General features: G+C 41.5%; 46 protein-coding genes and 1 tRNA gene. 13 read left to right on the forward strand and 34 right to left on the reverse strand.

Going from position 1 to position 48380, the window contains the following annotated elements; all coding sequences use genetic code 11:
- Positions 1–152: 152 nt before the first annotated feature.
- From H5232_RS10315 to H5232_RS10330, 4 genes are all read right to left on the reverse strand, one after another.
- The gene (locus tag H5232_RS10315; RefSeq protein WP_064668182.1) at positions 153–1328 is read right to left on the reverse strand and encodes a mandelate racemase/muconate lactonizing enzyme family protein; all 1176 of its coding nucleotides are present in this window, start codon (positions 1326–1328) and stop codon (positions 153–155) included.
- A gap of 28 nt (positions 1329–1356) precedes the next feature.
- Positions 1357–2124: a class II aldolase/adducin family protein gene (locus H5232_RS10320; protein ID WP_145238137.1), complete on the reverse strand. Its 768-nt coding sequence runs from the start codon at positions 2122–2124 to the stop codon at positions 1357–1359.
- Positions 2125–2284: 160 nt separating this feature from the next.
- Entirely contained in the window at positions 2285–2608 is a 324-nt protein-coding gene (locus tag H5232_RS10325; RefSeq protein WP_145238134.1) for a c-type cytochrome, read from the reverse strand.
- Between the two features lie 142 nt (positions 2609–2750).
- Positions 2751–3290 carry a DUF2058 domain-containing protein gene (locus H5232_RS10330; protein ID WP_149980503.1) on the reverse strand — a complete coding sequence of 180 codons (540 nt, stop codon included), beginning with the start codon at positions 3288–3290 and terminating at the stop codon, positions 2751–2753.
- Positions 3291–3775: 485 nt separating this feature from the next.
- Here H5232_RS10330 and H5232_RS10335 point away from each other — a divergent pair, with 485 nt between their 5' ends.
- A complete protein-coding gene (locus H5232_RS10335; RefSeq protein WP_145238127.1) occupies positions 3776–4918 on the forward strand; it encodes an MFS transporter in 1143 nt (380 codons plus the stop codon).
- On the opposite strand, the gene H5232_RS10340 is transcribed toward H5232_RS10335, so the two are convergent.
- Both H5232_RS10340 and H5232_RS10345 read right to left on the reverse strand, forming a co-directional pair.
- Entirely contained in the window at positions 4885–5385 is a 501-nt protein-coding gene (locus H5232_RS10340; RefSeq protein WP_145238125.1) for a prolyl-tRNA synthetase associated domain-containing protein, read from the reverse strand. The genes H5232_RS10335 and H5232_RS10340 overlap by 34 nt on opposite strands.
- Positions 5386–5775 carry a hypothetical protein gene (locus tag H5232_RS10345; protein WP_145238122.1) on the reverse strand — a complete coding sequence of 130 codons (390 nt, stop codon included), beginning with the start codon at positions 5773–5775 and terminating at the stop codon, positions 5386–5388.
- A 175-nt stretch (positions 5776–5950) separates the two neighbouring features.
- Between H5232_RS10345 and H5232_RS10350 the strand changes: the two genes are divergently transcribed.
- Positions 5951–6026: transfer RNA gene (locus H5232_RS10350), tRNA-Ala, on the forward strand.
- A gap of 193 nt (positions 6027–6219) precedes the next feature.
- Here H5232_RS10350 and H5232_RS10355 read toward each other — a convergent pair.
- Together H5232_RS10355 and proB are read right to left on the reverse strand one after the other, a co-directional pair.
- Positions 6220–7467: a glutamate-5-semialdehyde dehydrogenase gene (locus H5232_RS10355; protein WP_145238119.1), complete on the reverse strand. Its 1248-nt coding sequence runs from the start codon at positions 7465–7467 to the stop codon at positions 6220–6222.
- Complete coding sequence (gene proB / locus H5232_RS10360) at positions 7464–8570, reverse strand: glutamate 5-kinase (protein ID WP_145238116.1); 1107 nt, start codon at positions 8568–8570, stop codon at positions 7464–7466. Before proB ends, H5232_RS10355 begins: the two co-directional genes overlap by 4 nt.
- Before the next feature lie 920 nt (positions 8571–9490).
- Between proB and H5232_RS10365 the strand changes: the two genes are divergently transcribed.
- Entirely contained in the window at positions 9491–11353 is a 1863-nt protein-coding gene (locus H5232_RS10365) for a sodium:proton antiporter (protein WP_145238113.1), read from the forward strand.
- Positions 11354–11419: 66 nt separating this feature from the next.
- Here the strand turns inward: H5232_RS10365 and H5232_RS10370 are convergent, their stop codons facing one another.
- From H5232_RS10370 to cutA, 15 genes are all read right to left on the reverse strand, one after another.
- Complete coding sequence (locus H5232_RS10370) at positions 11420–12043, reverse strand: tetratricopeptide repeat protein (RefSeq protein WP_145238110.1); 624 nt, start codon at positions 12041–12043, stop codon at positions 11420–11422.
- Between the two features lie 148 nt (positions 12044–12191).
- Positions 12192–13505 (reverse strand): adenylosuccinate synthase, encoded by a 1314-nt coding sequence (locus tag H5232_RS10375; RefSeq protein ID WP_145238109.1) that lies wholly within the window; start codon positions 13503–13505, stop codon positions 12192–12194.
- Positions 13506–13722: 217 nt separating this feature from the next.
- A complete protein-coding gene (hflC, locus tag H5232_RS10380; RefSeq protein ID WP_149980500.1) occupies positions 13723–14601 on the reverse strand; it encodes a protease modulator HflC in 879 nt (292 codons plus the stop codon).
- A 5-nt stretch (positions 14602–14606) separates the two neighbouring features.
- Entirely contained in the window at positions 14607–15773 is a 1167-nt protein-coding gene (hflK, locus tag H5232_RS10385; protein WP_149980499.1) for an FtsH protease activity modulator HflK, read from the reverse strand.
- A gap of 106 nt (positions 15774–15879) precedes the next feature.
- Positions 15880–17163, reverse strand: a complete 1284-nt coding sequence (gene hflX, locus H5232_RS10390) for a ribosome rescue GTPase HflX (protein WP_149980498.1) — start codon at positions 17161–17163, stop codon at positions 15880–15882.
- Between the two features lie 16 nt (positions 17164–17179).
- Positions 17180–17443, reverse strand: coding sequence for an RNA chaperone Hfq (gene hfq / locus H5232_RS10395; RefSeq protein WP_064668197.1), 264 nt, complete (start codon positions 17441–17443; stop codon positions 17180–17182).
- A gap of 79 nt (positions 17444–17522) precedes the next feature.
- Complete coding sequence (gene miaA / locus H5232_RS10400) at positions 17523–18440, reverse strand: tRNA (adenosine(37)-N6)-dimethylallyltransferase MiaA (protein WP_182830840.1); 918 nt, start codon at positions 18438–18440, stop codon at positions 17523–17525.
- 10 nt (positions 18441–18450) lie between these two features.
- Positions 18451–20298, reverse strand: a complete 1848-nt coding sequence (mutL, locus tag H5232_RS10405; protein ID WP_182830841.1) for a DNA mismatch repair endonuclease MutL — start codon at positions 20296–20298, stop codon at positions 18451–18453.
- Between the two features lie 16 nt (positions 20299–20314).
- Positions 20315–21658 (reverse strand): N-acetylmuramoyl-L-alanine amidase, encoded by a 1344-nt coding sequence (locus tag H5232_RS10410; RefSeq protein WP_145238092.1) that lies wholly within the window; start codon positions 21656–21658, stop codon positions 20315–20317.
- Positions 21659–21687: 29 nt separating this feature from the next.
- Positions 21688–22161, reverse strand: coding sequence for a tRNA (adenosine(37)-N6)-threonylcarbamoyltransferase complex ATPase subunit type 1 TsaE (gene tsaE / locus H5232_RS10415; RefSeq protein WP_145238089.1), 474 nt, complete (start codon positions 22159–22161; stop codon positions 21688–21690).
- Positions 22162–22289: 128 nt separating this feature from the next.
- Positions 22290–23630 (reverse strand): acetyl-CoA carboxylase biotin carboxylase subunit, encoded by a 1341-nt coding sequence (gene accC / locus H5232_RS10420; RefSeq protein ID WP_145238085.1) that lies wholly within the window; start codon positions 23628–23630, stop codon positions 22290–22292.
- Positions 23631–23656: 26 nt separating this feature from the next.
- Positions 23657–24118 (reverse strand): acetyl-CoA carboxylase biotin carboxyl carrier protein, encoded by a 462-nt coding sequence (gene accB, locus H5232_RS10425; protein WP_145238082.1) that lies wholly within the window; start codon positions 24116–24118, stop codon positions 23657–23659.
- 33 nt (positions 24119–24151) lie between these two features.
- Entirely contained in the window at positions 24152–24604 is a 453-nt protein-coding gene (aroQ, locus tag H5232_RS10430; RefSeq protein ID WP_145238079.1) for a type II 3-dehydroquinate dehydratase, read from the reverse strand.
- Positions 24605–24831: 227 nt separating this feature from the next.
- The gene (locus tag H5232_RS10435) at positions 24832–26661 is read right to left on the reverse strand and encodes a protein-disulfide reductase DsbD (RefSeq protein ID WP_182830842.1); all 1830 of its coding nucleotides are present in this window, start codon (positions 26659–26661) and stop codon (positions 24832–24834) included.
- On the reverse strand, positions 26661–26981 hold the full coding sequence (cutA, locus tag H5232_RS10440) for a divalent-cation tolerance protein CutA (protein ID WP_145238073.1): 321 nt from the start codon (positions 26979–26981) through the stop codon (positions 26661–26663). The genes H5232_RS10435 and cutA overlap by 1 nt, the downstream gene beginning before the upstream one ends.
- Before the next feature lie 211 nt (positions 26982–27192).
- Here cutA and H5232_RS10445 point away from each other — a divergent pair, with 211 nt between their 5' ends.
- The 6 genes from H5232_RS10445 (at position 27193) to H5232_RS10470 (ending at position 31480) form a co-directional block, all read left to right on the forward strand.
- Complete coding sequence (locus H5232_RS10445) at positions 27193–27669, forward strand: FxsA family protein (protein WP_182718924.1); 477 nt, start codon at positions 27193–27195, stop codon at positions 27667–27669.
- 153 nt (positions 27670–27822) lie between these two features.
- On the forward strand, positions 27823–28110 hold the full coding sequence (locus tag H5232_RS10450; RefSeq protein WP_145238066.1) for a co-chaperone GroES: 288 nt from the start codon (positions 27823–27825) through the stop codon (positions 28108–28110).
- Positions 28111–28157: 47 nt separating this feature from the next.
- The gene (gene groL / locus H5232_RS10455; protein WP_145238063.1) at positions 28158–29804 is read left to right on the forward strand and encodes a chaperonin GroEL; all 1647 of its coding nucleotides are present in this window, start codon (positions 28158–28160) and stop codon (positions 29802–29804) included.
- 178 nt (positions 29805–29982) lie between these two features.
- Positions 29983–30396 carry a nucleoside diphosphate kinase regulator gene (rnk, locus tag H5232_RS10460; RefSeq protein WP_145238060.1) on the forward strand — a complete coding sequence of 138 codons (414 nt, stop codon included), beginning with the start codon at positions 29983–29985 and terminating at the stop codon, positions 30394–30396.
- A 237-nt stretch (positions 30397–30633) separates the two neighbouring features.
- Positions 30634–31032, forward strand: a complete 399-nt coding sequence (locus tag H5232_RS10465) for a VOC family protein (protein ID WP_149980488.1) — start codon at positions 30634–30636, stop codon at positions 31030–31032.
- A gap of 250 nt (positions 31033–31282) precedes the next feature.
- Positions 31283–31480 (forward strand): hypothetical protein, encoded by a 198-nt coding sequence (locus H5232_RS10470; protein WP_182740568.1) that lies wholly within the window; start codon positions 31283–31285, stop codon positions 31478–31480.
- A gap of 45 nt (positions 31481–31525) precedes the next feature.
- Here H5232_RS10470 and H5232_RS10475 read toward each other — a convergent pair whose 3' ends face one another.
- The 10 genes from H5232_RS10475 to H5232_RS10520 form a co-directional block, all read right to left on the reverse strand.
- Positions 31526–33418 (reverse strand): methyl-accepting chemotaxis protein, encoded by a 1893-nt coding sequence (locus H5232_RS10475; protein WP_259398528.1) that lies wholly within the window; start codon positions 33416–33418, stop codon positions 31526–31528.
- Between the two features lie 187 nt (positions 33419–33605).
- A complete protein-coding gene (locus H5232_RS10480) occupies positions 33606–35096 on the reverse strand; it encodes an NAD(P)H-hydrate dehydratase (RefSeq protein ID WP_182718916.1) in 1491 nt (496 codons plus the stop codon).
- Between the two features lie 220 nt (positions 35097–35316).
- On the reverse strand, positions 35317–36129 hold the full coding sequence (speD, locus tag H5232_RS10485) for an adenosylmethionine decarboxylase (protein WP_145238045.1): 813 nt from the start codon (positions 36127–36129) through the stop codon (positions 35317–35319).
- An 88-nt stretch (positions 36130–36217) separates the two neighbouring features.
- Positions 36218–36631, reverse strand: coding sequence for an OsmC family protein (locus H5232_RS10490; protein WP_145238042.1), 414 nt, complete (start codon positions 36629–36631; stop codon positions 36218–36220).
- A gap of 81 nt (positions 36632–36712) precedes the next feature.
- Positions 36713–37060 carry a DUF3802 family protein gene (locus tag H5232_RS10495; protein ID WP_149980484.1) on the reverse strand — a complete coding sequence of 116 codons (348 nt, stop codon included), beginning with the start codon at positions 37058–37060 and terminating at the stop codon, positions 36713–36715.
- Between the two features lie 140 nt (positions 37061–37200).
- Positions 37201–38670, reverse strand: a complete 1470-nt coding sequence (astD, locus tag H5232_RS10500) for a succinylglutamate-semialdehyde dehydrogenase (RefSeq protein WP_182740846.1) — start codon at positions 38668–38670, stop codon at positions 37201–37203.
- A gap of 15 nt (positions 38671–38685) precedes the next feature.
- Positions 38686–39702, reverse strand: a complete 1017-nt coding sequence (gene astA / locus H5232_RS10505; protein ID WP_145238033.1) for an arginine N-succinyltransferase — start codon at positions 39700–39702, stop codon at positions 38686–38688.
- A gap of 88 nt (positions 39703–39790) precedes the next feature.
- Entirely contained in the window at positions 39791–40996 is a 1206-nt protein-coding gene (locus H5232_RS10510) for an aspartate aminotransferase family protein (RefSeq protein WP_149980483.1), read from the reverse strand.
- 696 nt (positions 40997–41692) lie between these two features.
- Complete coding sequence (locus H5232_RS10515; RefSeq protein WP_145238027.1) at positions 41693–42853, reverse strand: HDOD domain-containing protein; 1161 nt, start codon at positions 42851–42853, stop codon at positions 41693–41695.
- A gap of 57 nt (positions 42854–42910) precedes the next feature.
- Positions 42911–43492, reverse strand: coding sequence for an aminodeoxychorismate/anthranilate synthase component II (locus tag H5232_RS10520; RefSeq protein WP_149980481.1), 582 nt, complete (start codon positions 43490–43492; stop codon positions 42911–42913).
- Positions 43493–43760: 268 nt separating this feature from the next.
- Here H5232_RS10520 and H5232_RS10525 point away from each other — a divergent pair, with 268 nt between their 5' ends.
- The 3 genes from H5232_RS10525 to glpD all read left to right on the forward strand — a co-directional run bounded on the left by H5232_RS10525 (position 43761) and on the right by glpD (position 47225).
- Complete coding sequence (locus tag H5232_RS10525; protein ID WP_145238021.1) at positions 43761–44006, forward strand: YdcH family protein; 246 nt, start codon at positions 43761–43763, stop codon at positions 44004–44006.
- A 175-nt stretch (positions 44007–44181) separates the two neighbouring features.
- On the forward strand, positions 44182–45684 hold the full coding sequence (gene glpK, locus H5232_RS10530) for a glycerol kinase GlpK (RefSeq protein ID WP_182785386.1): 1503 nt from the start codon (positions 44182–44184) through the stop codon (positions 45682–45684).
- 47 nt (positions 45685–45731) lie between these two features.
- Positions 45732–47225: a glycerol-3-phosphate dehydrogenase gene (glpD, locus tag H5232_RS10535; protein WP_182718912.1), complete on the forward strand. Its 1494-nt coding sequence runs from the start codon at positions 45732–45734 to the stop codon at positions 47223–47225.
- 7 nt (positions 47226–47232) lie between these two features.
- On the opposite strand, the gene H5232_RS10540 is transcribed toward glpD, so the two are convergent.
- Positions 47233–47631 carry a thioesterase family protein gene (locus H5232_RS10540; protein WP_182718911.1) on the reverse strand — a complete coding sequence of 133 codons (399 nt, stop codon included), beginning with the start codon at positions 47629–47631 and terminating at the stop codon, positions 47233–47235.
- A gap of 31 nt (positions 47632–47662) precedes the next feature.
- Between H5232_RS10540 and H5232_RS10545 the strand changes: the two genes are divergently transcribed.
- Positions 47663–48367 (forward strand): 2OG-Fe(II) oxygenase, encoded by a 705-nt coding sequence (locus H5232_RS10545; RefSeq protein WP_145238009.1) that lies wholly within the window; start codon positions 47663–47665, stop codon positions 48365–48367.
- Positions 48368–48380 lie beyond the last annotated feature (13 nt).

The following is a 48380-nucleotide window of genomic DNA, read 5'->3' on the forward strand; positions in this document are numbered from 1 at the left end:
TAGGTGCTAGGTGCTAGGTGCTAGGTGCTAGGAAAATTTTAACGTCTTGAATTAGTAAGAAATAGTTTTAAATTTGCAAAAGCCAAAGTAGATAAACTTAATGAATAGCGAGCTGAAATTAGCTCGCTATTCATAGCTCGTAGCCTATGATTTTATTTGATCTCAACACGCTGAGAGCGCATCACGATTTCGTCGTTAAGTTCAATACCAATACCCGGCTCTTCAGACACTTCAAAGAAACCATTTTTAGGCTGTGGATCTTGCAAGCATAACTCACGGTTCCACTTTTTAATTGCATAAGTGTGATGCTCATGAATTAAGAAATTTGGAATAGCCGTTTCTAAATGTAATGATGCTGCGGTTGCAACGGGGCCGCCACAGACGTGAGCCTGAATACGCACATCAAAAATATCAGCGTAATCACACACTTTTTTAGTTTCAGTAAAACCACCACATAAACCGATATCTGGCTGTAATACATTAATACTTTGATCTTCTAAGTAAGGGCGCACACCCCAACGATTATATAAACGCTCGCCACCGGCAATTGGCACTGATACTTTATCTGCCACTTTGGCATGTAACGAATGATTTAAGTAGTTAACTGGTTCTTCATAAAACATACAGTCAAATTCTTTAGCGATTTCACCGATTTGAATAGCAGAGGTAACACCCGGTAAACTGTGGCATTCAAAAATGATATCCACTTCATCACCAACAGCTTCACGAATTGCCTGCATACGGGCGCGATATAGCTTCATTTCAGCACGTGAAATAATGTTAGTGCGGTCGTAATAAGTATTGCCGTCTTTATCATATTGGATCGGATCAACTTTAACGGCATCGTAGCCTTCAGCCACTGCTTTTAACGCCGCTTCTGCGTATTCTTGTGGATGTACCAGAGCTTTAAACTCAGTGTCCCAATCAAACTGTAATTGCGAAGCATAAGTACGCAGCTTGTCGTTAACTTTACCGCCTAACAACTGATACACAGGTAAACCTAATGCTTTACCCTTAATGTCCCATAAAGCGGTGTCTATCGCGCTCATTGCTGCATAGACTACTGGGCCCCCACCTAAACCCCAAAAGCTTTCACGCAGCATACGCGACCATAACTTTTCGGTTTGAAATGGGTCATGACCAATTAAGAAAGCATCAGCCATTTCTTTGATCATAGCAGCGGCAGCACTGTGTCCTAAATCATAAGCAAGGCCAGCTTCGCCAACCCCGCTAATACCTTCGTCAGTATGAATACGGACAAATACAGGAGTCCAAGCAGGTCTGTCTGGACAATGGATATCAAAAACTTCAACGCGATTAACTTTCATGACAATTCCTTATTAACCAAGGCTTAGGTTATTTTGCAAAACTAGGATCAAGACGATGGGCCTTACGTAACATCGCAGGCCAAGCTAATTGCCCACCGGTACTACCGCTGTGCACTACATTCGCTTGATTATAAATATTATCGATTATGGCTTGAGGTACTGGTGTAACAGCTTGGCCACTGGCTTGTAAAGCCAGCTGTATTTCACAAGCACGCTGTAAATCATAAAAACGCATAAATGCATCACCCACCGTTGGCCCCACAGTTAAACCACCATGGTTTACTAACAACATATGATTAGTATTAGCGAGATCATCTTGTAAACGTTTTTTCTCATCGCTATTAACTGCTAAGCCTTCATAGCCGTGATAAGACAATGACGGCAGTGAAAACATTGAATACTGACTAAGTGGCAGCAGACCATTTTGCTGCGTGGCAACGGCAATCGTTTCTTTAGTATGTAAGTGAATAACACAATGAGCGTCATCACGCACTTCGTGAATCGCGCTGTGAATCGTAAAACCTGCAGGGTTGATTGCAAATGGCGTGTCATCTAAAATATTTCCGGCCAAGTCCACTTTGACTAGGTTAGAAGCTGTTACTTCATCAAATGTGAGGCCAAACGCATTCACTAAATAATGGTCAGTCCCCGGCAAACGCGCCGATAAATGTGTGTAAATCAAATCACCCCAACGAAAATGCTCAACCAACCGATAACAGGCGGCTAAATCAACTCGTAACTGCCATTCTTGTGCAGAGACTTTATTTTTTAAATCAAGTTGTGGTAAATCAAACATTATGGGGCCTTATTTAAACGCGTTAAAAGCAAAACACGATATAGATGGATAGAAGTCTAAAGTAGTGTGCGTGGATGATCAATATTTAAAACAAAACAGCCACACCAAATTGGTGTGGCTGTTTTCGGTGAGCCCATTGATAACTCACACTCAGCAAAAATTATTTTACGTTTGCTAAGTAATCGGCAATAGCGACCATTTCTTCTTCAGTAACAGTCGCAACCATCGCTTTCATCGCTGCAGTCATGCCATTGTTGCGCGCACCTGATTTAATGTCTTTCATTTGTGCCACTAAGTAGTCTTTATTCTGACCATTTAGTTTAGGATACATTGCCATGATCGGTGCCTTACCTTCAGGACCATGACATGTTTGGCACATTTTTGCTGTATAAAGCGCAGCACCATCGGCAGCCATGCTGTTAAATGACATACTAGCAACCATTGAGAGGCTTGCACCTAAGAGTAATTTTGTTATCTTGCTCATTGTATTTTCTCTTCTTTTTGACGGTTTATAAAAATTATTAGCTTAATTGTAGACCATAATAACGGATCTTTGTACATCACATATGTACGTAATTTATACACCAAGTAGATCACCAAACACGCTGTTCAAGTCATCTCTTAGGCTACCATACTAAATCATCTGGTACTTCAAAATCAGCGTATGGGTCATCAGCATCTTTGCCTTTGTCTTCTGGCTCTACATGAAACACGATGTACTTTTCATCAACTTCTGCCACTTTACGGGCTGGCTCATCTTCAAGTACAAAAAACTGCCCTTCCAATACACAAATTGCCAGTCGGCCACCTGACAAGGCTTTTTGCGTTTGTTCATTTACGTCGAGCTCTTTGACTTTATTTTCGTAAGTAAAATTGAAAGTCCGCTCACCACGAATCGAATCTTGATTATGATGTTCTAATATCTGCTTTACGCGGGCAACTTGCTCACGTTGCTTTAACTCACCTTGGCGAGCTTGATTTAATTCTTCTGCTTTTTTCTGCTGTTCTAACTTTGTTTGCTGAATATGCTTTTGCAGATCACTAGGGTTACTGGTCGCCCCTTTTTTTGGTTTTTTTTGTTGCTTACGCTTTTCACTTTTAGCAACTTTAGCTTTATGTGATGTGGTTAATCCTGCTTGTAGCAATTGGTCTTGTAATGAACCCATAGCTTTGTTCCATTAAAAACTGATATTAGCTTTATTTTATACCCAAACCACCCCAAGATGCGAGTTTCAGTTGGAATTAAAAGCGATTTAGGCAAGGCATTGATTGCAAGTAATAGTGGGTCTATTGCTAAAATCAATAACGTAGTATAAATCGCTTTTAAACCAACCCGTTGGGCGTTTCACAGGAACTTACTCTCAGCGTTGTTACTTCTTAAAAGGGACTGCCATTCTTGCAAAGTAACGCCTTGATATTAAGCCCCTGTGAAACGCTGAATTCTGCATCTTGAGGTGGCTTGGGTATAATCACCAATTAAAACAAATCATAGTGCTGTGACCATTAATCTAGCAAAGTGTTGTGATTGAAAACCTGATTTAGCGCAATAAATACTTATTTCTAGAATAAAAGTAACCACTTAAAGAACGCGTTGAGGTTGAATTTAATATCAATCAGGTTAAGCTGTGGTTTTTGTAGTAGGGCCAATAAAATGCGTTTCGGTCATTTATTAGTTTGCTCGCTGTTTATCTTTTTCGTGCTCTATGCACCGCAGCCATTATTAAGCTTATTTGCAGAGCAATTTTCAGTTAGTCCTGCAACCGCAGGTAGCTTGATGACGGCAACTATGCTCCCTTTGGCGATTGCTCCTTTGGTATACGGCTTATTACTAGCTAAACGTAACCCTTTAACAATTCTTCGCTACGCGATGCTAGTACTAGCTGTTACCTGTGTTGCTTTTGCCTATGCCCCCAGTTTTGAGTTATTACTGTTACTACGATTTTTACAAGGTTTAACCTTGCCTGCCGCACTCACCGCAATGACCACTTACATAGGAAGCACTTATCAAGCTGATAGTTTGCAAAAGAATATGACCTTCTATATTGGCAGTACAATTGCTGGGGGTTACTTTGGCCGAGTGTTAGCGGCTATTTTTGCTGATTTATGGACTTGGCAAAGCTTCTATTTTGTTATTGCCGCAGGTTTAATTAGCTTTGCACTGAGTATTCCACGTAATCAAACAGCCATTGTTAACAGCACTCTTTCCCCATTAAATTATTTAAAACAGCTCGCGAATGCTGCGGTATTAAAATTATATGGTGCGGTGTTTTGTATGTTTTTTTGCTTTGCTGCGTTATTAAATTATTTACCGTTCATTTTACAAGACACTTTTTTAATTACTAATACCCGTGATATTGGCTTAGTTTATAGCGGTTACTTGATTGGCGCCCTCGCCTCTATTGCGACTCCTTGGTTATTAAAAAAGAGTATTTCACCGTGGCATTTATTGTCTGCTATATTTGCTTTTTACAGCACTACACTAGTATTTTTGATGAGCTCACAATTAGTGATTTTTTTACTGGCATTCACTGGTTTTTGCGGCGCGATGTTTATTATTCATTCAACCGCAGCGCCGCTGGTTAATAAAATAAGCAGTGCACCACCGAGTGTCACTAATGGTGCTTATGTGTCGTTTTATTATAGTGGCGGGGCTTTAGGCTCTTTTGTACCTGGCTTGGTATATCAACAACTTGGCCATATCGCATTTATGGCCTCGTTATTATTAGTCTGTATATGCGGATTAATTTTAGTAAGTTCGGCTTATCTAGCGGGTAAAAAAACCACTTTAGGTTGATGCCCTGTGGTGGCAAAAAAAGCGTCTAAATCGGCTTTTTTTAATAACCATGTTTGGGTGTTCTCAAATGGATGACAATGAAATAGATCACCAAACCATATGTCTTGGTCAAGCCATAAAGTGACATCATTTTGCTTATCATTCATCAAAGCAAGCATAGATACACATCCAGGTGCGACTTTTAAAAAGCGTGCTAAGCGCTCATCGGAGGCAAACCCTAAGCGTGACAAGCCTTGATATTTAGCCAGTGATTTTAAGTCTAACTGCTTGTCATGTGCGGTGATCACCAAAAAATGCTTTTTACCTTCGTTATCACGCAAAAATAAGTTTTTTAATCGCGTTCCGGGCCGTTCCACCATTAATTCATCTGCAGCAAGACTACTATGTAATGCAGGGTGTTCGATAACGTCATAATTGATATTTAAATGCGCTAACAGCGCCGCTAATTTACTTTTATCCGCTAACATTTATAAACAACGCCCCATCAAGCGTACACTTAAATCTCGCCACAATACTTCATTTATCTCATATTTATCGTTGCGACAATATTTTTTGTCATGCAGCTCTTGTTTTAATAAGTGCACGGCTTGATCTTCTAATTCTAATTTTAAGCTATTTGATTCTTCAAAATATTCTTGCTCTGCAAAGTTTTTAAATTGCTGGCGTGTCAGTGGTCGATCTAAGTTTAAATTTGCGCGACTATTGGCTTTAACCGATACCACATAAGCAAAAATCTTATTACCTTGCTCATCTAATTTAGTGTGTAACTGTTTATTATTAATTTCAAAAGGCGGCTCATCACTTTGGCTAGCACAACCACAGAGTAAAACGAGTAACATCAACGCGTATTTTTTCATTATTAGTATCATTCCTGTTATCCAGTGACCGCTAGTCTACCAAAAATTCATTGTTTGCGTAAAAATTCAAAAAATATATAAATAATACTTGACCAAATTTAGAAATCTCATTAAAGTTCGTCCCGCTTGAAACGGAACCTCAAGTAGGTTACGAAATTCGTAACTTTAGGAATGTGGGGCTATAGCTCAGCTGGGAGAGCGCCTGCCTTGCACGCAGGAGGTCAGCAGTTCGATCCTGCTTAGCTCCACCACTTTCCTACTCTTCAATTTTTATCACTATGGCTCTCATGCCAAATTCAATTTTTAAATCTTTCTCATTTTAATCAAAAAACTGTTTATTTTATGTTAGTTATTTTTTAGCTATCAGTTGTGCGCTGCATGGTATTTACGATCAAAAATGCCGAGCATAAACTCGGCATTTTAATTTGGTTATTCGACTACCAATTATTCGCGAATTTGACCTACACCATTGACGAGGTATTTCTCCGTCGTTAATGATTCTAAGCCCATTGGGCCGTAAGCGTGTAGTTTTGACGTTGCGATACCAATCTCTGCACCTAAACCTAACTGTGAGCCATCAGAGAAGCGTGATGAGGTATTAACCATCACTACTGAGGCATCAACACTGCGCTGGAACAATTCAGCCGCGGCTTGGTTTTTAGTGCAAATAACTTCCGTATGGTTTGAACCAAATTGCGCAATATGCTCAATTGCACCAGCAAAATCTGGTACTACACGAATCGCGATTTCTAAATCTAAATATTCTTCGCCAAATTCCTCTGGCGCAAGCACTGTTGCATCATCAAAATATTGTGCGGCTTGGCTATCTGCATTTATTTTTACACCTTCTTGGCGTAATACAACAGCACATAAATTTAAAAACTCATCGGCAACATCCTGATGAACGACAAGGCCTTCTAATGCATTACATACGCCAGTACGCTGAGTTTTACCGTTCAGTAGCAAGTTAATCGCCACTTCTAAGTCAGCGTCTTTATCTACGTATAAATGACACACACCTTTAAAATGCTGGATCACAGGAATTGTACTGTTATCTGTTACAAAGTTAATTAGCCCTTCGCCGCCGCGTGGAATAATTAAGTCAATGCTGTCACGTTGCTGCATCAATTCCATTAATAATCCGCGGTCTGGATCTGGAATAACGGAGATTAACGCTGCCGGTAAATTATGCTGCTCTAATACTTGATGCATGACACTCGCAATTGCTTGCGAGCTTTTAAGCGCCTCTTTACCACCACGTAAAATAACCCCATTACCTGATTTGAAGCATAACGCTCCAGCATCAGCGGTTACATTTGGACGCGCTTCATAAATCATACATACCACACCAAGTGGTACGCGCATTTTACGAATTTTAATCCCGTTAGGACGTTCAGTAATATCGCGTAATTGACCCACCGGATCATCAAGGCTTACAATCACTTCAATGCCTTCAGCCATCGCTTCAATACGTTCGTCATTGAGCGTTAAACGGTCAATCATAGCGGCTGCTAGATTGTTATCGCGGGCTGCGGCTAAATCACTTTCGTTCTCTTTAATAATAAATGCTTTTTGTTGGCGTAATGCTGCAGCCATATCCAGTAGCACCTGATTTTTGGTCTCGGTATCGAGTAAGGCTAACTGATGTGCCGCTTTTGCTGCCTGACGTGAAATATCTGTAATTAAACTCATGACTTCTCCAATAATGCGATATCTTTCTCTGAAATAACGGGACCAATCGAATCTTGCATCTTGTCGCTAAATTCGCTTTGTTCGTTATCTGCTATAAAATTCAATAAACAACTACTGTAATTTGCAGTTGCTTTGGCTAATCGAGTGCCGTCGCTGCTACGTACCAAAATGGTATCGCCAATTGCAAACTCACCATGCACTGCGACAATTTCATCGCCACGGATACAGCCAGTTTCACCTTCTAAAGACTCATCGTATGAACCTGCGACAACGACTTCACCTTGCTCACTTGCAGTATGAGTCATCCAGTGAACAGCTTCTTGCATCGGTTTTTCGTACGGTAAGAAAATAGTACCTGGGTTCTCACCTTCCAGCAGTTTTGTAAATGTCTGCTCTTTAAAACCATTAATTATATAAGTAGTAATACCATGTGAAGTCGCTTTTTCAGCTGCTTCAATTTTAGTTTTCATACCACCTGTACCAACCGCACTGGTAGCAGATCCTGCCATAGCATAGATTGATTCATCAATTGATTTAATTTCAGGCAGTAATATTGCATCGTCGTGCAAATTAGGGTTTTTATCATAAAGCCCATCCACATCTGAAAAAATCATCAATGCATCAGCATCTGCTGCTGCAGCGACCATTGCCGATAAGTTATCATTATCACCGACTTTTAAATCATCAGTTGTCACCGTATCATTTTCATTCATGATTGGCAGCACACCATGATCCAACAAAGTGAAAACAGTTTCTCTAATACTCTCATAACGCTCACGGTCACGTAAGTCACCATGAGTTAATAAAATCTGCGCCGATGGGAAATCAAAAAAGCGGTCCCACATAGCCATCATTTCGGTTTGCCCTGCTGCTGCCATGGCCTTTTTCATTGCCACAGTGCGCTCTTGTGTCTTCGGAAATAAATGCGCGCCAGCGGCAACTGAGCCTGACGAAACTAAAATAACTTCAATTCCTTGACTACGACAACGAACGATAAACTGAGCGATGGTTAATAAATAGCGTGAGCGACAACCATCTTGATCAGGTGCAATCAATGCGCTACCTACTTTTAATACGATACGTCGCCAATTTAACTTTTGCATAAATGTTCAACTTTCCATTTTAACTGTGACTTACCCTAGTTTGGATAAATCTGAAAACAAACCACCTAGTGTTTACCTAGGTTACGAGTTAACAATTTGCACTTGCTTTTACTCACTTTCTTTAGCCAACACTTTTTAATACTCAGCCGGAAACGCTCACTTAGTTAATTAACAAAGTGCGTTAGATATAGCATAACTTTGGCTCAATCATTAAGACTGAACAGTTATAAAGTAAATAAAAAGTGTTGTTTATGCATCGCTGTAAAAAGCTGTGTGAAGCTTTTTTATTAACAACATACATAGAGCCTCTAAAGTCTGATACACCAACAGATAGGGTGATGACTCAAGGACCGAGATTTGCTCACCACGATGGGTGTCAAATATTGAGTAAGTAACAGTTCAACTCAAACAATATGAATCACAATAAAATGTAATTTATGTTCAAATTAACTAATTACTAAAAATGAGTAAAATTGTACAAACTGCATTCAAAACAATTAACAAATTGATTTTTAAGCATATAAATATAGTAACCTCAATCTAAATTGTTGTAATTTAAAGCAACTTAAAAATAACTATATGTATTCGCTTAGACCTAACAAGTAACTAATTAGAGGACTAATTGTTTGAACACTAACTATATTACGCTACTTTTAGCCTAAAGATCAAGACTATATTTTATTTACTCGGCTTACTATTGCAGCTAATAAATTTTAAAGTCATTAAGATTCAGTCAGTTAAATAGAGTTTAATTTGTTTCAAATATTTTAAAACCAATAAATTATCATTTCTTCTACAAATAAGTTCGTAAACAGCTAAAATTCTATTAGGAAAAATTAACATACACGTGTATACCCCTGTATTATAAGTATCGAAAGGTTTACTCCTAACTGTTGTAATAAATAAGGAATACTTCATCTATGTCAGCTATTTATATCGCAGGGATCGCTCTATGTTCGGTTCTCGCCCAATGGATAGCATGGGGTTTTCGTGTCCCAGCTATTTTATTTTTGTTACTTACCGGCCTGTTACTTGGCCCTGCTACGGGTTTACTTGATCCAGATGCACTGCTTGGTGATCTACTCTTTCCTGTGGTCTCACTCAGTGTTGCGGTGATCTTATTTGAAGGTTCTTTAACTCTGCACTTTCGAGAACTCAAAGGTATTGGCAAGGTAGTCCGTAACTTGTGCTCTATTGGCATGATTACAACTTGTATAGTAATAAGCCTCAGTGCCTATTGGATTTTAGAACTCAACTGGCGTGTAGCAGCGGTGCTCGGTGCAGTATTGGTTGTGACTGGCCCAACAGTTATTGCACCGCTATTAAACTCAATGCGACCAACCCAAGATATTGACCGCATACTACGCTGGGAGGGCATTGTTATTGACCCAATTGGTGCTTTATTTGCGGTTTTAGTATTTGAAGCGGTAATGCTAGTTGGTCAAGGTGAAGTGTTTATTCATACCGTAATCGCCTTGTTTAAAACCTTAGGAGTCGGTTTATCTATTGGCGTGGTCGCAGGTTGGCTTACAACGTTACTGATCCGCCGCGAATGGCTACCATTTGAATTACATAAATTCGGCATCTTAGCTTTGGTACTTATTAGCTTTACAGTCTCAAATCATTTGAGCCATGAGTCAGGTCTACTAGCGGTTACTGTATTTGGTATTTGGTTAGCGAACCAAGACGATTTAGAAATTGATTCTGTTTTAGAGTTTAAAGAAGATCTGTCTATGATCTTAATTTCAACCTTATTCATTTTGCTTGCTGCGCGTTTAGAATTAGCTGATTTAATGATGCTTGATGCCGATGTGTTTATCTTTTTGGCTATCGTATTATTTATCGCTCGCCCATTGTGTATTGCGATCTCCACTTTCGGCACTGAGCTACCAATTAAATCACGCTTAGTACTCGCGTGGATTGCTCCGCGCGGTATTGTCGCAGCAGCGGTAGGCTCTGTTTTTGCTATTAGTATGATGGAAGCTGGTGTTGCTGACGCCGAGAAAATGGTGCCACTGATTTTTACCGTTATCATTATCACAGTAGTTCTGCAAAGCTTAACTGCGATCCCGATTGCGAAGCTATTAGGGGTTCGTCAGCCTTCACCTAATACTATTTTGATCATTGGTGCAAACCATGTCGCTCGTGCCATTGCTTGTGGGCTAAAAGAGCAAAATATTCAAGTACACTTATCAGATCCAGCTTGGGAAAACTGCCGCATGGCACGTATGGATGGGCTGCCTTGTTATTATGGTAACCCGCAATCAGAACATGCTGAACGTTACTTACCCCTGACAACTCTACGCAGCGTAATGGCGCTTTCGCCAAACCGCCATCATAACGCGCTAGGCGTGCAGTATTTTTCACATTTATTGAATGAAAAGAACGTCTTTTCATTGCGTTCTTCGACCTCTCACGCCAAAGCAAACAAAGACAGCGCGACGTTTCTATCTCGGCAAATTTTGTTTGGTGACAGCGGCTCTTATGCACGTTTAAGTAGCTTAATTGCCAAAGGCGGCAAGGTCAGTGTAACGCGAATTTCTGAAGAGTTTAACTGGGGCAAATACCAAGAGATGAACAGCGATGCAATTCCGTTATTCATCCTCAATGGTGACAAAGACAGTGATGATGATAGCCCTATCAAACTGCGTCCGTTTACTATTAATATGGAAAAACCGCCGCAAGAAGGTGAACGTGTCGTCGCGATGCTGCCACCAAAAATGTCGGTATTGAAAGATCCTAATAATGGCAAAAACAAAGAACCGAAAGAAATAAAAGAGTAAAACGAAAAGGGCTAGGTATCACACCTAGCCCTTTTACTTTCAACTTGCTAACTGATCAGCTCATACCTACATCGGCAAGCGTGCTCGCGCGACAACACTATCGGGCATTTTTTGCGCCAATTGGGCTAGCGAGCGTTCAATCTTTTTATGGGTTGCTTTATCTGCAACCATACTATGAAATAACCAACGATATGCGTCTTCGTAATCACGTGGACTGCCATAGCCTTGATTAAATAAATTAACTAACCGCAATTGTGCTTTTAAATTACCTTGTGATGAAGCTTCACGTAGGTAAGTCACAGCAAGCGCTTTATCCTTTTGCACCAATCGACCCGTGTCATAGTATCGCCCGAGTTGCTCTAATGCCGCCGCTAAGCCTTGCTGCGCTGCTTGACGCATATAATACACACCAAGCTCTACATTACGATCAACACACACCGCATACGCCAGCATATCGCCATATAAAAATTGATAAGAAGGCAGTGCCATTTTATTGGCTCGTGCTTCGATATCTTGTACTAACTGACAGTCATCTGCTTTTACTCGTGCAAGGTGTGTATTACTATTGATCAAAGCGAGCAGCTCAGTTTCTGTATATAGTGGCACGGCAGCTATGGTCTCTTCAGACTTGGCGTGGCTTGCCAGTAAAAACGATAACGGCACTAATGATAAACAAGTTAACAAACGCATTTAGGTCACTTTAAATTAAAAACCATCTTGCTAAAGTTTATACAAAGATCGTTCCATAATGAAATTTATAAATAGCTTATTTATTATAAACACTATCCCCAGACACAAAAAAAGCTGCACAAGGCAGCTTTTTTAGTACTATTAGTAATTATGCAAACGGACTGCGTAATACCATAGTTTCTACACGGTCAGGACCTGTAGAAATAATATCAACAGGTACACCGGTGATTTCTTCAATGCGTTTGATGTAATCAAGTGCCGCTTTTGGTAGCTGCTCAACAGTAGTAGCACCCACTGTATTTTCAGTCCAACCAGGCATCTCTTCATAAACTGGCGTTACTTTATCATAACCTTCAGCAGCAAGTGGCGTCACATTAGTGATAGTGCCATCTTCTAACTGATAACCAGTACAGATTTTTAGTGTTTCTAGACCATCTAACACGTCTAGTTTAGTTAAACAAAAACCTGAGATAGAGTTAATTTGTACTGCACGGCGCATAGCCACAGCATCTAACCAACCAGTACGACGTAAGCGACCAGTCGTTGCACCAAACTCATGACCTACGGTACCTAAGTGCTTACCAACTGGGTCTTGTTTTTCTAAACCGTCGTAAAGCTCGGTAGGGAAAGGACCAGAACCAACACGCGTGGTGTAAGCTTTGATAATACCTAGTACATAATCAAGATTTAACGGACCAAAACCAGCACCTGTAGCAACGCCACCAGCAGTTGTATTTGAAGACGTTACATATGGGTAAGTACCGTGATCGATATCAAGTAATGTACCTTGCGCGCCTTCAAACAAGATGTTGTCGCCCGCTAGACGCGTTTGATCAAGTAACTCAGTTACGTCAACAACCATTGCTTTAAGGATATCTGCAACAGCCATTGCATCATCAAACGTCTGTTGGAAATCTACCGCATCTACTTTGTAATAATTTACTAAAGTGAAGTTATGGTATTCCAATACTTCTTTAAGCTTCGCAGCGAATAATTCAGGGTTGAATAAATCACCGATACGCAAACCACGACGGGCTACTTTATCTTCATAAGCAGGACCTATGCCGCGACCTGTTGTACCAATCGCTTTATTACCACGTGCTTTTTCACGAGCTACATCTAATGCGATGTGGAAAGGCAAAATAAGCGGACATGCTTCACTGATCAATAAACGTTCACGTACTGGTACGCCACGTTCTTCAAGCATGCCAATCTCTTTCATTAGCGCTTCTGGTGAAACAACAACACCATTACCAATCACACACTTAACATTGTCACGTAATACACCCGATGGAATAAGGTGTAAAACTGTCTTTTCACCTTCGATTACCAGTGTATGACCAGCGTTATGGCCACCTTGGTAACGAACTACTAAAGATGCTTTGTCTGTAAGGAGGTCAACTACCTTACCCTTACCTTCGTCACCCCATTGGGTGCCTAATACAACAACGTTTTTACCCATTGTAAATTCACTTAGAAAAAATTAGGACGAGATTTTACCAGATAATGAGGGGAAAGATCACCCCCGTTTAGGTTATTTTTTCTGCGCAGTCGTACAACGACCTTTGCAATAAAAATTAACTGGTTGAATAACATTAAGTTACTCATGAAAATTCATCTTACTAAAAGAAAAACCCTGCATACACAGGGTTTGGATTTGTGCTAGATTTAGAAAAAGATTACTGCGCTGCAGCACCTTTCATATATCTAAAGAAGTCACTGTCTGGTGATAATACCATTACGTCTTGCTTATCTTTAAAGGTCTTTTTATAGGCCTCTAATGAACGTACAAAACCAAAGAATTCAGCATCTTTATTGTACGCATTGGCATAAATAGCCGCAGCTTTTGCATCGCCTTCACCGCGAACGGTACGGGCATTACGCTCAGCATCAGCCAGCATTACTGTGACACGACGGTCAATGTCAGCGCGAATCGTTTCGGCTTTTTCTTGACCTTCAGAGCGATGCTCTTTAGCAACAGCAGTACGCTCTGCACGCATACGTTGGTAAATCGAATTACTCACTTCTGACGGTAAATTGATTTGCTTAACACGTACATCAAGTACTTCAATACCAAGCTCTTGAGCACTTTCAGAAGCTTGAACTAATGCTTCTTCCATTAACTCGCTACGCTCACCGGAAACAATCTCACGGATAGTACGTGAACCAAAGTTAGTACGTAGACCATTATTTACTTTTTGCTTAAGTAATGCTTCAGCGTATTGCTTATCACCACGGGCACGTAAGTAAAAAGCACTAAAATCACTAACACGCCATTTAACGTAAGAATCAACGATTAAGTCTTTTTTCTCGCTAGTAACAAAACGATCTGGCGTACCATCTAAAGTTTGAATACGCGCATCAATACGGCGTACTTGGCTAAAGAAAGGCACTTTGAATTGTAAGCCAGGGCCATAAACAATTGCTTTATCATCACTGTCTTTTTGCACTTTACTGAATAGCATAACAATTGCTTTTTGCCCTTCAGGTACTACGAACACTGACGAAAAAGACAACACAACGGCCGCTAATAATATAACTAAACTAAAGTTTTTCATTGCGCTTATCGCCCGTCGTTAAAGCGATCAGCACCAAAGCGGTCTGAACTTGAGTTCACAGTGCTATTGCGCGATGTATTAACTTTATTGCGTAAGTCGTTAATATCACTTGAGCTAGGTAATGCAACACGGGTTGCGTTCCCTTGCTTATCCATGATTTTATCAAGCGGTAAATACATCATATTATTGCCGCCCTTAACATCAACTAGCACTTTTGAACTGTTACCTAGCACTTCTTCCATGGCATCAATATATAAACGCTCACGGGTTACACGCTTAGCAGCCTGATATTCAGGTAATAGCTTTTCAAAACGCGCGACTTCACCTTGTGCTTCTAAAATAATGCGCTCGCCGTAACCTTCAGCTTCTTGCGTCATACGAGTAACTTGACCACGAGCACGTGGTTCAATTTCACGCGCGTATGCTTCAGCTTCACGAATAAAACGTTGTTCATCTTCTTGTGCGGCAATGGCATCATCAAACGCGTCTTTAACTTCAGCCGGTGGGCGTGAGTCTTTAAAGTTAACGTCAGTTACGATCAAACCTAAGTTATACGGTTCGACGATTTTATTCAGTTCATCCCAGGTATTTTGACGCACAACCTCACGGCCATTCGTTAATACTTGGTCCATTTTTGAATGACCAACAACATAACGCAGTGCACTCTCTAGCGCTTCTTCTAAGCTAGAATCAGCATTAGTTACACTAAATTTGTATAGGAAAGGATCAATAACACGGTATTGCACCTGAAACTCAACGCTTACCACGTTTTCATCTTCAGTGAGCATAAAACCAGACGTCGATAATGAGCGAACGGCTTCAATATCAACCGGAATTACCGTTTCAATAAACGTCATTTTCCAACGCAGACCTGGATCTGCAATGCGGTCAAATTGACCAAAATGTAAAACGATGCCGCGCTCTGCTTCTTTCACGGTATAAATACCGCTCAATGCCCATACAATTGCAGCAATGATCAGTACAAATGAAAGACCAGCTCCACCAAGTCCGCCGCCGCCATTGCCGGATTTTTTACCGCCAAATAAGCCACCAAACTTGCTGCTGAATTTACGAAACACCTCGTCTAAGTCAGGTGGGCCTTGATCACGTCCGCCTTTTTTGTTCCACGGATCTTTGTCATTGCCATTATTACCCGGTTCATTCCAGGCCATAGCTATACTCCATTGTTATCTAAATAATTTAGGTAATTACGTTAAATCTAACAAAAATACCGCAGTTCTCATACTAAAAATGACATTGTGCGGTAGTTTTTTCGAATTACGAAATAAAAGCGTCGATTTCAGGACCAAACTCTTTTCTTAAACGATTCCATTCTACCATAGGCAGTCGAGTAGCAAGTAACCAATGACCCTGTTCATCAAAGTCTTCTTGATGCACGGCATTTAAATTGAACAACGCAGCACGTAAACGACCATATTGCGGAGCTAATTTAAGCGTATGAACAAACATTTTCTTTGCTAACAGCTCGCTGATAGCTTCAGACAATAGTTCACACCCTGCGCCACTGTGTGCCGACAACCATACTCTAATAGGCATGCCTTCATCGTCACGGTCAATACGTGGTTCAATATCTTCAAGCGCATCAATTTTGTTGTAAACCAACAATTGCGGCACTTCATCAGCTTCTATTTCTTTAAGAACCGATTGTACCTGTTCAATATTCTCTTTACGACGATGATCCGCAACATCGACCACATGAAGTTGTAAATCAGCTTCACGAGTTTCGGTTAGCGTCGCTTTAAATGCGGCAACTAAGTCATGGGGTAAATGACGAATAAAGCCAACGGTATCGGCTAAAATTATCGAACCAACATCTTCTATTTCGAGTTTGCGTAAGGTTGGATCAAGCGTCGCGAACAGTTGGTCAGCAGCATACACATTAGAGTTAGTAATGCGATTAAATAGCGTCGACTTACCCGCATTGGTATACCCTACCAACGACACCGTAGGAATTTCATTGCGGTTACGAGCACGTCTACCTTGCTCACGCTGCACTGCCACTTTCTCTAAACGCGCGCGAATACTTTGAATACGAACTCGCAATAAACGTCGATCTGTTTCTAGCTGAGTTTCACCAGGCCCGCGCAAACCGATCCCGCCTTTTTGGCGTTCAAGATGCGTCCAGCCTCGGATCAAACGCGTCGACATATGACGCAATTGTGCTAGCTCAACCTGCAACTTACCTTCATGGGTACGTGCACGTTGCGCAAAAATATCAAGAATAAGCGTCGTTCTATCAAGCACACGACATTGGCAAACGCGTTCTAAATTGCGTTCCTGTGACGGTCTGAGTTGATGATTAAAAATGACGACATCTGCGTTGTGGATTTTGACAATCTCAGCGATTTCTTCAGCCTTTCCGGTACCGACGAATAGTTTCGGATGTGGTGCTTGACGGCTGCCTTGCACAACCGCCAAACTGCTAACACCAGCAGAAGATACCAACATTTCCAATTCATGAAGATCTTCACGATCCCCTTCTTTTGGAAAGTCGATATGAACTAAGACTGCCTGTTCGCCGGCTTCATAACGGTCAAACAAACATTATGCTCCTAATTTAAAAATTTCCAGCTTCAGGCTCTTCACCGTCTTCGCTTCCTTGAATACCTTGGAAGTTAACAGCACGAGCAGGAACTACGGTAGAAATCGCATGTTTATACACCATTTGATTCACGGTGTTTTCTAGTAAAATAACAAATTGATCAAATGACTGGATCTTACCTTGTAGTTTGATGCCATTAACCAAAAAGATTGATACTGGAATACGCTCACGACGTAGCGCATTCAAAAATGGGTCTTGTAACGATTGGCCTTTTGCCATGTTATTTTCCTTCGTTCTAGGTGTTATTATAATTAAGTGGCTGAACTCATTTAACAAAGCTAAAAAATTTCAACTACTACTAGCTTAGCGAACTTACAACACGTTGCAAGTTTTCTTCATCACCCGTTGTTAACCACGTTACATCGGGCCAACCTCTTAGCCACGTCAATTGACGCTTAGCAAGCTGTCGTGTTGCTGCAATACCGCGAAAGACCATTTCATCGAAATCAATCTCGCCAGCAATGTAATCCCACATTTGTCTATAACCCACGCAACGAATGGAAGGTAAGTTAGGGTGTAAATCCTTACGTTGATATAGGGATGAAACTTCATTTTCAAACCCCTGCTCAAGCATTATTTTAAACCTTTGTTCAATTCGCTGGTGTAAATCGGCGCGATCATCAGGCGCAATAGCAAATTGATGAAAAGTATACGGTAAACTCGGCTGCTTACTTTTTTGTAATTCAGTCATTGTTTTACCCGTTAATCGGTAAACTTCAAGGGCGCGGTTAATACGTTGCGAGTCATTCTCGCTCATTTTTTGTGCCGCTTGCGGATCAATTATCTCAAGCTCTTTATAAAGTGCCGGCCAGCCATGTTGCTTGGCTTGTTGCTCAAGCTCTGCTCGTACTACCGGGCATGCTTCAGGTAATGGCGATAATCCATCAATTAATGCTTTAAAGTACATCATTGTACCACCAACTAATACAGGCACTTTACCTTGTTGGTGAAATTGGTCAATCTTTTCAATTGCATCACGACGAAAATCAGCTACTGAGTAACTTTCGCTAGGGTCGATTAGATCAATTAAATGGTGTGGCGCAAGCGCTAACTCATGTTGATCTGGTTTTGCCGTACCTATGTTCATATCTTTATACACTAAGGCTGAATCGACGCTGATTATTTCAGTTTTTAAATGTTGGCATAAGGCGATTGCTAATGCAGTTTTGCCTGCAGCGGTTGGGCCCATTAAAAAAATGACCGGTAAATTACTCAACTCGATAACCTTAATCTAACTGTGCTAAAAAATAACTTAAATCTATTTTAACTGCTTTTGCAGATAAACGCTGGATTGTTTGCGGATTATTTTGCATTCGCGTAACCGCCAAGGCAAAAGCTTGGCTGGCAAAAAAGCGCTCGGGCACTTGGCTAAGCTGCCAGTTTAGCCATTGCTCCACACTATTAAGCTCAGCCTTAGTGGCTTTTAATAGCGCATCTACGGCTTGGCTCACATCAAGCAGATACAAACTCTGTGGCAACTTTTTAACCATCACAAATTGCTTTTCAATCAATAACTCAAAGCCCAGCAAGGTAAACCATGATTGTTGCTGTGTTAAGCTTTGGCTGTCTTCTTTACTGATATTAACTCGCACAGGCAATAGTAAGGCTTTTCCTTCTAAGCTGCCTTGCTCAGCAATAAGCTCAAGCCAATCATTGACTAATAAATATTTAAAGTGTGAGCAATATAATTGCTGTTGCAGGCTAAATACACAACCGCCATCACTTTGTACCAGCAACGGCTGCGCACTTTGCGTCTGTAACAATGGTGCTACTTCTTGAGTAACGCCAATAGGTTGATCAAAATGGCTGGCGTGTTGCTCATTGACCCCTTGATAAAACGCACTCACATCTTGATGATTTGTCCGGCTCGCTTGCTTACTTCGCTCGCTTGAACCTGTATATCCACCACCACTAGGTGCTAAATTAGCACCGTAGCGAGCTTGCTCCGCTGGTTGTAAGTGCGACTTAGGATAATCAAACAAACTGCCTGCTGTATTGCTGGAGTGAGCGGGTGTTGCTGTATGCGCTGCTTTAGCATCGCTGTGTTGCGAATCAACATGCTGAGTAACACCAGCAAAATCATCTTGAAGCGGCACCACGACTTGTTTAATTGCCTGCAAAATAAAGTCATGCACTAAGCGACCTTGATGAAAACGCACTTCGTGTTTCGCAGGATGCACGTTTACATCCACTTGACGCGGATCAATGTCGATATAAATAACAAAGCCCGGTAGCTCTTCTTGGCCTGCGACTTCTTCGAACGCTTGGCGAATGGCATGAGAAATAAGCTTATCGCGCATCATACGATTATTTACATAGGTATATTGCGTAGTATTACTCGAGCCAACTGGTAGCACCCAACCATGTAGCTGCAAGCCTGTATCGCCTGACTCAATATATAACCCCTGCTCAGCAAAGGCTTTACCTGCAACCTGAGCGACCCGAGCAATAGCCTGTGCAGGGTCGGTTTTAGCACGATATTGACGCACTACTTTATCGTTATGGGTGAGGGTAATTGACACATCAAAACGGCTCAGGGCAATACGCTTTATTAACTCATCAATGTGAGTAAATTCGGTTTTTTCGGTGCGTAAAAATTTACGTCTAGCGGGCGTATTAAAAAATAAGTCTTTAACTTCAATGGTGGTCCCGTCAGGGTGAGCAGTGGGTTTAATCTGCACCGCCATATCTCGCCCCTGTGCAAATGCTTGCCAAGCCGCCTCTTGCTGTTTGGTTTTTGAGCTAAGTGTCAAACGCGATACCGAACTAATAGACGCCAATGCTTCGCCGCGAAAGCCCAAAGAACAAATATTTTCTAAATCATCAAGGGACTTTAATTTACTAGTAGCATGACGAGAAAGCGCCAACGTGAGCTCGTCTTTATCAATGCCTGAGCCGTTATCACGAATGCGAATAAGCTTATGACCGCCGCGCTCAATATCAATTTGAATACGTGTTGCGCCTGCATCTAGGCTATTTTCAACGAGTTCTTTGACCACAGATGCGGGTCTCTCAACCACTTCGCCCGCAGCAATTTGGTTAGCTAATCGCGCGGGTAATATTTCAATGCTCATACTGATCCTAACGATTTTAACTTTGCGGAATGTCTAACTCTTGACCAATAAACAAGGTATTAGATTTTAATTGATTGACTTGCTTAAGCTTACCTACTGATACCCCATAGCGACTAGCTAACAAACTTAACGACTCACCAGGGCGAACTTTATGTTTAGTGGGATATTGCGATTTTAACGACGCAAACAGCGAATCATCCGGAGGATTTTTCAGATAATAGCTTTTGATAGAAGTAAATATTGCTTTCGCTAAGCGCTCTTGGTGATTAGCACTTTTTAATAGTTTTTCTTCTCGCGGGTTTGAAATAAACCCAGTTTCGACCAAAATAGATGGAATATCTGGTGACTTTAATACCGCTAGGCTAGCCGCTTGCGGCTCTTTTTTATGTAACTTAGCGACCTTTTTAAGCTCATGAACCATGCCTTCAGCAACGCTGAAACCGGTTTTCATCGAATGATCCATCGACATATCCAACAGCGCCTGCGCCAAGTACTTTTCACTGGCCGTGTCTTTAATCACTCCAGCAGCACCACCGAGTAGCTCTGAATGTTTTTCTTTATCTTCTATCCATTTACCAATTTCTGAATTAGCACGACGAAGTGATAACACCCAAACAGAGGCGCCATTTGGTTGCGGGCTAGTAAATGCATCCGCATGAATTGAAACTAAAAAGTCAGCCTTTTTCTGCCTTGCACGGCTAGTGCGGGTATTAAGTTTGACAAAGTAATCTCCACTTCGCACCATTCGCGAAATCATCCCGCGCTCGGCATCAATCATCCGCTCTAAGCGTTTGGCAATTTGTAATGTGATATCTTTTTCATAAGTACCAGAGGGGCCAATTGACCCAGGGTCTTCGCCGCCATGGCCTGCATCAATAGCAATAATAATATCGCGTTGTTGATTAAGCTCACGCTTTTTAACCGCAGTATTACTCGTTGCAGCTACTGGCTCTGCTTGATTTTTGTCATATAAGTCGACCACTAAACGATTTTTATAAGGTCCCGTTGGCGCCAGTGCAAAAATCACCGGTTTAACGGCCCCTGTAAGCTCAAAAACAAATCGTACCCCCTGGCTGCTTTTCGCTTTCGAGTAACGTAGTTTACTGACGATTTGATGCTTACTGGGAATAGTTGGTAGGTCTTTTATTTTATCTGTATTTTCTAAATCGACCACTAAGCGCAGTGGATTTTTTAGCATAAAATAACTGAAGTCGGGCTTATCCGTTAAGTCGAATACTACCCGCGTACTATCTGGCGATGGCCACACCCGTACACTATTGATAGTATTTTGTGCATAGAGATTAGCACTGATTGCTAACAGCAAAAAAGCACCCATCCACTTTATGACAACTCGACTCATCGGTATCTTCACACCCTTGTTATTTGTTGTTATTCACTATGGTTTTTGAGTTTATCCACGATACTGTGACCACGCGGGCTAATGCTTTGGATCTCAATTGCTCGTGCATCGCCGACATAACGTAAAGTAATATCTAAGTCTGGTGTTGGGATAAACTCGCCGCCTTTTTCAGGCCATTCCACCACACAAATAGCTGTTGGCGAAAAATAATCTCGAATACCCATGTATTCTAATTCTTCTGGATCGCCTAAACGATATAAATCAAAATGATAAACATTGGCCGTTGCCAACTCATAAGGCTCCACCAGCGTATAAGTTGGACTCTTAACTTTACCTTGATGACCAAAGCCTTGGATCACACCACGTGTTAAAGTGGTTTTACCTGCTCCCAAATCACCGTGTAAGTAAATAACTGCACCTTGCTCCATTAGCATAGCAAGTTGATTGCCCATTTTAACCGTTGCAGCTTCATCAGCGAGTTGAAAACCAACACAGTGCGTCATTCTAACCTCATGGATAGTATTAAAAACGATAACTTGTTAATCATACCAGATTATTTTACTAAGGCGAGAATCGACACTTATAGACACAAAAAAACCGGCAAAGTTGCCGGTTTTTTTTGTAATTAGGACTATAGACCTAATTTTTTCTCAAGATAGTGGATATTAGTACCACCATTTTGGAAATTTTCATCCGCTAAGATGCGCTTATGTAATGACGTATTAGTTTTAATACCGTCAATCACAAGCTCATTCAATGCATTACGTGCACGGGCAATTGCTACATTACGGTTTTCACCGTAAGTAATTAATTTACCGATCATTGAATCATAGTGTGGTGGCACTGTGTAGTCAGCATAAATATGGCTGTCCCAACGAATACCTAAACCACCTGCTGGGTGGAAACGCGTAATTTTACCCGGTGACGGGATAAACGTTTCAGGATCTTCAGCATTAATACGACACTCAATTGCATGACCACGAATAACGACATCGTCTTGCGTGAATGATAGTGGTTGGCCCGCTGCAATTTTTAACTGCTCTTTGATCAAATCAACACCGGTAACCATTTCTGTCACTGGATGCTCAACCTGAATACGAGTGTTCATTTCAATGAAATAGAACTCACCATTTTCGTATAAGAACTCAAATGTACCCGCACCACGATAACCGATTTCGATACATGCACGCGTACAACGCTCACCGATAAACTTACGCACTTCAGCAGTAATACCTGGTGCTGGCGCTTCTTCGACTACTTTTTGATGACGACGTTGCATAGAACAATCACGTTCACCTAAGTGAACAGCATTACCTTGCCCGTCAGCCAATACTTGAACTTCGATATGACGTGGGTTTTCAAGGAATTTTTCCATGTAAACCATGCTATTACCAAAGAACTGTTTTGCTTCTTGTTGCGTTAAAGCGATTGAGTCAATTAACTCAGCTTCACTGCGAACAACCCGCATACCACGACCACCACCGCCACCAGCGGCTTTGATGATCACTGGGTAACCGATACGTTTAGCGATTTGCATGTTGCGGTCTTTATCATCCGATACCGGACCATCTGAACCTGGTACACATGGTACGCCAGCTTTACGCATTGCTTCGATTGCAGATACTTTATCGCCCATTAGACGAATCGTGTCGCCGCGCGGACCAATAAACACAAAACCACTTTGTTCAACTTGATCAGCAAAATCAGCGTTTTCTGCAAGGAAACCATAACCCGGGTGGATAGCAACTGCATCGGTTACTTCAGCTGCCGCAATAATGCGCGGAATGTCTAAGTAACTTTCAGTGGCAGAAGGTCTACCAATACATATTGTTTCATCTGCAAGCAATACATGCTTAAGATCGCGATCCGCCGTTGAATGCACAGCAACCGTTTTGATCCCAAGCTCTTTGCAGGCGCGCAATATACGAAGTGCAATTTCACCTCGGTTTGCAATGACTACTTTATCTAACATTAGAGTTGGCCTTTTAGGTTGCGCTATTATTCAATGATGAATAAAGGTTGATCAAATTCTACTGGCTCGCCATTTTCAACTAAAATCGCTTTCACGGTGCCCGCTTTATCTGACTCAATTTGGTTCATCATTTTCATCGCTTCGATGATACAAAGCGTATCACCTACTTTAACTTGTGAACCCACTTCTACATATGAAGGCGCTTCAGGAGAAGCTGCTGTATAGAAAGAACCAACCATTGGCGATAATACTTGATGGCCAGTAGGACCGGCAGGTGCTGCCGCTTCTGCGCTTGCAACAGGTGCAGCTACAGGGGCTGGAGCTGGTGCTGGTGCGTACTGTGGTGCATAATGCGGAGCGTAAGCAGGACCTGCACTCATATTATTACGATTGATACGTACTGATTCTTCACCTTCGGTGATTTCTAATTCAGCAATACCTGATTCTTCTACTAGTTCAATTAGTTTTTTGATCTTGCGAATATCCATGAACGACCCGCCTGTTAGTTTGTTAGTTTAAAATTAATTCGAGTTTTGCAACCGATTGACCGCAGCTTCAAGTGCTGCGCGATAACCCATTGCGCCTAATCCACATATCACGCCCTGCGCCACATCAGAAAAATATGAATGATGACGAAACGCTTCCCGCGTGTGCACATTAGTTAAGTGCACTTCAAAAAACGGGATATCAACAGCCAGTAACGCATCACGTAAAGCCACGCTTGTATGCGTAAATGCCGCTGGGTTGATAATAATGTAATCAATGACCTGCCATGCACTATGTATGTGCTCAATTAAAGCTTGCTCACTATTACTTTGAAAATGCGTTAGCTCAACATCTAGACCATGCGCAAACTCAGTTAGTTCGCTCATAATCTCACTCAGTGTTTGTAAACCGTATTTTTCTGGTTCACGCTTACCCAGCATGTTTAAGTTAGGGCCATTTATAACTAAAAGTTTAAATTTTGCAGCCATAATACGCGATAATCCTATAAATAATGAGTTAAGCCATTTTGATTAGAAATTCCCGCAAAATGTAGAGGGGAAAAACTAAAATAGCAAGTATTTCTCACGTTAACCACCTATTATAGCCAGTTCGATGTAAATAGCAGCAAAATACTGGTCTAATCACTAGTAGCCACCACAAAAACAAAAACGCCACTCATATAAAGTGGCGTTTAAAATAGCGGTGCGAAAAACGTTTATTTAGCGCTATTTCTCACTTTAGCTAAATGCTCAGCAAAGTCCTTGGCATTTAAAAAGCCCGTCACACGCTGTGCTGCAAGCTCTTCACCTTGTGTATCAAAAAACAAAATACTGGGTAAACCAAATACCGAAAACTCTTCCATTACAGCAATTGTTTTATCATCACTTTCGGTCAAATCAATTTTTAACAACTCAAAGTTTGCAAACTCACCTTGTACTTTAGCGTCAGGAAAAGTGTATTTCTCGAACTCTTTACACGCAACACACCAATCTGCATATAAATCGACCATCACTAAACGACCACCACTGTTTGCATCATTTATTGCTTGTTTGAGCTCAGCTAAGTCAGCAACTAATTTAAAGCCGCGCTCTTGTTGCTCGCCATTTGCGGCACTAACAACTTGCGCTGTTGGCCATATATAGTTTTTAGTTAAGCTCACACCGCTAACAACTAATAACGTTGCAACAAACCACAATGCAGTTTTTAACTTACCTTGTGTTTGAGCGCTCTGCCAATGATGTAAATACAAGGCCGTTGCTAATGCTAATAAGCCCGCCATAAGTAATATGATGTCTGCATCGACAATACGTTCAAGCAAGATCAATGGCACTACCAGCATGATAAAACCAAACAGGGTTTTAACTTGTTCCATCCAGCCGCCTGCTTTTGGCAATAATTTACCGCCAGAGGTGCCTAATAACAGCAGCGGAATACCCATCCCTAAACTCAGCACATACAAAGTTAAGCCGCCAACTAAATAATCGCCGCTTTGCGCAACAAACAATAGCGCAGCTGATAACGGTGCGGTGGTACAAGGTGAAGCAATTAAACCCGATAAAACCCCCATTAAAAACACGCCAATGTAGTTGCCGCCTTTTTGATTATTACTTACTTGTGTGAGCTTATTCATCATGCCGCTAGGGAGCTTTATTTCGTACCAACCAAACATCGACATAGCGAGTAAAACGAATAATAAACTGAAACTAATCAATACATATGGGTGCTGCAAATAACCTTGCACTTGACCACCAAGTGATGCAACCACAAGGCCCAGCGCCGCATACGTAACGGCCATACCCTGCACATAAACAAAAGAAAGCGCAAAAGCTTTTTTAGTGGAAAGATTTTTTTGTCCTGCAATTAGGCTCGACAAAATAGGAAACATCGGAAATACACATGGCGTAAATGCCAAGCCAATACCGACCAAAAAGAAAATCGCTAAGTTCGCTAACAAACCTTGCGAGGCCAGTTTTTCAGTAAAGTTTAATTCTTTTTCTAAGTCATCTTCTTGCGTTACAACATCTTCTGTAGCAGCCGCTGATTCAGCGCTAAGCGCAGCTAATGCATTGCCTGCTGTTGCATTATCAGTTGCAGGGGTTTCACCGGCAATCATACTCAATGGAATGGTGATGATCTCTGGCGGGTAACATAGTCCTGCTTCAGCACAGCCTTGATAACGTACTTTAATTACGCCACCCTCAGCTATATTACTTAGCTTGCTGATCACGCTCAGTGAATCAAAAAACACTGCTGTTTTGCCAAAGAACTCATCTTCAATGATCACGCCTTTACCAAGATCAGGCACTTCAATATCAGCACCTTTACCAATAATTTCTAGCTTCTTTTTATATAGGTAATAACCTGGCGCAATATCCCAACCAATAAAAAGAGTGCTGCCTTGCTGATCAAAATCAAATGAAAATGCCTGATCAACAGGTAAAAATGTTTGCTCTGCGGGCTGCAGCAAATCACTTAATAAATTATTAGTTGCAGCCTGTGCTGGCATTAACGACAGCGCACAAAGCAATAAAAAAAAACAACGCATTAATTAAGTACCTCATCCATCCAATTAAAATAGGCTAAATTGCCAGTGGCCACATCAATAACCTGTATTTCAGGAATTTCATAACTATGTAATTGCTTGATAGTTTGAATCAATTCATTCATTTTTTCTGACTTTGTTTTAATTAATAATTTACACTCGGTTGCATAAGCAACCTCTCCTTGCCACATATAAACAGATTCCACATTTGGAAGAATGTTCACACACGCAGCTAATTTAAGCTTAACTAATTGCTCAGCCATGGAGCGTGCCTCACTTACATCTGCGCAAGTGGTAAAAATAAGTCGAAAATGAGTCGTCATATTGAACCTTTGATTGATTGCTCTGCCCAATGCCATAGTAGCTGATAGCTAAGGCAAAGTGTAGTTAACCTAAACTGCGGATAATAAATCGCTTAATCAGAGTTCAGGCTATTTAGCCAACACAGCTTTACCACTAGCCTTGAAAAAAGACCTGATAACCCATATTTATATTTCATCAACTCAACTGAGTGATCACTATTTAGAGAGCCTTATGTTTAGATTTTTGTTTTTATTATTTATTCTCGTGCCAATTATTGAAATTGCGTTGTTAATTCAAGTAGCTGATGTAATTGGTGGATTCGCCACTATTGCACTGGTTATTGTAACCGCAATATTCGGCGCAAAATTAGTTAGAACACAAGGTATGGGCGCACTGCAAAATGTGCAAACACAAATGGCGCAAGGGCAAATGCCAGCCAAAGAATTATTTACCGGTTTATGTGTGATTATCGCCGGCATATTATTGCTAACTCCAGGCATTATGACCGACGTATTCGGTTTTTTATTATTGACCCCGGCCATTCGCAATAAACTAGCTGCAGGCCTTGCTAGTCAAGCAACTGTGCGTATGAGTGCAGGCATGCAACAAGGTCCAACAGCATTTAATCAGCACACTCATGCAGAGCCAGAACCTCGCAAAATGAGTGAGCCGACCACTATTGATGGTGAGTACGAGAGAAAAGATTAAAAATTTTAATTTTTATCACTTGGGTTTTGAAGCAATACCCCCATTACTGAGTACAACTAAATCAATTGCCTTGAACCACAGGGTTTAATGCAAACTGGTACATATAAAGCTTTTTTCTGTCCTGTTCAGAAACTGTTAGGAGAACTAAATAAAATGAACATTCGTCCTTTACATGATCGCGTGATCGTTGAGCGCCTAGAAGAAGAAACCAAATCTGCTGGCGGTATTGTATTAACTGGTTCTGCGGCTGAGAAATCAACCCGCGGTAAAGTTATTGCAGTGGGTAATGGCCGTACTCTAGATAACGGTGATGTGAGAGCATTAGAAGTTAAAGTCGGTGACACTGTGTTATTCGGCTCATATGTTGAAAAAGCTGAAAAGATCGAAGGTCAAGAGTACCTGATCATGCGTGAAGACAATATTTTAGGCATTGTAGGCTAAAGCTACTTTTCGTTTAACAAACATTCAGAATTCAGAGGAAATTAATCATGGCAGCAAAAGAAGTACTTTTTGCAGGTGACGCACGCGCTAAAATGCTAGCTGGCGTAAACATCTTAGCAAACGCAGTTCGTGTAACTTTAGGTCCTAAAGGCCGTAACGTAATCCTAGACAAATCATTTGGCTCTCCAGTGATCACTAAAGATGGTGTATCAGTGGCAAAAGAAATCGAACTTGAAGACAAGTTTGAAAATATGGGCGCACAAATGGTTAAAGAAGTTGCATCTAAAGCAAACGATGCAGCCGGTGACGGTACAACTACTGCAACAGTATTAGCACAGTCAATTGTAAACGAAGGCTTAAAAGCGGTTGCTGCGGGCATGAACCCAATGGACCTTAAGCGCGGTATTGATAAAGCAATCATCGCAGCTGTTGCTGAGCTAAAAGAACTTTCAGTACCATGTGCCGATGCAAAAGCAATCGCTCAAGTGGGTACTATTTCAGCTAACTCTGATAAAGAAATTGGCGACATCATTGCAGAAGCAATGGAAAAAGTAGGCCGTAATTCAGGTGTAATCACTGTTGAAGAAGGTCAATCACTTGAAAACGAACTAGATGTTGTTGAAGGCATGCAGTTTGACCGTGGTTACTTATCTCCATACTTCATCAACAACGCAGAAAAAGGCGCTGTTGAATTAGATAACCCATTTATTCTACTTGTAGATAAAAAAATCTCTAATATTCGTGAGTTGCTACCTACATTAGAAGCCGTTGCTAAAGCAAGCAAACCATTACTTATCATTGCTGAAGACCTTGAAGGCGAAGCACTAGCTACTCTAGTTGTTAACAACATGCGCGGTATCGTTAAAGTATCAGCAGTTAAAGCACCTGGTTTTGGCGACCGTCGTAAAGCAATGCTACAAGATATCGCAGTATTAACTGGTGGTACGGTTATCTCTGAAGAAATCGGCCTGGAACTTGAAAAAGCAACAGTTGAAGATTTAGGTACTGCAAAGCGCGTAGTTATCACTAAAGATGATACAACTATCATCGATGGTGCAGGCGAAGAAGCTGGCATCAACGGTCGCGTTGCGCAAATCAAAGCACAAATCGAAGAAGCAACATCAGACTACGATAAAGAGAAACTACAAGAGCGCATGGCTAAACTTGCCGGCGGTGTTGCGGTAATCAAAGTAGGTGCTGCTACTGAAATCGAAATGAAAGAGAAAAAAGACCGCGTTGAAGATGCACTTCATGCAACTCGCGCTGCGGTTGAAGAAGGCGTAGTGCCTGGTGGTGGTGTTGCACTAGTACGTGCAGCAAGCAAACTTGTTGATTTAGTTGGTGACAACGAAGATCAAAGCCACGGTATCAAAGTAGCACTACGTGCTATGGAAGCACCACTTCGTCAAATCGTTACCAACGCAGGTGACGAAGCGTCTGTTGTTATTAACGCAGTTAAAGGCGGCACGGGTAACTTCGGTTACAACGCAGCAACTGGCGAATACAACGACATGATTGAAATGGGTATCCTAGATCCAACAAAAGTAACGCGCTCTGCACTACAATTTGCAGGCTCGATTGCTGGCCTTATGATCACCACTGAAGCAATGGTAGCTGAAATCCCAAAGGATGAAGCTGGCGGCGCTGATATGGGAGGCATGGGCGGCATGGGTGGTATGGGCGGCATGATGTAATTCATCTCCTAACCATCTAGCTAAAATAAAAACCCAGCTTCGGCTGGGTTTTTAGCTTTAAGAGCAACGATAAAGTAGCAAATAAAATGACTCCAGCGTATTGCAGTGCTTTTTAACTGTATGCCAAAACCATACTCAGAGTTAATTTTATTTATAAGACATAATTAAGGATATTAAGATGAATAAAAAGCCTGAACTGATCATCTCGTCACTCGATGCTGATAGATTGTATGATTTAATGGAATCATTACCAGCAGGAAGCTTTGCTGGCGAAAAAGAACTTGAAGCTGAACTTGGCCGCGCAACAATCGTTGAGCCAAAAGATGTGCCTTCGACAGTGGTTACTATGAACTCAACGGTAAACTTTATCGTTGAATCGACCCAAGAAGAATTCACTAAGACCTTAGTGTATCCAAAAAATGCTGATGCAAGTGCTGATAAAATATCAATTTTAGCCCCTGTTGGTAGCGCCTTACTTGGTCTATCGCAAGGTGATGAAATTGAATGGCCAAAACCAAGTGGCGGTCTCATAAAAGTAAAAATAAAAGCAATCACTTATCAGCCAGAACGAGCCGGTGAGTTACATCGATAATATTTAGTGTTATTAAAAACCCAGTGAAAGCTGGGTTTTGTTTTTAAAGATAATAAGTTTAAAACCTAGCGCCAGCCACACGTAAGTCCAGATTTATCGGGAAAAGCTTTCTGACTGAAGTCAGATCTACTGATAAATCTAGCACCGCACTTAACGTACCAGTCTTTTGTCCTCGGGTTATATTTTCTTATATGCTAAAAAGCATCTTTAAGCACTGCATTATTTCAAGTTAGGACAATGACAAACATAAAACAGCATATAGGTAGCATGGCATTAGTTGTAGGGAATTATGATGATGCGATTGCATTTTACACTCAAAAACTGGGGTTTGATTTAATCGAAGATACTGATCAGGGTAATGGTAAACGCTGGGTATTAGTATCACCACCGAACTCTAATGGCACTAATTTATTACTCGCACAAGCAAGTACTCAACAGCAGTTAGAGGCTGTGGGCAACCAAACTGGCGGCCGAGTGTTTTTATTTTTACATACCAATGACTTTTGGCGAGATTATGAATTAATGCAAAAAAATGGCGTTAACTTTAATGAACAGCCCCGCGTAGAAGAATACGGCACCGTTGTGGTATTTGAAGATTTGTATGGTAATAAATGGGACTTACTACAATTAAATTAAAAGCAGTCAGTGAGAGGTCACTAATCGCGATAAATCACAACCTACTGGCTTAATATGGAACCTCTGGTTGACTTGATATTGCTCAATTAACCCTCATTAACTAACTATTAGTAACCATATTAAACACAAATGGATTTATTAGATAAGGTCAGTCTTGGAACATTACTGCTGCATTGGCTTGTAGTGAGCATATTATTGCTGATTGTGTTTTGGGCCATGATGAAAATTATTGCTGATTGTGTTTTGGGCCATGATGAAAATTGTCGCTTGGGGTAAAACCATGTCACGAGGGGCTTTTTTATTTTTGTCGTTCTTTGCGCTTATTTCGTTATTCCCTATTCCACCCCCGCAACTTGAGAATGTACAAAAAGCCAAACAAGAGCAACGTAAACGCAAAGAAGACTCCGGCGATCCACCAGAAGAGGACGAAGGTGAAGCATCGCGCTGAGATTCTCAGCTAACGATGCTTGAAAAACACTATCAATGAATCACATTATTGCTGACTAATTTGATATAAACGCTGTGCTTGGCTATTTGAATCTTTGCTGACGCTACGAAATTCTTCAGCATCACTGGCATTTTGCACAGAGATCTCACGAATTCGCTCTGCCAAGTTTTTCACATTTTCGGTTACCTGTGATTGCTCTTCAGTCGCTACGGCAATGCTTGATGAACGCTCTTTAATATCATTAAACGCGGTAACAATACTTTCATACTGTGCACGTGTTGTTGCTGAGCGCTCGTTCACTACTTCAGAGTATTCACGGCATTGCCCAATAACGTTAACCCCTCGACTAGCGGCTTCTTGCAATTGGCTGATCATGGTTTCAATCTCGCCAGCCGATTGCTGAGTACGATGTGCCAAGGTTCTAACTTCATCAGCCACTACCGCGAAACCACGTCCTGATTCACCTGCTCGAGCGGCTTCAATGGCAGCATTAAGCGCAAGTAGATTAGTTTGTTCTGAAATATTCATGATCACATCAAGCACCGAGCCCACTTGTTTTGAGTCTTGTGCAATCCGTGAAATGGCATCTGATGATTCCGTTAATTTATCAAATAATAACTGGATTGATTCGGCATTCTTCTCAATAACATCAAAACCAGAATTCACTAAATCAGCTGATTGCGTAGTAATATCTGCAACGCTCAAAACATCTTGTGAGGCTGATGAGGCTGCTATCGACATTTCATGAATTGCCTCAGCCAACATGTTGTTTTCTTCCATCAACTCTTGGGTACGAATTTGGCTGTTATTACTTAAGGTATCCATCGCTTCAGCGTTGTTTTTAACCGCAGCGGCTTCTGCTTGGATCTGTTCTAAAATCTTAATCAGATGATCGCCATAATCATTAATCGCTTCGCATAAGTGGCTCATTTCATCACTTCCGCGCACCGCCAGTTTTGAATTCGTGCGACCTTGCACCAACATTCTAACTTGCTCTGTGGTGGTGTTAATTTGCTGCACCAGGCGATTACCAAAAATCAGTAATACTGATACAAAAGCGAGAATAAGGGCGATAAATGAACTGTATAAATAATAAGTGAGGGTGTTAACGGTTTTCTTGGCAATTGCGGCAGGAATAATAACCCCGGAGCGCCAATTTTGCTCTGCCAATGAGTAAGTTACTAAAATAGATTGGTCATTATTAACCACACCACTGGCAAATTCAGCAACAGTTGTATTACTGTTTTGCAAGGCGCTGACCAACGGCTTTAAGCTACTGTCTTTACTGGCAACCTGAGTAAGGCTCATCATTGCTAAATTAGTATTGCGTATCGATGGAATCGATACCAGTTGCTCGGCGCTATCTAAAATAAAGTTATAGGTGCCCGTAGCATTGTTCTCTGCGATCAATGAGCTTTCGATAGATGCCAGTTCAACGTCTAAAGTGGCAACCCCCCAAAATTGGTTATCACGGATTATTTTCACGGAACAGGTAACCATCGGTACATTCGATACCGTGTCTACATAAGCTTCGGACCAAACGCACTCACCCCGATTAGCGTTAATGGCATTTTTATACCAGGTTTCTTGTTGATACGCGCTGCTGTCGGGCTGGTTATAATCATCTAAAAGTTTATATTGGCCATTACCTGTTTTCGCCCAGAAAAGAGATGCCTTTGCTGCTGAAGGCAGCATTTTATTCGGCTCAGGCCAAATACCACCACCCGCAATACCTTTGCCACTTGCAATCAAAGGAGCAATATTTTCAATAAAGGCCGCTTGCTGCAATGGCAAAGTCTCGGCTACCACGGCTAAGCTTTGCGTTAAGGTGGCACTTTTAGCTAAATCTTTTGCTAACGATTCGCCGATCACCTTTGCTTGTAATTTTGCGCTGGATATAGCGTCATTTTTAATGATTGGCGTAACAACTAGCTGCATTATTCCTGACAGAATAATTAAAGCAAACAACAGCAGCAGAAAACTCCCTAGGTACATTTTTTTTTGTATCAACATCTTCTTTTTACCTCAGTAGTAAATAATAGCCGCGCAAATTAGAGTATAGGGACTGTGCTGTATTTAGCAAAACGAGTTCCTAAAAATAGTGACCAAAAAGTATATTTAACCGCTATTTACCATTAATGAGCTGCCTGACAATCGCAAATAAATCACTTGGCAACATGCCGCGCTCCCCTTCGCGTTCTGCCAAAATATCGGCTGCTTTAGCGTGCAATGTCACACCGTAACATGCGGCTTGATCAACAGCGAAACCTTGAGCAAGTAACGCACCTATGATGCCGGTAAGCACATCACCACTGCCACCAACGGCAAGCGCTGGATTACCATTTTCGCACAACCAAGTTTGCTGCCCGTTGGCGATCAGGCTACCCGCGCCTTTCAGCACACTGGTACTGGTATAACGTTTAGCTAAATCCGTAGCAGATTGAAAGCGATTTGCTTCAATCTCAGCAATTGAAACTTTCATTAGCCGTGAGGCTTCACCAGCATGCGGGGTTATTATGCAATTTTTAAGGCGATACTCTAAAGCATGCTTAGCCAACAAATTTAAGCCATCAGCATCAATAACTAATGGTAAATTATTTGCTAAGCAATATTGTATAACCTGCTCAAATGCGATTTGCGCCCAACTATCCTGACCAAGACCTGGACCAATAATGACACAATTTGCCCATGCAAGGGCTGCGGATAAACTGTCGCAACTGACCATTAATTCAGGGCGACCACTACTAACGACTTGTACACTGCTTTGATGAGTATAAACACGCACCATTGCAGCACCTGTACGAAGTGCTGCTTCACTTGATAAACGAATGGCCCCGCTAGTACCTTGATTCCCACCGACGCATAACAGCTTGCCGTGGTTCCCTTTATGGCTATTGCGACTTCGTGCAGCAAGTGGTTTGAAACTAGTGATATTGATAAGTGTTGCGCTAGCATCCACTAACTTGGTAAATGATTCTGCGATCCCTAAATCATTAAAAATGATTTTTCCTGCAGCACTTCGCCCGGCACCGGTTACTAAGCCTTGTTTAATCCCCACAAAAGTAACGGTAATAGTAGCCTGAATAGCGATGCCAAGTGGCTGCCCGGTGTCGGCGTCTATGCCTGAAGGTAAATCAATTGCCACTATTGCGCTAGGTTGCGCGTTGGCATCTTCAATCATCGTTAAAAATGGCCGACGAACTTGACTATTAATTCCGGTACCTAACAAACCATCAATAATAATATCGGCATTATTGAGGCGACCTTGCGTGTAACTTTCAACTTCGCCCCCCAATGCTTGCCAACGTTGCTGAGCTGTAAGCGCATCCCCGGTGAGATGTCTACTGGTATCGGCTGCAAGTACAATGACTTCTTTACCGGCTTGCTTGGCAAGGCTTGCCACAATATAGCCATCGCCCGCATTATTACCATAACCGACCAGAATAAAGTAGCGCTGAGCATTCGGAAAATGCTCGATACACTGCGAGAATACCGCATGCCCTGCGCGCTCCATCAAAGTGAACATGCTAACGCCTGCCAAGGTCGCTGCTTTTGCTTCGTGCTCCCTCACCTGCTTTGCCAAAAATAGTTGCTGTGCTAGGCCTTGATTCTGCATATTGATCCATAATAGAAGACGGGCTGTTTACTTAGACTATTAGCCACAGCTGCTAGCGTCAAGGAATGTCGTCACCAACATTTTCAGGCTAATTTAGGAGGTATACTTAGGAAGGATGGTGTTTTCGTTTGCTTTTGTTGCTGCATTTAGCAACTTTAATAAAAAACGGCGCGCAATTTACATTGCGCGCCGTTTTTTAAAACTTACTAATTAAGTGAGTTTATTCTGCTTCCGGCAGGTTACGGCCGTAAAAGATTTCTTGCATTTCACGTGTTAATTTAGAACGAATTGCTTCTTCTTCGTCTTCAGATAAATCACTCGTAGTAACACCAAATAAATAAGTATTTAGGTCTGTTTCTTTTAGCATCATCTTAGTGTGGAACAAGTTTTCTTGATACACATTCACGTCCATCATTTGGTACGCTTCTTTGGTATCTTCGGTCATGTAGTTTTGAATTGAGTTGATCGCGTGATCGATATAGTGCTTAACACCATCTACGTCACGGGTAAAACCACGCACTCGGTAGTCAATTGTTACAACATCTGACTCTAAGCTATGAATTAGGAAGTTTAACGCTTTTAATGGCGAAATAATGCCACAGGTTGATACTTCGATATCGGCACGGAAAGTACAAATACCATCATCAGGGTGAGCTTCAGGATAGGTATGAACGCAGATGTGGCTTTTATCTAAATGAGCAACAACTGTTTCAGGTAATGGTCCTGGTGCTTCATCAACTTCATAAGTTTGCTGCTGCTCAATTGGCTCTTCTGAGATCAGAATTGTTACACTAGCACCTTGAGGGTCGTAATCTTGACGCGAAACATTTAAAATATTCGCACCGATAATGTCTACTACTTCACCTAAAATATCGGTTAGTCGATCAGCACTGTACTGTTCGTCGATATATTCAATATATTCTTTACGTTGTTGCTCAGTCTTTGCATAGCAAATATCGTAAATACTAAAGCTTAAACTTTTGGTTAAGTTATTAAAGCCATGAAGTTTAATTTTATCGAAGGGTTTGTTCATGATAAACCAACCTATAAACAAGTGAAATCTGCCAGAGCAGAATGAAAAGTTCGCGGATTTTATACGAATTTCACCTCAGGAAAAAGCGTTATTTTCCCTGTTCTTGTATAACTTCGTGTGTGTGGGTAATTTCTACTGTTTTATCAAGCATTAATGCTACTGAACAATACTTCTCTGCAGATAGTTGAACGGCACGCGCAAGGTGCTTTTCTGAAACGTTGTCGCCAGTCACAACAAAGTGTAAGTTAATCTTAGTGAATACTCGCGGAGCGGACTCTGCGCGTTCAGCACTCAATTGCACTTGCACATCTGAAAACTGTTGTTTAGCTTTTTTTAGAATACTGACTACATCAACCGATGAACAGCAGCCAACTGACATTAATACCATTTCCATTGGGCTTGGTGCGGCGCTATCGCTACCAGCATCAAACACAACATTGTGACCAGAATTAGAACGCCCTAAAAAAGTATCGCCTTCAACCCATTTCACATTCGCTTGCATTTTATTACTCTCAAAGAAGTTATTTCCTTGATTGTAAGGAAGTCAGACGCAGTTGCAAATTAAAAACGATAATTGGAATGATCAGGCACTTTCGACAACTGCGCTATCAAAGAGGTTTTTTACCAATGCGGCAAATTCATCGATAAATGCATGTTGCTCTATTGTCACTTGATTACTGGTGACGCTGCTGAGGACTTCTTGTAAGTCGTATACAATGCCATCTACTTCACGCACGATTTGACTACGTTGTTCAGTAGAAAGCTCTGTGTGTTGCTGGCATAACAACATGACATTTTCAGCAATATCATCTTCTATTAGCTCCATAATAGTAGGAGCGCCTGGTTTTATTTCGCCGGACTTCTCAAATAATGCTAAATTTTGAGTAAGATACATGATGAGGTCATCATATCCTTGCCTATCTAAAACCATAATTATCCACACCTAATTAAAACGACTGTATTGATTTAAGCAGAAAGCGCTTTTAATTGCTACCTTTGAGCATTAACCAATACAAAAAAAGCAGCCTTGGCTGCTTTTTTAGTTATTTATTACTATTTGACCAAAATCGATTAATCGATTTTTAAGCCAGGGCTTAATGTTGCTGGCATTGCTACTTTTTCAAGTTCAACAGAGGCAACTGGGTATGCGCAATAATCAGCTGCATAGTAAGCACTTGCACGATGATTACCTGATGCACCAATACCACCAAAAGGAGCTGCACTTGAGGCACCGGTGATTGGGCGGTTCCAGTTAACAATACCAGCACGGATACGACGTAAAAAATGGTCGTAATCTGCCGCATTATCACTGAGTAAACCCGCAGACAAACCAAAGCTGGTATCGTTGGCTTTATCAATCGCACTATCAAAATCTGTAAAGCGGAATACTTTTAATAGTGGACCAAAGTGCTCTTCATCTGGGAAGTTAGCAACATCTGTACACTCAATAATACCAGGCGTTACAAAACCTGTATTTTCAGTATGCTTAAGCTCAACCAATACTTCAGCACCAAGCTCAACGAGTTGTTGCTGTGCTTTTACCATACCAGAAGCCGCAGCTGATGAGATCATCGAGCCCATAAACGGTTGCTCTACATCATCGTAGTTGCCCACTTTGATGGCTTTAGTCGCGGTAATTAAACCGGCTAAAATAGCATCGCCTTGCTCACCTGCTGGTAAAAACAGCTTGCGTGCACAGGTACATCGTTGGCCACTTGAGATAAATGCTGATTGAATAATATCGTGAATAACGGCTTTAGTATCAGCAACATCAGTAATAATAAGCGGGTTATTACCGCCCATTTCTAATGCTAAGATTTTACCTGGTTGACCGGCAAACTGCTCATGCAGAATATGGCCTGTGCGTGATGAACCGGTAAAGAATAAGCCATCAATACCTTTGTGAGCAGCAAGAGCCTTACCTGTGGCTACTTCGCCTTGTACTAGGTTAATAACCCCTGCTGGTAAACCTGCTTTTTCCCATAACTTAAGCGTTAGCTCAGCAACAGCTGGAGTTAGCTCCGATGGTTTAAACACCACGGTATTGCCCGCCAAAAGTGCAGGCACAATATGGCCATTAGGTAAATGACCAGGGAAGTTATAAGGGCCAAATACCGCCACTACACCATGTGGTTTATGGCGGATCATTGCACGACCTTGCGGCATTGGGTTTTCTACGTCGCCAGTGCGCTCTAAAAATGCTTTTTCAGAGATAGCTATTTTACCGACCATAGCACCCGCTTCAGTGCGAGTTTCCCATAACGGCTTACCCGTTTCTTGGGCTATTACAACAGCAAGCTCTTCGCTGTGCTCTTTTAGGGTTTCGGCAAAAGTTTTTACAATCGCTAAACGTTCTGCAAATGATTTATCAGCCCAGCTATAAAATGCTGCACGCGCAGAGTTAACAGCGGTGTCTACTTGCTCACTGGTGGCTGAGTTTGCTTGCCAAATAATTTCGTTATTGGCTGGGTTTACTGAATTAAATGCATCGCCTAGGCCTTGCGACCATTGACCATTAATAAATTGTGCAGGATGAGTCATGTACTTTCTCCTAAATTATATACGTGTTGCGGTAACTATATCGCCAGCTTGTAAGTGCAGTGCATCGGCCATTGCCTGTGGCAAAGTCAACTCAGAGCTTGTTTCATCAAGGTTTAGTTGTGCAACGGTTGCTCTAAAATCATTGAGTTTGTCATTCGCTAGCATGATAGCCGTCTCGCCGCTGTTTTCACCGATTTTTACGGTAAAGTTTTTGGCATTACGAATAGTTGCAATATTATCTACTTTTGCTTCTACCGTTGGGCCAGCATCAAAAATGTCAACGTAGCCATTAAAGGTGAAGCCTTCTTTTTTCAGTAGTTCAATCGCAGGGCGCGTATTATTGTGCACCTTGCCGATCACGGCTTGCGCCTCTTTACTTAATAAGTTGACGTAAATTGGGTACTTTGGCATTAGTTCAGCAATAAACACTTTTTGGCCGATACCGGTTAAGTAATCAGCTGTTGGAAAATCCATCGAGAAAAAGTGTTCTTCTAACCATTGCCAAAATGGACTACTGCCGTGTTCGTTAGAAACACCGCGCATTTCTGCAATTACGGTTTCAGCAAAGCGTTCTTGGTGCTGCTTGATAAACATAAAACGTGCTTTTGAAAGCAGCTTACCGTTATTATTTTTACGGTAACCATCTTTTAAAAACAGCGTACAAAGCTCAGTTGCTCCAGTGTAATCATTACACAAGGTTAAAATATCAACCGCTTTATAAACATTCAATGTACGAGATGAATGAATAGCTTTACTTAAATGATAGTGATAAAACGCATCATCTAAACCAACCGCAGCTTCAATTGCTGAGGTACCGACTACTTCACCTGTTTCGCTATCTTCAAGAACAAACAAGTAACCTTCATCACCCGGATGAGATGCACTTTTTGCGAATGAGCTTATTGAATGAGCTATCTTCTTTTGTAATAACTCTTCGTTATTAGGTAAAGAGGTAAAACCATGTCCTGATTCGTGGGCAATTTTCAATAAAGCTGGGTAATCACATTGCTGGATTGGGCGAAGGATCATCATGAGTCCGCTTGCTCCCTTATAAATAACGGTAAATTAAGAATATTAGGGCAAGCTTGCTACTTGCCCTTATTATGATTAGAGGTGTTGATTAACCGTTCACAACGTTGGCTACGGCTTTTTCAAAGCGCGCCATCCCTTCACGGATATCCGCTTCAGGGATCACTAAAGATGGAGTAAAACGCACCACATCGGCACCCGCGACTAACGACATCACACCCTCAGCGGTTCCTGCTACTAAAAACTCTTTAGCACGACCTTTAAACTGCTCATTAACCACAGCACCAATTAATAAACCTTGACCACGAATTTCCGAGAAAACGTTGTACTTATCGTTAATTGCAGTTAGTAATTCATTAAACAATGCTGACTTTGCTTTTACGCCAGCTAATACTTCTGGTGTATTCACAGTATCAAAGGCTGCTTCACCAACAGCACATGCCAACGGATTGCCGCCATAAGTAGAACCATGAGTACCGACTTTAAGGTGCTTAGCAATCTCTGTCGTGGTGATCATTGCACCAATTGGAAAACCGCCGCCAAGTGCTTTTGCAGTAGTTAAAATATCAGGTACTACATTTAACCCTTGGTATGCATAAAGATCGCCAGTACGACCGACACCAGTTTGTACTTCATCAAAAATAAGTAATGCGTTATGTTTAGTACATAACTGGCGTACACCTTGAGCAAACTCGTCAGTAGCAGAGATAATGCCGCCTTCACCTTGTAATGGCTCCATCATTACCGCACATGTGTTATCAGAGATTAGTGCTTCAAATGCGGCTAAATCGTTATAGTCACAATGTACGATATCTCCCGGCTTAGGACCAAAACCATCAGAGTAAGCAGCTTGACCGCCCACGGTTACAGTAAAGAATGTACGGCCATGGAAACCTTTATTGAAAGCGATGATTTGCGATTTTTGCTCACCAAAATTTTCAAGCGCAACACGACGCGCTAATTTTAGTGCGCCTTCATTTGCTTCTGCGCCTGAGTTGGCGAAATATACTTTTTCAGCAAATGTAGCATCTACCAATTTTTTAGCTAAACGAAGTGCTGGCTCATTAGTCATTACATTTGATAGGTGCCAGATTTTTTCGCCTTGCTCTTTTAATGCTTTAACCAATGCTGGATGACAATGACCTAGACAGTTAACAGCGATACCACCGGCAAAATCGATATATTCACGACCTTGCTGATCCCATACACGTGAGCCTTCGCCACGAACAGGAATAACGCTTGAAGGTGCGTAGTTAGGAACCATTACTTGATCAAATAATTCGCGATTGACTGTCATTTTATATCCTCTTAATTGTGATCCTACAGAAAGTTTAAAAAATAGGCTTGATGATAGACTGTTGTACCATCTCCTTTGGCGTAAATCAGCATAGCTCACATCGCCAAAAAATACTCTCTGGTTCAATTTTCAGATAATCATTATTTCAGAGTTTTTCGTTATTGTCTCTTATAAAACTTTCATGTAGCCCTTGTTATTAAAGGCTTTGAGATATAATTTCAGAGATAGTGAATAACTATCTGAATAACGAATTATGGGGTTGTTTATTCTATATCGCTGCCCCACCACCCACCAGGCAGAGCTTTGCAAGATAAAATATGGGTAAGAGTAGATATTAATGATGAATGAATAGTCGTAAAAAAATTAACAAAAAATTTATGAAATAAGGGCGTGTTGACCTTTCAGGATTAAAATTTGTTCAAATTAGGGGCGATTTAATCACGGCGCGAGATTTGTAACCTAGTGGGCTAAGTAAAAATTGAGCAAAGCTTCCGCGTCCTGCTCACGCCCCTTACTTACATCCATGTAAGTAACAAAGAGTTAATCGCCCCTAGGAAGAACCCTTCGGGCAGCGCGTGTTTGGCATTGATGCTGCGTTATCGCCTATTTATGGGGAACAACCACACTACATAGGCTCTGCCTTGCCTAAATACCAAACACACTGCTGCAAATTCAACCTCGAAAGATAAACACGCCCTAGTCAATTTTAATATGAAAGTGCTGCAAATTGGTTTTTTCAAGCTGCTCTAGTTCCTGTTTTGATAACCCAACGTAATCAAACCAGAGTGATTTTTCATCACTTTCCACCAGCTGATGTTCGCTCAAAGTAACACATTGACTATAACAACGTGCCTTTTGCATTAACATCGCTAATGGCAATAGTGAATCCCCTTTGGACACACCATTAATCAACTGCGATAACACAGCATTAAAAGGTAAATACCGAAACGCCATTTTATCAATCACCGTCGCCGTGACTTTTAGCGCATGCTGATTAAGTAAAGTACTTAAAAATAACGGATCAGGTTTTAACTCTAACAATGCGGTGTGAAGATCTTTATGTTGGTCTTCTCGGGCAAGGGTTACTTTGCGCTGCCACACTCGTTCGAATGTACGTAAATAGAGTCGAATCAAAGCTATCTTGCCAACATCGAGTAACATACCCAAAGTAAATGCATGTACTTCATTAATACCATTGAGCTTAGCCAACTCTTGCGCCGCAATCGCGCAAGCCATTGAGTTATCGCGTAGGCGACGCTTCAATAATGGAAATGGTTCGGTGCTGTGTGGCATCCAATGACGTACCGCAAAGGTAGGCACTACAAACTGTAAGTTGTCTAAACCAATATAACGCAGAGCTAAAGAGGGATTATCAACTTTTACCGAAGTATGTTTATTGCGCTGCGCGCGATAATAAGGCAAATTCACAAAAGCAACTAACTCACGTCCTAACCAAGTTAAATCTTTAACTAATGGCTCAAGGCGCCCTACCGATGCTGATTTTACCGCAAGTATGTCTAAAATCGCGGGGACATTATCTTCAATACCAATGGTTTCATGTAGTACCGTATCAATATCGGCTAACTGCTTGTTCATGGCGGTATCAATAACTTGATGTAACTGCTGGCTGGCTTGAGCGCGGTACTTATGATGCGAAGTACTGGAGAGTTTACGTATTTTTTGCGCAGCAACTTCAACCTCAAGTAAGGTGCGCTGCTTCATCGCCTCACCATAATTTATATCTAGAGTATGAATATAGCCAATTTGACGTTGCGCAAAGCTATGTCCAAGCAACAAGTCATGGGCTCGCTGCTCTAATGCCTTAGCTGTCCTTTGTTGGCGTATTTCATCTGTCATTAATAGTTATCTTTTATAAATAAATTAAGGGGAGCTACTAGGTTTGTTAGCATAAGCCTAGAACCGAGTTAAAAAGTTAGCAAGTAATTCAAGTCCTCGCTGCGTTAAAATTGCCTCTGGGTGAAATTGTACCCCCTCTAACGCTAAGCTATTATGAACTAAGCCCATTATTTCATCTAACTGGCCGCTTTCAGTTTCGGTCCAAGCGGTGATTTGCAACTCATCAGGAATGCTATCTTGTTCAACAACCAACGAATGATAACGGCAAACTGTTAATGGATTTGGTAAGCCGGCAAATACACCTTGATTAGCATGATAAATTGGCGATGTTTTGCCATGCATCACTTGCTTTGCCCTAACAATGTTCGCACCTAATGCTTGTGCTATTGTTTGATGACCTAAACAAATACCTAAAATTGGAAATTGACCTTTTAGTTGCTCAACAAGCTCCAAAGATATACCCGCTTCATTTGGTGAGCATGGGCCGGGAGATATCACGATATGCTGAGGGTTTAACTGGGCAATTTGACTAACCGAGATCTCATCATTGCGCTTTACTAGCACCTCTTGATCTAAACGTTGAAAATACTGTACCAAATTGTAGGTAAACGAGTCGTAGTTATCGATCATTAAAAGCATGTAATAAAGCACTCAAAATAGAAATTGTTTGCAGGCAACTGCCTGCGTTCATATTCTAACTTAAGCCCGCACGAGTGTCAGTGTTTTGTATTCAGGCAAAGGGAAATTACTTTAATAACGATAATACTGAGCTTGATGTTGATTTATTTTAAATCAGCCCAAGCTCTATTGTATTGGCAAAACGCCTCAGAGCATTTAATTTGACTAAAACCCATGCGTGTTTATCTATCGAGATTAATATGTAACACGCTTTAATAAGGAGCGACCTATGTTAGGCGAAGATCATTCATTAACTAAAGATTTCCCTGAATACCAAAGCACTATCACTAAGCTCAACACTGATAATGAAGAGTTCGCGGCAAGGGCAAAGCAATACAATGCAATTGATAAAGAAATCCGTGTCCTGGAGTTACAAGATGCCCCTATTGATGATGAAGCAATGCATCAATTAAAACACGATAGAATGGCATTAAAAGATTGGCTCCATCAGCAATTAGCTGATGCTGCCAACTAATAATTATATTATATATATCTGGCGCTTATTTAAAACTAAGCGCCCGCACTGAGCCTTAACTCCCTTTCACTCATCCTATTTGCCTAAAATTACATCCATTATGGTGCAAAAGCATTGCTATTCGTTTAGCTTAGAGACAAGCTATCTTTATCTAAGTTAAATAACATTATATTTTATGTGCAAATACATACTCTCGATTGACCAAGGAACGACGAGCTCTCGCGCCATCTTATACACCAAAGATGCCGAGGTTTTTGGCACAGCCCAACAAACTTTCCCGCAGCACTTTGTGCAAAATGGTTGGGTTGAACACGATCCTGTAGATATTTGGCAAACCGTATTCGCGAGCGTTAAAAACGTATTGGCGCAGCAACGGGTAACGGCTGCCGACATTATTGCCATAGGCATTGCTAATCAACGAGAAACCACCTTAGTGTGGAGTAAAAAAACTGGGCAACCTATTTACAACGCGATTGTGTGGCAAGATCGACGCACTAGCCAGTACTGTGATAGTTTGCGCGATGCTGGGCACAGTAAAACCGTCAATGATAAAACCGGCTTATTACTCGATCCGTACTTTTCTGCCACCAAAATTCGTTGGATCTTAGATAACGTCACTGGCGCTAAAGAGCAAGCACAAGCAGGTGAGCTGGCGTTTGGTACGGTAGACACCTACTTACTATGGCAATTAACCGATGGTAAAGTACACAAAACCGATGCAACCAATGCCTCTCGCACATTACTGTTTAACATTCACCAGCAATGCTGGGATGAAGACTTACTCGCCTTATTTGATATTCCAGCCTCGATGCTACCTGAAGTAATGGACTCAGCGGCTGACTTTGGTGTTACTAGCAGCGAGTTATTTGGTGGTGAAATTCCAATTAACGGCATAGCGGGTGATCAGCAAGCCGCTTTAATTGGCCAAGCTTGTTTTGAAGAAGGTATGGCAAAAAGCACCTACGGAACAGGCTGTTTTTTAATGCTTAACACCGGCGATAAAGCACTAAAGTCAAACAATCGCTTATTAACCACCATCGCATATAGACTTAACGGCAAACCTACGTATGCCATTGAAGGCAGTATTTTTATGGCAGGTGCCACCATGCAGTGGATTGTAGAGGGCTTGAAATTATTAGAAAGCGCGGGAGAAAGTGAAGCCCTCGTCAAAGGTGTTCCCTTAGATCATGGGGTATTTTTAGTGCCCTCTTTTACAGGTTTAGGCGCTCCCTATTGGGATGCCAATGCCCGAGGTGCTATTTTAGGGCTTACTCGAGATTCAGGTATTAGTACGATTGTCGCTGCAGCTTTGCAATCAGTGGGTTATCAAACTAAAGATTTACAAAAAGCGATGGAAGGGGATGGCTTGCGCCCCAGCATCTTGCGCGTTGACGGCGGTATGGCTAATAATAATTGGGCTATGGAGTTTTTAGCTAATATTTTAGGTGCGAGTGTTGAGCGCCCCACCTTAACCGAAACCACCTCGCTTGGCGTCGCCTATTTAGCAGGCCTGCAAAGTGGTGTTTATGAATCAACAGCACAACTGGCAACTATGTGGCGATGTGACCGCCGCTTTGAGCCAACTATGAGTAGCTTTGAGCGTAACGATTTATATGCAAAATGGCTACATTGTATTGCGCAAGTGACGCTTGCTAATAATCCGCAGAATGACGGCTAATCGCGTTAATATAATCTGGCATTAACAACTAACTTTAAGGTTCACCCGTGCAGTTACTCGATAACGAATATGATTTACTTGTCATTGGCGGTGGCATTAATGGTGCTGGTATTGCAGCAGATGCAAGTGGTAGAGGCTTGAAAGTATTATTGTGTGAGCAAGACGATTTAGCCTCAGCCACCTCATCAAACAGCAGTAAGCTTATTCATGGCGGGCTGCGCTATTTAGAACACTATCAATTTAGGTTAGTAAAAGAAGCATTGCTAGAGCGTGAAGTGTTATTAAAAAAAGCACCGCATATTATTTGGCCGCTCTCGTTTAGGCTTCCTCATCAGTCACATTTGCGGCCGCCATGGATGATCCGCCTAGGATTATTTATTTACGACCATCTAGGAAAACGAGACACGCTACCCGCTTCCAAGTCGATTATTTTCACAAAAGACAGTGTGCTAAATGCATCAATTACACAAGGGTTTGAATATGCTGATGGCTGGGTAGATGACGCGCGTTTAGTGATCTTAAACGCCCTTGCCGCCGAACAACACGGAGCAACCATAGCAACGCGTACTCGTTGTATCAAGGCACAGCGCAATATTGAACATTGGGATGTAACTCTAGCGCAACAAACGACCCAGCAGCAACTACAAATCAAAGCCAAATGCATTGTTAATGCCGCAGGCCCTTGGGTTGCTTCATTGTTTGATAATGTATTTATTCAGCCATCACCACAGCATATTCGCTTAGTCAAAGGCAGCCATATCGTGGTGCCACGTATTCATGACGAGCCATGTGCCTATATTCTCCAAAATGAAGATCAACGTATTGTTTTTGTCATTCCTTTTGAAGATGACTATTCCTTGATTGGTACTACGGATGAAGAATATACCGGCACCATTAAAGATGTAAAAATTAGCGAACAAGAGATTAGTTACTTAATCAATATTACTAATCATTACTTTAAAACCCCGATTGAAGCGACTGATATAGTACATACATTCAGTGGCGTACGGCCATTACTCGATGACCACTCAGCAGATGCTCAAGCTGTAACCCGCGATTATAAGCTGATATTAAATAATGATGATAATCAGGCTGCTTTGTTAAGTGTGTTTGGCGGAAAAATAACTACTTATCGAAAACTGGCAGAAAATGCTGTGGACAAACTCGCGCTATTTTATCCTCATATGACTGAAGCGTGGACAAAAAGCGCGCCGTTACCAGGCGGAGATTTTAGTGAAAAAGCGACGTTAATAACGCAACTACAAGTAAAATACAATTGGTTGCCTGAGTTATTATTAAATAGGCTGGTACGCTCCTATGGCACGCTAACTAATGCACTGCTAGGTAATTGCAGTGCATTGGCTGACTTAGGTTGTCATTTTGGCCATGGTCTATACGCTCAAGAAGTCGATTACCTAATTGCCAAAGAGTGGGCAAAAACCAGCGATGACATATTGTGGCGTAGAACAAAGCTCGGGCTACGCTTTAGTAAAGCGCAAGTCACCGCTTTAGATAACTACTTGCGCACCTTAAATTACTAACTACACATTAAGAAGCTGCAATAAAATGCTCATTTAAGGCTGCTTTTTCAATACTAGATAAAGCTTGCTTAGCTTTAGCGGCAAAGTCGTAACGTACCAGCACTGTTTTACCGATTGCGCAGCATTTATCTTGCTGCCACGCCTCTTGGCGAAGCACAAATGAGCTGCTGCCAATATGCTCTACCGATGTTTTAATACTTACTTCATGCGAGTAAAACAACTCACCTACAAACGACACCTCAATTTTAGCAATAATAAGCTTCCAATCGTGAGGATTTAAATCGGGGGTAAAAAATTTAAAAATAGGTGCACGTGCGGCTTCAAACCAAACAGGGAGTACGGTATTGTTGATGTGTCCGAGTGCATCCGTTTCGCTAAAGCGCGGCATCACTTTTTCAGTAAACATAATAATCCAATAATAATTAAACAGGTAACTCATGACGGACTTTATCCGCGTGTATGACAACGCGCTCAGTAATGACTTTTGCGATAACTTTATCACCACCTTTTCGCAAAGCCCGCATATAAAACAAGGGATGACATCAGGCGGCATAGATCTTAATAAAAAAGATAGCCACGACTTACACTTAAACAATCATCCTGAATACGCTGAGCAATTAAAACATATTCAACAAACTACTGCACAATATGTTTTTAACTACATTGAAGAACATATTTTTATAATGATTGGGGCGTTTGGTTTAAAAGTGTACCACCCCCAAACAGGACAACCTGTTGATTTAACGCAAGCTAATTTTGACGAGGTAGGTAAACCGCAATTACCTTTATTGGTACAGCAAATTTTTCGACTCGGTAATATCCAAGCGCAAAAATACGAAGTTAACAAAGGCGGCTACCCGTATTGGCATAGTGAAGTGTACCCACAGTTACACCATAACGAAGCACTGCATCGAGTATTGTTATTTATGTTTTATTTAAACGATGTTGAAGAAGGCGGTGAAACCGAGTTTTATTATCAAAATCGTAAGATAGCTCCGAAAAAAGGCACTATGGTGATTGCCCCAGGCTACTTTACTCATACTCATCGCGGTAATAAACCTGTGTCGAATGATAAATATATTTTAACGTCGTGGGTGCTGTTTAACCGCGCAGAACAAATATACGGGCAGCCACAGGCCTAAGCGGTAAGCGGTA

Source organism: Pseudoalteromonas sp. SG41-5 (genome assembly GCF_014164495.1).
In the GTDB taxonomy this organism is placed as follows: domain Bacteria; phylum Pseudomonadota; class Gammaproteobacteria; order Enterobacterales; family Alteromonadaceae; genus Pseudoalteromonas; species Pseudoalteromonas rhizosphaerae.

Coding starts and splice junctions, on each gene's coding strand:
- proB (WP_145238116.1), bottom strand. CDS start 8,570: ATGCAAAAGTTAAATTGGCGACGTATCGTATTAAAAGTAGGTAGCGCA.
- H5232_RS10445 (WP_182718924.1), top strand. CDS start 27,193: ATGTTTAGATTTTTGTTTTTATTATTTATTCTCGTGCCAATTATTGAA.
- H5232_RS10480 (WP_182718916.1), bottom strand. CDS start 35,096: ATGCAGAATCAAGGCCTAGCACAGCAACTATTTTTGGCAAAGCAGGTG.
- groL (WP_145238063.1), top strand. CDS start 28,158: ATGGCAGCAAAAGAAGTACTTTTTGCAGGTGACGCACGCGCTAAAATG.
- hflC (WP_149980500.1), bottom strand. CDS start 14,601: ATGAAAAACTTTAGTTTAGTTATATTATTAGCGGCCGTTGTGTTGTCT.
- rnk (WP_145238060.1), top strand. CDS start 29,983: ATGAATAAAAAGCCTGAACTGATCATCTCGTCACTCGATGCTGATAGA.
- H5232_RS10335 (WP_145238127.1), top strand. CDS start 3,776: ATGCGTTTCGGTCATTTATTAGTTTGCTCGCTGTTTATCTTTTTCGTG.
- H5232_RS10345 (WP_145238122.1), bottom strand. CDS start 5,775: ATGAAAAAATACGCGTTGATGTTACTCGTTTTACTCTGTGGTTGTGCT.
- H5232_RS10340 (WP_145238125.1), bottom strand. CDS start 5,385: ATGTTAGCGGATAAAAGTAAATTAGCGGCGCTGTTAGCGCATTTAAAT.
- tsaE (WP_145238089.1), bottom strand. CDS start 22,161: ATGACGCACTGTGTTGGTTTTCAACTCGCTGATGAAGCTGCAACGGTT.
- H5232_RS10515 (WP_145238027.1), bottom strand. CDS start 42,853: ATGACAGATGAAATACGCCAACAAAGGACAGCTAAGGCATTAGAGCAG.
- H5232_RS10525 (WP_145238021.1), top strand. CDS start 43,761: ATGTTAGGCGAAGATCATTCATTAACTAAAGATTTCCCTGAATACCAA.
- H5232_RS10470 (WP_182740568.1), top strand. CDS start 31,283: ATGATGAAAATTGTCGCTTGGGGTAAAACCATGTCACGAGGGGCTTTT.
- accB (WP_145238082.1), bottom strand. CDS start 24,118: ATGGATATTCGCAAGATCAAAAAACTAATTGAACTAGTAGAAGAATCA.
- H5232_RS10490 (WP_145238042.1), bottom strand. CDS start 36,631: ATGCAAGCGAATGTGAAATGGGTTGAAGGCGATACTTTTTTAGGGCGT.
- astD (WP_182740846.1), bottom strand. CDS start 38,670: ATGACTCATCCTGCACAATTTATTAATGGTCAATGGTCGCAAGGCCTA.
- H5232_RS10370 (WP_145238110.1), bottom strand. CDS start 12,043: ATGCGTTTGTTAACTTGTTTATCATTAGTGCCGTTATCGTTTTTACTG.
- speD (WP_145238045.1), bottom strand. CDS start 36,129: ATGAACAAACCCTTCGATAAAATTAAACTTCATGGCTTTAATAACTTA.
- H5232_RS10325 (WP_145238134.1), bottom strand. CDS start 2,608: ATGAGCAAGATAACAAAATTACTCTTAGGTGCAAGCCTCTCAATGGTT.
- H5232_RS10410 (WP_145238092.1), bottom strand. CDS start 21,658: ATGAGTCGAGTTGTCATAAAGTGGATGGGTGCTTTTTTGCTGTTAGCA.
- H5232_RS10375 (WP_145238109.1), bottom strand. CDS start 13,505: ATGGGTAAAAACGTTGTTGTATTAGGCACCCAATGGGGTGACGAAGGT.
- hfq (WP_064668197.1), bottom strand. CDS start 17,443: ATGGCAAAAGGCCAATCGTTACAAGACCCATTTTTGAATGCGCTACGT.
- H5232_RS10355 (WP_145238119.1), bottom strand. CDS start 7,467: ATGAGTTTAATTACAGATATTTCACGTCAGGCAGCAAAAGCGGCACAT.
- H5232_RS10365 (WP_145238113.1), top strand. CDS start 9,491: ATGTCAGCTATTTATATCGCAGGGATCGCTCTATGTTCGGTTCTCGCC.
- H5232_RS10475 (WP_259398528.1), bottom strand. CDS start 33,418: ATGCAGCTAGTTGTTACGCCAATCATTAAAAATGACGCTATATCCAGC.
- H5232_RS10495 (WP_149980484.1), bottom strand. CDS start 37,060: ATGGTTTTAGATAGGCAAGGATATGATGACCTCATCATGTATCTTACT.
- cutA (WP_145238073.1), bottom strand. CDS start 26,981: ATGACGACTCATTTTCGACTTATTTTTACCACTTGCGCAGATGTAAGT.
- H5232_RS10320 (WP_145238137.1), bottom strand. CDS start 2,124: ATGTTTGATTTACCACAACTTGATTTAAAAAATAAAGTCTCTGCACAA.
- glpK (WP_182785386.1), top strand. CDS start 44,182: ATGTGCAAATACATACTCTCGATTGACCAAGGAACGACGAGCTCTCGC.
- accC (WP_145238085.1), bottom strand. CDS start 23,630: ATGTTAGATAAAGTAGTCATTGCAAACCGAGGTGAAATTGCACTTCGT.
- H5232_RS10510 (WP_149980483.1), bottom strand. CDS start 40,996: ATGACAGTCAATCGCGAATTATTTGATCAAGTAATGGTTCCTAACTAC.
- mutL (WP_182830841.1), bottom strand. CDS start 20,298: ATGAGCATTGAAATATTACCCGCGCGATTAGCTAACCAAATTGCTGCG.
- H5232_RS10315 (WP_064668182.1), bottom strand. CDS start 1,328: ATGAAAGTTAATCGCGTTGAAGTTTTTGATATCCATTGTCCAGACAGA.
- astA (WP_145238033.1), bottom strand. CDS start 39,702: ATGATGATCCTTCGCCCAATCCAGCAATGTGATTACCCAGCTTTATTG.
- hflK (WP_149980499.1), bottom strand. CDS start 15,773: ATGGCCTGGAATGAACCGGGTAATAATGGCAATGACAAAGATCCGTGG.
- aroQ (WP_145238079.1), bottom strand. CDS start 24,604: ATGGCTGCAAAATTTAAACTTTTAGTTATAAATGGCCCTAACTTAAAC.
- H5232_RS10435 (WP_182830842.1), bottom strand. CDS start 26,661: ATGCGTTGTTTTTTTTTATTGCTTTGTGCGCTGTCGTTAATGCCAGCA.
- H5232_RS10450 (WP_145238066.1), top strand. CDS start 27,823: ATGAACATTCGTCCTTTACATGATCGCGTGATCGTTGAGCGCCTAGAA.
- H5232_RS10520 (WP_149980481.1), bottom strand. CDS start 43,492: ATGCTTTTAATGATCGATAACTACGACTCGTTTACCTACAATTTGGTA.
- H5232_RS10330 (WP_149980503.1), bottom strand. CDS start 3,290: ATGGGTTCATTACAAGACCAATTGCTACAAGCAGGATTAACCACATCA.
- H5232_RS10540 (WP_182718911.1), bottom strand. CDS start 47,631: ATGTTTACTGAAAAAGTGATGCCGCGCTTTAGCGAAACGGATGCACTC.
- H5232_RS10465 (WP_149980488.1), top strand. CDS start 30,634: ATGACAAACATAAAACAGCATATAGGTAGCATGGCATTAGTTGTAGGG.
- H5232_RS10545 (WP_145238009.1), top strand. CDS start 47,663: ATGACGGACTTTATCCGCGTGTATGACAACGCGCTCAGTAATGACTTT.